This window comes from Aerococcus sanguinicola (assembly GCF_001543145.1).
Lineage (GTDB): Bacteria > Bacillota > Bacilli > Lactobacillales > Aerococcaceae > Aerococcus > Aerococcus sanguinicola.
The window spans coordinates 230686-288356 of sequence record NZ_CP014160.1 but is presented as its reverse complement, the minus strand read 5'-3'; the positions used below and the strand labels follow the sequence as shown (position 1 = coordinate 288356).

Sequence of the window (57671 nt, the reverse complement as noted above, 5' to 3'; positions counted from 1 at the left end):
TCTTCCAAGCCATTCGAATTGCAGTTAACGATGAACTCGGAGCTGTGGAAGATTCCTTGGAAGCGGCTTTAGACTTGCTCAAGGTCGGTGGCCGGATTTCCTGCATTAGCTTCCAATCCCTTGAGGACCGGATCGCTAAGCAGCTCTTCAAGGACGCCTCGACGGTCGACCAACCACCGGCCAATATTCCAATCCTCGCCCAGGATCTGGAAGAAGCCTCTTACCGCTTGGTCACCCGCAAACCAATCTATCCATCAAAAGAAGAACTGGCCCATAATCCACGGGCCCAAAGCGCTAAATTGCGTGTTATCGAAAGAATTAACGATTAATCACACTCGTGAAGGGAGAAAAAACATGGGACTCTTCGCACTACACCCAGAACAAGCCAGTCTTGCCTATGCCATGCCAGCTGAGAAGGCGGCCCCCTTGGAGGACCAGCCGTCTAGCCCCAAGAAAAGTCAGGTTCACCTGGTCCAAAAGCCAGCCCATAAAGTACACAGTCAGAAGCGTTTTCTGACGACGGCGGACTGGATCAAATTGATCAGCATGTTCATGGTGACCGCTGCCTGCCTGATCTTTCTCGTTGCCAGCAAGGCCCAGTACATGCAGGCCGACCAGGAACTCAAAGGCATCCAGGCTCAAATTTCGGATGTACAGAATAATAAGAATAATATCCAACAGAAGGTCAACGAACTCGGCAACTATGACCGGGTCATGGAGGTTGCTAAAGACCAAGGATTGACCATGGATGAAGACAATATAAGGAATGTGGAAGAATGAAAACAAGTCAAGAGCAAAGAAAAGAGCGGCGTCAATTCCTGCATTGGATGCTGATCGCTGTTGCCGTCCTCTTCGCTAGCTTGATCTTGAGATTTGCCTTTATTATGCTCGGTGGCCATGTCAATGGCGTAGACCTCGAGCAGAGCGCCCAAGCCATGTATCAACGAAGTAGTATCTTAACGGCTAAACGGGGGACCATCTATGATATCGGTGGCAACCCCCTAGCCCTGGATGCTACTTCTTATTCATTGTATGCCGTCTTGACCGAGGCTTGGCAGGACGCTGAACACGTTACCGCTGAAACGCGTGACCATACGGCTGAGGTCTTGAGCCAGCACTTGGATATGGATAAGGAAGAGATCCTGAAGATCCTCTCAACCAAGAATGTTAACCAGGTAGAATTCGGCAATGCCGGGTCAGACCTCTCCTATGCCCAAATGGACGCCATCCGCCAGGAAAAATTACCCGGCATTGAATTTAGAGAAACACCGAGCCGGTCCTATCCCAATGGGGTCTTTGCTTCCCATCTGGTCGGCTACGCCCAGTTCAAGCAGGCTGAGAATGCTATGGATGACCGCTTAGTCGGCCAGTTGGGTCTGGAGAAGAACAAGGACCAGGAACTCCAAGGCAAGAATGGCTATGTGAGCTTCAGCAAGGCCGAGCAAAATGACCAGGAAGAGGAGGCGGCAGATGACCAAATCGCCCCTGTGGATGGACAGAACCTCTACACGACCCTGGACTCTCGCTTGCAAACCTATTTAGAGACTCTGGTGACCCAGGTCAATGACACCTACAAGCCAGAGAACCTAACAGCCATGCTGGTGGACCCCAAGACCGGTAAGATCGCAGCGGCTACCCAGCGCCCTACCTTTAACCCGCAGACCCGGGAAGGGTTGGATACCATGTGGAAGAACCTGCTCGTTGAAGAATCTTTCGAGCCGGGCTCTACCATGAAGGTCCTGACCCTGGCAGCGGCCATTGAAGAAGGGGTCTTTGATCCCAATGCGACCTATATGTCAGGAGCTATCAGCGTGGATGGTGGCGTGATCCGCGACTACAACCATGTCGGCTGGGGTATGATCAGTCAGCTGGACGGGGTAGCCCGGTCCTCCAACGTGCTCTTTGTCCAATTAGTGGGCGATATGGGCTATGATGTTTGGAAGGAATACATGTACGAATTTGGCCTCATGCAAAAACCTAACTCCGTCTTCAAGGAAGAGGTGGCAGGGTCCATGTCCTATGACTATGAAATTGAAAAAGTCTCAACCGGTTTCGGTCAGGGCCTCCGTGTAACGCCTTGGCAGATGGTCCAGGCCTTCACTGCCATTGCTAATGGGGGCGAGATGATGCGCCTACAAATTATCGACCGAATGGAAAACAGCCAGGGCGACTTGCAAGTGGTCCAACCCGAGAAGATTGCCGCTCCAATCTCTAATGAAACGGCCCAAAAGACTCTCCAATACCTGCGCCGGGTGGTCGAAGATCCTCAGGGTACAGGACAAATGTATGCCGTGGAAGGCACTGAGATTGCGGCTAAGACGGGGACGGCTGAAATCTATGATACGGACAAGCAGGCCTATCTGAGTGGGGGCTTTAACTACCTCTATTCGGTAGTTGGTTTTGCCCCAGCTGATAATCCCCAATACATTCTCTACCTCACCATCAAAAAACCGAAGATGGCAGGGGATGGTAAGCAACCGGCAGTCATGCTAGCAGATATCTTTGTTCCCCTATTAACACGGGCCCTAGATTATGCTAAGCTAGCTGAGACAGGAGGCTATGACCAGGCTGAGATGATCGACGTGACCGGGAAGAATCCGGGCGCTGCCCAACAAGCATTAGAGCGCCACGGCTTCCTCAAGGTGGAAGTCCTGGGCACTGGCAAGCAGGTCATCGACCAGTCACCTAAGCCAGGGAGTAACTATTCTATGGCTAAGAAGGTCTATCTCTTGACTGATGAAGGGGTCCGCCTGCCAGACTTTAGCGGTCTGACACGCAACGAGAGCGAGGCACTAGCCAAGCTCCTCAATATCCCGGTGCGGATTGAGGGCGAAGGTCTCGTCGTCGGTCAGAGTGTGGACGTGAACACACCGATTGAATCAGTCGACCAAGTCCTCCTACAACTCCAACAACCTTAACTGAAAACAACGAAAGGGTTTCGATATGCTATTAAGTTTCATTTTCTGCTATGCCATCACCACGCTGGCCATGCCTTTCTTTATCAAGTACATGCACAAGAAACAGTTTGGACAAGCCATCCGTGAAGAAGGGCCGGCCTGGCACCAAGCCAAGAGTGGGACCCCAGCCATGGGGGGGCTGGTCTTTTTGGGGGCCAGTGTGCTCACTGTCTTGATGATGAGTATTGTCCAACAGCACTGGTCTAACAGTGCTTGGGCCCTTGTCATCGCCCTCCTTTTCTTTGGTGGAATTGGTTTCGCGGATGACTTTCTGAAGATTTTCAAGAAGCAAAATGAGGGCTTATCTTCCAAGCAGAAGTTTGTCCTCCAGCTCTTGGGTTCGGCACTGATGTTCTTTATCTTTGTCCTCTTTGGCTTGGAAGTTGAAATCCCTATCTTCAACATCGCCAGCCTGAGCCATCCCATCTTGATTTTCTTTTTCTTACTTTTTTGGATCACCGGCTTTTCCAATGCCTTTAACCTTACCGATGGGCTGGACGGCCTATCGTCAGGTTGTGGGATTATTTCTTTTGCTGCTTATTTGACCATGGCTCTCCAAGCCGGCGAGCAAGGCATTGCCCTCTTCTGTGTGACCATGATCGCCGCCTTGCTCGGTTTTATCCTCTTCAATGTGAAGCCAGCCAAGATCTTTATGGGGGATGTGGGCTCTTTGGCCTTGGGAGCGGTGCTCGCCGTTCTCTCTCTTTTGATTGGTAACCCGTGGACGCTGCTCTTTGCTGGGATTATTTATGTGGCAGAGACGGCCAGCGTGATCTTGCAGGTGGCTTCTTTCAAATTGACAGGCAAGCGGATCTTTAAGATGAGTCCTATCCACCACCACTTTGAGATGCTAGGTTGGTCCGAATGGAAGGTCGACCTAGTCTTCTGGGCTGTTCAAATTATCGGCGCACTGATCGCCATCGCTATCTTCTAGGAGGAAATTATGGAAGAAAGACTAGAAATTAATCGGGAATCGCTAAAAAATAAAAAAGTCCTAGTCCTAGGACTGGCCATGACAGGGATGAGTGTGGTTAGACACCTGACGGACCTGGGCGCCTTTGTCACTGTGAATGATATCAAGCCCTTAGAAGAAAATAAGGAAGCCCAGACCCTGATCGAAGAGAATGTCCGGGTCATTGCGGGCTCGCACCCGGTGGAATTGCTGGAGGAAGACTTTGCCTTTATGGTCAAAAATCCTGGCATTCCCTATAGTAATCCCATGGTCCAGGCCGCCCAAGCTAAAGGCCTGCCGGTCTACACGGATATTGAGTTGGTCGGCCAACTGACGTCAGCTGAAATCATTGGTATCACGGGGTCTAACGGCAAGACCACCACCGCTTCCTTGACCTTCCAAATCCTAGAAGCTGCAACGGACTTGCCGGGCAAGAACTACCTGGCAGGGAATATCGGTCTAGCGGCCCTGGATGTGGCCCTGGATGCCAAGGCGAGCGATCGCTTGGTGCTCGAGCTTTCCAGTTTCCAATTGATGGGGACCTGCAGCTTCAAGCCTAAGATTGCTGCTATTACCAATCTGTATCCGACGCATTTGGACTACCACGGCAGTATCGAAGGGTATCTGGAAGCCAAGTGGCAGATTACGGCCCAGCAGGAGGCATCCGATTACCTGATTTTGAACGCCGACCAGGAAGTGCTCTGGGACAAGCGGCATGAGACCCAAGCCCAAGTTATTCCCGTTTCACTAACGGGTCAGTCTCGGGAAGGAGCTTGGTACGATCGGGCTCACCAGCGCTTGATGTGGCGAGAAGAAGCCGTTGTCGAGCGGGACCAGGTCTTTATTCCTGGCGACCATAATGTCCAAAATGCCCTAGTAGCGATGGCCATTGCTAAATTATTAGGTGTTTCCAATACGGCCATTCAAGCCGCTTGCCAGAGCTTCCATGGGGTAGCCCACCGGATGCAATTTGTTTTGGACTACCAAGGTCGTCGCTTCTATAATGACTCCAAGGCAACTAATAACAATGCCGCGAAGACAGCTTTGCGCAGCTTCCAAGCCCCTATCGTTTGGGTTGCAGGAGGCCTCGACCGGGGTCTTGGCTTAGAGGACTTGAAGCCCGAACTCGGCCAGGTCAAGGCCATGGTCGTGATGGGGCAGACAGCTGACCGCTTTGCCAAGCTGGCTGAAGATATGGAAATCCCTTATGTCCATGCCAAGAATATCGAAGAAGCGACTGACTTAGCCTATGCCCAGAGCCAAGCCGGCGATGTGATCTTGCTCTCGCCAGCTTGTGCCTCTTGGGACCAGTACCTCAATTTCGAAATGCGGGGCGAGCGTTTTGTCCAAGCAGCCAAGCACTTAGCCCAAAGTAAAAAGGATCATTAACTAGGAAGGATGGAAAGCATGCGTGTTGTCTTATCGGGTGGCGGAACGGGAGGCCATATCTATCCTGCGCTCGCCTTACAGAAGAATATACTAGCCCATTACCCAGATGCCGAATTCCTCTATATCGGGACCGCCCAGGGAATGGAAGCCAAGATTGTGCCAGAACAGGGGATCCCCTTCAAGACAGTCCGGATCCAAGGCCTGAAACGGTCGCTGTCAATGGATAATCTGAAGACAGCTCTCTATATGCTCCAGAGTGTCTCAGCGGCCCGCAAGCTCTTAAAAGACTTCCAGCCCGATGTCGTGGTCGGCACAGGGGGCTATGTCTGCGCGCCTGTCCTCTACGCCGCTTCGCATTTGGGCCTGCCAACCGTGATTCATGAGCAGAACTCAGTAGCTGGGATTACCAATAAGTTTTTAAGTCGTTATGTGGATAAGATTGCAATTTGCTTCGACCGGGTCAAGGCGGATTTTAGCCGCTATGCTCATAAGATTGTCTACACCGGCAATCCCCGGGCCCAGGAAGTGGCTGCTATCTCTGACAAGGTTGATTTGACGGAATATGGGCTGGTCAACAATCGTCCGACGCTCCTGATCTTCGGGGGGAGCCGGGGCGCTCAGCGGATCAACGATGCAGTTATGGCCTCGCTGGAAGCTTTCACCAAGCGGCCCTACCAAGTCCTGATCGCCACGGGTGAGATCTATTATGATGATTATCAAAAAGAATTTGACCATTTGGACCAGCTGACCAATGTCAAGGTGGTTCCTTATATCAAGAACATGCCCCAACTCTTTAATACGGTGGACCTGGTTGTCTGCCGGTCAGGGGCAACGACCTTAACTGAACTAACGGCTCTGGGGACGCCGAGCCTGCTGATTCCAAGCCCTAATGTGACGGGCAACCACCAGCAGCGCAATGCTGAGTCCCTGGTCGACCACCGGGCAGCCAAGATGCTCTTAGAAGAGGACCTGAATAATGATCTCTTCCTGGAAATGATTGACGAATTGATGGCCGACGACATCCAGCGGGTACAGATGAGCCAACAAGCCCGACTCCTCGGAGTACCAGATGCAGCGGACCGTCTCCGCCGGGTCCTGGAGACAGCCATCGAAGAAAAATAAAGCCTAAAGGGGGAAAAGCATGGACTGGGAGAAAGAAAGACGACGTTATAAAAATAAAGCACACCCCTCAAGATCCCGGGTTAGTGGCCGGGAGGAAGGCCAGCCGTCGCCAGCTTCCTCGCACCAGTCGCAAGCAAGCTCTGCAGGCCAGCCGAAAAAGCAGGCCCGATCAGCCACCCAAAAGCCCCAAGCGCCAAAGCAACAGGGACGGCGGATTAAAGTTTGGCGGTCGGTCAAAGACCAATTCGGACGTCAGGACAAGGGCCAGGCCAAGCCTAAACCGCCTAAGCAAAAGAAAAAAGCCAAGGTACCGGCTAAGACACGCTGGGCCTATTATGGCTTCTTTATCTTTCTTCTCTTAGTCGCCAGCTACTTGGCCTCGCCCCTCAATCATGTGCGCAACATCCAAGTGCGGGGGACGCGGCAGATCAAGGAAGAAGACCTGGTCCGGGTATCCGGCCTCCATCCTTCCATGAGCCTAGGCCGGGTGGAATCCCTCCAAGAAAGCGCCATGCAGCGGATTAATGCTGCCTATCCCCAAGTTCAGAGCGTGAACATCCAATTGGACGACCAGCGCAATGTCTTGATCAATGTCCAAGAACACCGGGTAGTCGGTTACGTGAAGAAGAAGGACTTCTACTATCCGGTCTTAGAAAACCAGATGATCTTGGATAAGGCCCTGTCTGAACCCGACAAGCAATTGCCGGTCTTTGAAGGCTTCGATGACGGGCAGATCCTTAAACTCGCGGAGCAGCTAGGCAAACTGCCAGATCGTATCCTCCAGCAGATTGGATCGATCCACAATATCTCAACGGCTGATTACCCCAACCACCTCGCTCTAAAGATGCGGGACGGGAATATTGTTACGGGCTTTATGCTGAAATTTGTGGACTACCTCCAGTACTATGACCAAGTTCTGGAAATCTTGGACGGGCAAAAAGGACTCTTGGATATGGACCTGGGTATTTTCTTTACCGAATTGACACCAGCCAATAATCCATTTGCGAGTCCAGAAGAGAAGGAAGTCTATGAAGCTGCCCACCCATCGCCTGCCCAGGAGGACCGGCAAGAAATTGAAGTCAAGGCAGAGGGGGACCAAGCAGAGGCAAGTGCTGAAGCGGATCACTCATCCAGTGCTTCAAGCCAGAGTCAGGTCAGCACATCCGATTCATCTGGCACAGGCAGTGCAGCGAGCACGGCCAGCCAGGAGACTCCTGACCAGGCTCCGGCTAGCCAGGTCGCACCAGCTAGCCAAGCAAGTGGAGCTCAGGCCAGCAGCCAAGCTTCAAGCCAGGCCCAATAGAAGATCGGTTAGCTAATTCATTTGAAAGCGGAATTTTCCGCTTTTTTTATTTGCTCCTCTAATTTTTTATATTGAGGGTAAGTAAACAAAAAGTCTATATCAATTATTTTTGAACAACAGCGAAACGAATGCTGACCAGCACAATTTATTGGAAATCCTTTATTTTTAATTTCTTGACAAATCCTAGCTTTTCCTCTTGGGGCGCTTGCTTCTGATTGCTATAGGTATTTCTGTATGGTAAACTTGATTATAATCTGATATTTATAGCTTCTATGAAGAGGAAAGTGTGACAAAAGCTAACAGGCTTGGATCTTTGCAAGGGATGATAAGGAAATTTATTGTCGCTGAAGGCAAAGTGGAGATTGGCTTTTGGAGCAGGTCCTAGTCTCTTTATCAAGAGGAGAGCTCGGCACTTGCTAGCTTTCTTTTCTTTCATTGATTTAGGAAAAGTTTACTGCTTTTGCTACTTTATTTATGTTAAAATAGAAGCGATATAGACATATCTTGATTATTGATTAAAGAATTTGGAGGTTTCAATTACATGGTGCAACCAAAAGTTTATGCGAGTCTCGATATTGGAACCACTTCAGTAAAAGTTGTTGTTGCCGAATATGTGAACCAGCACCTGAATGTTATCGGTGTTGGGAGTGAACGTTCAGAAGGCTTGAGCCGGGGTGTGATTGTGGATATCGACAAAACGGTCGAAGCCATCAAGAGCGCTGTCCGTCAAGCTGAACGCAAGTCAAACTGTGAAATCAAAAACGTCATTGTTGGCGTACCATGTAATCAAGTGAACATAGAACCTTGTTATGGGATGATTGCAGTGGCAAATGAGAACCGTGAAATCACGGATAAAGATGTCAACAATGTCCTATCTGCAGCTAAAGTACGTGCAGTTCCACCAGAACGGGAGATCATTTCGGTGATCCCTGAAGAGTTCGTGGTTGATGGTTTTGATGGCATCCGCGACCCACGTGGAATGATTGGCGTTCGTTTAGAACTCTATGCGAGCATGATTACGGGGACCAAGACGATTATTCACAATATTCGCCGCTGTGTTGAGAATGCGGGCTTGAATATTGCCGACTTGGTCGTTCAGCCCCTAGCAACAGCAGCTGCAGCCTTATCTGAAGGGGAAAGAGATTTCGGAACGATTATTATCGATATGGGTGGTGGCCAAACGAGCGCCAGCGTTATCCATGACAAGCAATTAAAATTTGCCTACATCGACCAAGAGGGTGGGGAGTATATCACTAAGGATATCTCCACTGTCCTAAACACAACCACCGAGAATGCAGAGCAGATTAAGTTGGAATACGGCTATGCGGATTCCCGCCATACCAGCGAGAATGAATTTTTCCCGGTTGAAATTATCGGCAAAAAAGAACCCGCTAAGGTAGACGAACACTATCTTTCTGAAATTATCGAAGCTCGCGTGATGCAAATTTTGGAAACGATTAAACGTGCCTTAGACCAAGTCGAAGCCTTTGACCTACCTGGTGGCGTGGTTATCACGGGTGGGGCTGCTGCTCTGCCTGGCGTGATTGACCTGGCTTCAGAGTATTTTGGAACGGAAGTGCGTTTCTATATTCCTGAGCATGTAGGTTTGCGCAACCCGATGTTCGCGACGGCAGTTGGCCTGGTGGAATACGCATCGGGTCTCGAAGAAATTTACCATGTGGCCCAAGGTTATAACTTTGACAACCGGAGCCGGGACGCAGCTAAGCAAGAGGAAGAAAGCTATACCCGCCCTCAAGTCCGGGCTTACGAGCCGGAAGTCGACCATGAAGTTCAAGCAGAGAGCGTTCCTGAAGCGCCTTATGCTAGCTATGAAGAAGAGCTTCATGAAGAAGAAAGCAGGGGCACTCGCCAAGCAGCCGACCATGCGGCTAAAGAAGGCAATGAAGGCTTCGCTGATAAAGTGAAGAGCTTTTTTGAAGATATCTTTAACTAAGACGAGTAATGATTCAGGAGGATAAAAGATGGATTTAGAATTTGACAATTTACAAGATTTTGAACGCGGCGCTAACATCAAGGTCATTGGTGTTGGTGGCGGCGGTAATAACGCGGTTAACCGCATGATCCAAGAAAATGTACGTGGGGTAGAGTTCATTGTAGCGAATACCGATACCCAAGCCTTAGCGCACTCAAGCGCTGACGTGAAGATCCACCTCGGGCCTAAGATTGCCCGTGGACTCGGTGCTGGGGCCCAACCAGAAGTTGGCCGCAAAGCCGCTGAAGAGAGTGAAGACCAAATCCGTGAAGCTTTGCAAGGGGCAGACCTTATCTTTATCACAGCTGGTATGGGCGGTGGGACCGGTACGGGTGCCGCACCGATCGTCGCTCAAATCGCTAAAGAAGAATTAGGCGCTTTAACGGTAGGGGTTGTGACCCGTCCCTTCACCTTCGAAGGACCTAAGCGTGGCCGCTCAGCTGCGGAAGGGATTGCCAAGATGAAGGAACATGTCGATACCTTGGTTACAATCTCCAACAACCGCTTATTAGAAATCGTTGACAAGAAGACCCCAATGCGGGAAGCTTTCGGTGAAGCTGACAATGTTCTACGCCAAGGGGTTCAAGGGATTTCTGACCTGATTACCTCACCTGGCTATGTGAACTTGGACTTCGCGGACGTACGTACCGTGATGCAAGACCAAGGGACAGCCCTAATGGGGATTGGCGCTGGCCAAGGTGAAAACCGGACCTCTGACGCGACCAAGAAGGCTATTTCATCGCCATTACTTGAAGTATCTATCGATGGGGCAGAACAAATTCTTTTGAACATCGCTGGTGGCGAAGACCTGACCCTCTTCGAAGCTCAAGATGCTGCTGATATTGTTTCTGCTGCTTCTTCTTCAGAAGTGAACATCATCTTTGGTACGACAATCAATGAAGACCTGGATGATGAAGTCATTGTAACGGTCATTGCGACTGGGATTGACGAAGAGCGTCGCCATGAAGAAAAGAAAGCTAGCCGTCAAAGCTCTGCCTTCAAGACTGGTGCCCAAAGCGCAGCCAGCCGTGACTATGGCAATCGTCCTGAATACTTTGAGCAAAAACAAGCCCCAAGTCGTCCAGCCCGTCCAAGCCGTCAAGATAACTATGATGACTGGGAAGCGCCACGCGATAACCGTCGCCCAGCTGGAGATGACTACAACAACTACAATGCACCGAACGAAAGCTATGGTAATGAGCTAGGTGAAGATGAATTAGATACGCCACCATTCTTCAGAAAGCGTCGTCGGTAAGCATGACCTACCAAGATAATGTACAGGCCGTTCGCCAACGGATTCAAACTGTGCAGCAGGAATCAGCCTTGTCCTCTAAGGATGTCAGGCTGATTTGTGTTTCTAAGTACCATTCGGTGGAAGAGACCATGTCCCTCTACCAAGTGGGCCTGAGAGACTATGCTGAGAATTATGTGGATGGTCTTTTAGAGAAGAAGGCAGCTATGCCTGATGACTGTGTCTGGCACTTAATCGGCCCCTTGCAATCGCGTAAGGTCAAGGATGTTATTAATGAAGTGGACTACTTCCATGCTTTGGACCGGTTAAAGATTGCTAAAGAGATTCAAAAGCGGGCCGACCATGTCGTCAAGTGCTTCGTCCAGGTCAATGTGTCAGGGGAAGAAAGCAAGTCAGGGATTGCTCCAGAAGAATTAGAAGCTTTTATCGAGGGCCTGGCCAAGTTTGACAAAGTGGAAGTGGTCGGTTTAATGACCATGGCTCCCCATGATGCCAGCGATGAGGCCATCCATAGCTACTTTGGCCGCTTGCGTGAGTTGGGGCAAAGTGTCCAAGCTAAAGACCTCAGTTATGCTCCTTGCCAGGAACTGAGCATGGGAATGAGTTCGGACTATCCCTTGGCTGTTGCTGAAGGGGCGACCTTTGTTCGGATTGGCTCTGCCTTGTACCAAGAATAATGGGGGATTTATGGCATTTAAAGACTTTGTGCAATCGATTTTTATCAATGACGACCAAGAGGTGGAGGACTACGCCTTCGACGATGACCTAGCTGCTTCCCCAGAAGCAGCAGATGCCTTGGCTAGAGAAGATTTTGAAACGGAGGAGGATGTTCAGATGGCTGACCAAGCAAAGAAGACCAATCAAAAACTAATTCGCATGGATGGGGGCCGTCAAGCAAGTCAACAGACGATTCAAATCTTCCTGCCGAGAATTTTTGGCGAAGCGGAGCGCATCGGAGACCTTCTTCTAGAAGGCAAGGGTGTGATCTTGAACTTTGACCGGATGGATGATGCTGATGCTCGCCGCTTTATCGACTATATCGCGGGTGTGGTCTTTGCCATCCATGGTGACATGCAGCGGATTGGCCAGGATGTCTTCCTAGCTGTTCCGGCGACGATTGACATCCAAGGGGTCTACGAAGACCAAGTCGATCCGAGCCACTACCGCTACGAGTCCGACCGCCGCTATGACCCTTTCAAGGAGGAACAAGACATCCATGACTAATATCATTTGGTTACTACAAGAACTGATCCAGCTCTACAGCTTTGTCCTCATTATTTATGCCCTTCTCTCCTGGTTTCCCGGCGCAAGAGATAGCAAGTTAGGACAATTGATCAATAACCTGGCCGAGCCCTACATCTCCTTCTTTGATTCCTTCATTCCTTCACTCGGAGGAATTAGTTTCAATGTAGTCATTGGCCTGCTCGTGCTCCAATTAGCCCAACGCGGCCTGACAATCTTTTATTAAAAGGGCAAGGGTGTGAGACTTGGCGTTTAGACTCGGATGATTGGAGCAAGTCAGAATAAGAGCGAAGTATTCGCTCGTTTCTGACTTGTGAAATCACTCCGAGTCTGCCAAGTCGAACCCGACTACATAGGGTGTGAGCAAAGGCGTTCAGAAAGGGATGACTGGAGGCAAAGAGGATAAGAGCGGCTTTAGCCGATCGTTCCACTTTGCTGAAGTCACTCCCTTTCTGCCAAGTCGAACCCGACTAGATCAGGGTGTGAGGGATGGCGTTTAGCTTTCCTTCACTGGAGCAAGTCACCAGAGCAGTCTGAAAGACTGCGGCGGAGACTTGTGAAGTGACAGGAAAGCTGCCAGCCCGAACCCAACTATAGGGTGTAAGCAAGAGCATTTAGCTTTGGATGATTGGAGCAAGTCAGAATAAGAGCGAAGTATTCGCTCGTTTCTAGCTTGTGAAATCACTCCAAGACTGCCAAGTCGAACCTGACTAGATATGAGCAAAATAAGTAATTAAGGTGAGAATCAACAAGCTAGCAGAGACCTTGCTAGCTTGTTTTAATTATGGGGACCTTGTCCATCTTGCCTAGCAAGTTACCGCCAGTCGACCTGCTAATAGGTCCCTCGTTCGCGTCTTGCCGCAAACCTACTTGCTAATGGGGAAGTCGTTCGCAAGTTGTCGCCAAGCTACTTTCTAATGGCGGGCATGTTCGCAAGTTGGTAGGTACAAGGGACGCCCAGCAAGCCAATTGATAAGAGAACCAGCACAACTTCCTATAGTCTGCTGTTAACTTTATAAATCTTGCCTGCAATTTTCAGCGAATTCTTTCCACTTGGGTAAGTCTTAGTGTAGAATAAAGGAAAGAGTGTAGAAAGGAGGGCTCCGATTTGTCGGGAGACCTATTCCAACATTTTCCTGCAGAAGAAAAAAATTTCGTCGAACAAGTGCTAGACTGGCAAGGCCAGGTTCTTGACCAATACCGGCCTATTTTGTCCGACTTTCTCGATCCGAGAGAACAGGTGATTGCCCAAACAGTTCTGGGCCAGTCCCATTCAGACTATCGCTATGCCTTCTGGGGAGGCTATGACCAGGCCGAGCGCCAGCGTCTCTTGATCTATCCTCCTTATCTTGAAGCGGAAGAAGTGGACTATGACTTGGTCCTGGTTGAGATTTCCTATGCCAAGAAGTTTAACCAGCTGAGTCACCGCCAAGTTCTGGGCAGTTTGTTGGGACAGGGGCTGGAGCGCAAGGTCTTGGGAGATATCCTTAGCGATGGCGAGCGATGGCAATTCATTACCAGCCAAGAGCTCTTGCCTTTCTTCATCCAAGAAGTCGATCGGGTGGGCCGGGCCAAGGTGGCGCTCCAGCCCATCCCTTGGTCAGACCGCGTCCAGAGCCAGGAGAACTGGCAAGAGCGGCCTATTAGTGCGGCCTCCTTGCGCTTGGACCTGGTCCTGGCTGAAGCCCTTAACTTGTCTCGAACCAAGGCCAAGTCACTGGTCCAAGCTAAGGGCATTAAGCAGAACTGGCAGGTCCAAGACCGGGTAGACCGGGAAGTGGCTGTTGGCGATACTCTCAGTGTCCGCGGCTACGGCCGGCTCTATATTGACCAGATCCTCGGCCAGTCCAAGAAGGGCAAGGTCCGCTTGGCCATCCAGTATTTAGCGAATCAATGAAAAGAGGTTGATGATAGTGAATGCAAGTGATTTAAAGGATAAAACCTTCAAGAGTAAATTATCAGGCTATGACAAACAAGAGGTGGACAGCTTCCTGCAAGAAGTGAGACACGCCATGGATAATCTGGAAACCTTAAACCAGTACATGCAGCAAGAAATCTTCGAAAAAAATGCTGAATTGGATGAATTCCGGGGCAAGGAATCAGCCCTCAACCGGTCCATTGTGGTGGCCCAAGAAGCCGCAGATAAATTGCGGGAAGAAGCTCTCAACGAGGCTGAACTAATTGTTAGCCGGGCTGAAGAGTCGGCCAATGAGCTCTTGACCCAGGCAGCAGAACGAGCTGTGGCTGTCGATACCGAAACAACCTATCTCCAACAGCACGGCCAGGTGCTCAGGGGCCAGCTCTTAGGGCTCATCCACAATAGCCAACAGAGCTTAGAAGATGAGCGTTGGGATAAGATTTTCACCGCTCGCGAAGAAGCCCGGGGCGACTGCCCTAACCTTGAAGAATTGATCGCTGACTTGGATCTGCCTGTACGCAACGACAAGGCGGCAGAAATCTTCGACCTGGCCAATGCCCAAGTCGATGAAGCCAAGCAGAAGGAAGAATTCTTCAACAATGACCAAGTGGCTGTCATGCCTGATGAAGTCAAGGAGGTCCTCGAGCCCGAAGATGTTGAGCACCTCACCCAAGGCCAAGCCGCCCAAGAAGAAGCGCCAAGCCAGGAGGGAATAGGGGCAGCCCCTGAAGAAAAGCAAGCATTAGTCTTTAAGAATGCGGATGAGCCGGACGATTAAGAAGTCTGGGCTTGAAAAATGAGAAGAATTTTAGTATCATTAGCCATGTATATAAAACAGAACGGAACACGGTCTTAAGGGGCGCTTATCAGAGAATCTGCGGTAGCTGTGAAGCAGACTAAGCTAAACTTAAGATTATCATCCGAATGAGGCTCTGCTGAAATGAAGTAGGCGGAGACGTTAGCGGCGTTAACGCTTTAAGAGTTGCTTGCAACTAAATTTGGGTGGTACCACGATCGCTTCGTCCCTTGCGGATGGAGCTTTTTTTATGTACAGGATATGGATCAAAGAAAGCGGGGAAAAGCATGAAGATGAAAGAAACCCTTAATTTAGGGAAAACTAAGTTCCCAATGCGCGGGAACCTACCAGTTAAAGAAGTTGAACGACAAAAAGAATGGGAAGAACAAGATATCTATGGTAAGCGCCAAGCCTTAAACAAGGACAAGACACCCTTTGTCCTCCACGATGGCCCTCCCTATGCTAATGGGGCGATCCACATTGGCCACGCCATGAATAAGATTGCTAAGGATATTATTGTCCGGTCCAAGTCTATGTCAGGCTACCGGGCACCTTATGTACCAGGCTGGGATACCCACGGCCTGCCTATTGAACAAGCTGTCACCAATTCCGGTGTGGACCGCAAAGCCTTGTCAACCGCAGAATTCCGTAAAATCTGCGAAGACTATGCCTGGAAACAAATTGAAGGACAAAAGGAAGACTTCAAACGTTTAGGCGTTGCTGGAGAATGGGACAATCCTTATGTGACCTTGGATCCGAAATTTGAAGAAGAACAAATCCGTGTCTTCGGTAAGATGGCTGCCAAGGGCCTCATTTATAAGGGCAAGCGTCCAGTTTACTGGTCACCATCCAGTGAATCAACCCTAGCCGAAGCTGAAGTTGAATACCGGGATGTGGAATCTCCAAGTATCTACGTGGCCTTCAAGCTAAAGGATGGCCAGGGCAAGTTGCCAGAAGATAGCGAACTCGTGATCTGGACCACGACCCCTTGGACCTTACCAGCCAACCTCGGGATCTCCGTCCACCCTGACTTTATCTATTCGCTTGTTGAAGTGGATGGCCGTCATTTCGTGATTGCTAAGGAGCTCTTAGAAGACGTAGCGGAAACTTTAGGCTGGGAAGACTACCAAGAAATTGATGAAATTAAAGGCTCTGAAATGGACCGCATGGTGGCCCAGCATCCTTTCTATGACCGGGATTCCCTCGTTATGGTAGGGACCCACGTCACCGCAGATTCCGGTACTGGCCTGGTCCACACCGCTCCTGGCCACGGGGAAGACGACTTTTATATTGGCCAAGCTTACGGTTTAGACGCCCTATCGCCAATTGACGACCAAGGTTGCTATACTGACGAAGCTCCTGGCCTAGAAGGTGTCTTCTATGAAGATGGGAATGAAAAAGTCCTCGACAAGTTAAAAGAAGTTGGGGCCTTGCTCCATGTGTCTTACTTCACCCACAGCTACCCTCATGACTGGCGGACCAAGAAACCGGTCATCTACCGGGCAACCCCACAATGGTTCTGCTCCGTTGATAAGATCCGTGACCGTTCGCTTGAAGCCATTGAGAATGAAGTGGACTGGCTCCATCCTTCTGGTGAAAAACGCATCTACAATATGATCCGCGACCGGGGCGACTGGGTTATCTCCCGCCAACGGGTATGGGGTGTACCGCTCCCTATCTTCTATGCCGAAGATGGCCAAGAAATCATTAGCGAAGAAACCATTAACCATGTGGCAGAGCTTGTCGGTGAACACGGTTCTAATGTCTGGTTCGAATGGGAGGCTAAGGACTTACTTCCTGAAGGCTTCAGCCATCCTGGTTCACCCAATGGCCAATTTACCAAGGAAATGGACATCATGGATGTTTGGTTTGATTCTGGCTCAACCCACGCCGGCGTCTTAGGGACACGGGATAATTTAACCTTCCCAGCTGACCTCTATCTAGAAGGTTCTGACCAATACCGGGGCTGGTTTAACTCAAGTCTGTTAACCTCAGTTGCTGTTAACGACCAAGCACCTTACCGGGCCGTACTTTCCCAAGGTTTCGTTAATGATGGGGAAGGACGCAAGATGAGTAAGTCTTTAGGTAATACCGTGTCACCAAATGATGTCTGCAAGCAACGCGGAGCCGATATCCTGAGACTCTGGGTAACTTCTGCCGATACCTTATACGATGTGCGGATTTCTGACGATATCCTCGGCCAAGTGTCTGAAGCTTACCGCAAGATCCGCAACACGATCCGCTTCATGTTGGGTAACCTGACCGACTTCAAGCCAAGTGAAAATGCTGTCAGCTATGACAACTTAGACCCAATCGACCAATTCATGCTCAACAAGCTCAATGAACTGGTTAAAGAAGTAGAAGCTGCCTATGACCGCTATGACTTCATGACCGTCTACCAAGGCATCCTCAACTTCCTGACAACGGAAATGTCCAGCTTCTACCTGGATTATTCCAAGGATGTAACTTATATTGAATTAGCGGATAGCCCAGCCCGTCGGAAGATGCAGACCGTAATGTACCAAGTCGTTAGAGACCTGACCCTCTTGCTCACACCAGTTATCCCACATACGACTGAAGAAATCTGGCAATATCTGGATGAAGAAGAAGACTATGCCCAATTGGCTGAATTCCCTGAGCTAAAAGTCTACAGCAACAGCCAAGAATTATTGGACTTCTGGAATGCCTTCCTCGATTTCCGTGACGATGTCAACAAGAGCTTGGAAGAAGCTAGAAATGCCAAGTTAATCGGGAAGTCACTTGAAGCTGACCTGATTATCTATGCCGATGCGGATACCCAAAGCAAACTGGCCCAAGTTGGCGACCAACTCCGGACCTATTTGATTGTCTCACAAGTTGAAATCAAGCCGCTAGAAGAGAAGTCTGACCAAGCCCATGACTATGGCCACTATGCCTTGGAAGTGACCCAGGCAGACGGTGAAGTTTGCCAACGTTGCCGGGGCGTTTACCCAAGCGTGGGTCAAATCCCTGAAGCACCAACGCTTTGCCAACGCTGCTATGACATTGTCAGCGAACACTTCCCTCAAGCCTTAGTAGAAGAAGAGGAGTAAATTCATGTACCAAGGAATCGTGAAATCTTATTCAGCTGATAAGGGGTATGGTTTTATCGACCTCCCACAAAATCCCGAAGAAGATAGTCTTTTCTTCCATGCTTCTGCCCTCCAAGGTGCCTTTAGCCACCAACTCAAAGCAGGGCAAAAGCTCCGCTTTGAAATTGCGGAAGGAGAGCGTGGCCCACAGGCAGTGAACATTCATCTTGACCAATAATTGCTCGAAAATAAAACTGTGCGACCTAGAATTTAGGTTTCGCACAGTTTTTGTTTTTAATAAAGTCTGCTAGTGAGCATGCCTTGGGGTCTAGCAACTTGTGAACGAACCCTCCATTAGCAAGTAGGCTGGGGTCAACTAGCGAACAAGATCTCTATTAGCAAGTAGCTTGGCGACAAGATGCGAACGAGGTCTCTCTTAGCAAGTCTTGCTTGCTCTTATTCCGGCTTACTACAAGTATCCAAAGCTAAGGGGTCTTCCTCATACCCTAGTCGGGTTCAGGCTAGCAGAAATAGCTCCTCTTCACCAAAATCCGCCGAAGACTTGAAGTCTTCTCTGGCTTTTGGTTCCAGAGCTCTATTTCTCCCGCTAGCCTTCACACCCTGTCTAGTCGGGTTCGCAAAGGCAGAAAGGGAGTGACTTCAGCAAAGTGGAACGACCGGCTAAAGCCGCTCTTATCCTCTTTGCTTCCAGTCATCCCTTTCTGAACGCCTTTGCTCACACCCTTATAAAAAAGGCTGTATCCGGAGGGACACAGCCTGTGTTTTTCTTAGCTTATGCTACCGTTTTATGCGAAGCGGCGCATGAGCCAAGAAACTAAGATGACTAAGATAACGGCGCCAATGATGGATGGAATAATAGCAATTCCGCCCCAAACTGGGCCGAAGACGGGTAGGAGTTTACCGCCAATCCAGCTGCCGATGAGACCAGCAACGATGTTACCGATAATTCTAAATGGGATATCCTTGCCTGCAATCCATCCTGCGATTGCACCAACGATACCGCCCCAGATAAGTGTCCAAAGCATGTGATTCATCCCTTTCCTTCTTTAATATATAACAATTATAGTACATTCGTGTATTTGAGGCAATTCTTAGCCCCAGGTCCAGTGTCTAGGCCTGGCGACGGTCCATATCTTTGAGCAAGCTTTCTTTGAGTCGGTCTTCCATATTGAGGAGTCGGCCTTCTGCTTCTTGGCGCTTCTTCCGGCCTTCTTGTTGGATTTGGAAGGTCTCTTCAATGGTATGGACCAGGCTCTTTTGGACATGCTCGAGGGTTTCGATGTCGACGATGCCCCGCTCATTTTCCCGGCTGATCTCTAAGCTAGATTGTTCCAACATATCCGCATTCTGACGGAGGAGCTGGTTAGTTGTATCTGTAACTGCTTGTTGGGCCTTGAGGGCATCGCTCTGCCGCTGGAGGGAGAGTTGGATCGCCATCTGGTTCTTCCAGAGGGGGATGGCCGTGTGAACTGAGGACTGGATCTTTTCAGCCAGAGCCTGGTTGGTATTTTGGATCAGGCGGATCTGCGGTGCTTGCTGGATAGAGACTTGGCGGGTTAACTTGAGGTCGTAGATCCGCTTCTCGAGGCGGCTGGCGAATTGACGAAGGTCGGCGAGTTCTTGGGCGACCATTTGATTGTCTGCTGCCTGGGCTTCTTGAACTTTTTGAGGGATCAATTCTTCTTGGAGCTCTTGGTACTTGAGCTGGGCTGCCGCAATATAGATATTCAGCACCTTGAAGAATTCATAGTTTTCGTCATAGAGGCCATCCAGGTCTTGGTTGTCCTTGAGCAGTTGGGCCTGGTGGCGGTCTAATTGGTCAGCGATTTGGTCGACTTGGACGGCAACTTGTTGGAATTTGGCGTTGGCCTCATAGAGAGAGAGCTTGGACCGGTTGAAGAAACGTTTGATGGGATTCGTCTCTTTTTGTTGGAGCTTGTTCAACTCGCTCTCATTTAAGCGATCCATGAGCTGGCGCAGGCTGACCCCAATCTCTCCAGTATCCTTATTGCGCACCTGGTCGATCATGGCATGGGAGAATTGGTTGAGCTTGGACTGGGCCTTGCTGCCGTAAGCGGTCAGGCCGGACATATTCTTTTCGTCAATCATCTTGGCCATGGCCTGGGCTTGCTGTTTCTCCTTATCCGACAAGCGGTCGAAGAGACTTGTCTCCTGCTTTTGAGCTTGGGGCTGGAGCTCTCCTTCCTCCTGGTCAAGGGCAAAAGGCTGGGCTAATAGGTCATCGAAATCATTAGAAAAATTATTCTGAGTCATTAACAACACTCCTTCTAGATCGTGAGGGTAAGAAAGTCTTTGTAAGATGCTTGGATCTCCTTGCCTAAGCGGTCGAGTTCTTCGCGGCTGGCAGCCAGTTCACTAGCGTCTTCCCGAGCTGTGGTTAAGAGTTGGTAGTGGCGCAATTCCTTCTCTAAGCTAGGGAGGAGCTGGTAGCGAAAGTCCGCTGAATCAGCCAATAAGTGGGGCTCTTGCTGGATGGCATGGAAGTAGGCCTTGATCGCTTGGGCCTTGACTTGACCATGCGACTTCCTGCCTGTTTGGGCGAGAAGGGCTAGGATGCGTTCGATTTGCTCTAGGCTAGTTGCCATCTCCTGGCGAAAATACTGGATGTCTTGGTCGGACAGACCATGTTCCTTATAGTGCTGGTAGTTTTTCCGGGAGAGATGGGGGGCTGAATTTCGTTTTTCAAGATAGTAGCAGATGGCAAAGTTGACTAGCAGGATGGTCGCTAGGGTCGGCCAGAACTTTAAGTCTAGCCACCAGGCCGCTAGAATCAATAAAACATTGAAGGGACTGTAGAGGACCTGGTCCCAAGTTCGTTTACATATTTTCTTCATTAAACCGCCTTCTTTACTAATTTTAATGTTATTATAGCAAGGAATTCTTCCCAGCCCATCCGTCTTAGGGATGACTTTGCTTAGCTAGCAAAGGAGAGTGGATTTAGAAGAATATTTATAATTTTCCATGTATAATATAAAGTGATCATTTTGTGAAAGGATGGTAGGTCATGGAATTTGGTGAAAAAACTTTAAGCAGTGAAGTGATTTATGAGGGGAGTCTACTGACCCTAGAGAAGCAGACCGTGGAGATTTTCAATGGCGAAAAGGCTAATCGCGAAATCATCCATCATGCCCCAGCAGTTGGCATTATAGCCATCGATGAGGACCAGCGGCTGGTCTTGGTTAAGCAATTCCGTAAGGCTATTGAGCGGCCGATTCTTGAGATTCCAGCTGGTTTAGTTGATCCCGGGGAAGATTTCCTCGCCGCTGCCCAGCGTGAACTGGAAGAGGAGACCCAGCTTCAGGCCGAGGACTGGCAGACCCTGGATAAATTTTATGTTTCGCCCGGCTACTTGGATGAATACCTGCAGATCTACTCTTGTCGCGGCTTAGAAACAGTGAGCAATCCTAGACCCCAGGATGCGGATGAACATATCGAAGTCTTCCGTCTCAGCCTGAGTGAAGCCAAGCAAGCAGCCGCTAGCGGGGAAATCTGTGACATGAAGACCATCTATGCCATCCAATACTTAGAAAAGCAACTATTGAAGGAAGGAAACCATGGCTAAAGATCCTCTAATTACCCGACAGTCTTATCGTAAATACCAAAAGAAAAAAAGAGAAAAGGCCTTAGAAGAAGCCAAGCAGGAAGCCGGACAGGAGGCGAAGAAGTCTCGGCCGAAAGCAGCGGCTGCCAGCAAAAAGCCCAAGCAAAAAGCTCGTCCCGCTTCCCAAGCGAGCCAGCGCCCCCGGGCCAAGTCCAAGCCGGCTAAGTCTTCAGACCGGGGCAGGACCTGGCATTGGCGCCAGGGTCAGGAAGCCAAGCAGCTGGATGACCAGGCCGACCAAAAGCCTGAGCCAAGACCGATTGATGAATACCTCAACTGGGGAATTGGGCTCAGTCTCTTAGGAATTATCATTGTTACCTTGATTGCATTTTTTGTATAGGAGGATGAAAAGCTTGAAGATTGCCATTGTTGCAGCCTTGACCAAGGAAATTAGCTACTATTTAGATGAAATTACGGACCTCGAAGCTTCCCAGCAGGCAGGCGTTAAGATCTGGCGGGGCCATTACCAAGGCCACGAGCTTGCCATTGCCCAGTGTGGGATTGGCAAGGTCAATGCGGCCCTAGCGACAACTTTGCTGGCTATGGATGGGCCTGACCTGATTATTAATAATGGCTCGGCGGGGGCTGTCGCCAAGGAGCTCGCAGTGGGTGACCTGGTCCTTGCCCAGGAAGCAGCCTACCATGATGTTGACATGACCGCCTTTGACCAGGCTTATGGCCAGATTGAGGGCTTGCCTGCCCGTTTCCAAGCAGATTCCAATTACCTTTCACGTTTCGAACAATGCCTGGCTGACCAGGGGGAGACGGTCAACCGAGGTCTGGTCGTTTCAGGGGATAGCTTCGTAGCTAGCCCAGCCAAGGTGGAAGAGATTGCCCAGCATCTTCCAGGTGCCCTCTGTACCGAGATGGAAGGAGCGGCGATTGCCCATGTCGCCTATCAGTTCCAGGTTCCTTTCCTGATTGCCCGGGCCATGTCAGACACTGCCGAGCAGGATGCAGCCATTGACTTTGACCAATTTATTTCTGAAGTAGGCCCTAAGAGCGCCCGGTTGACCCTGGACTTTATTGGCCAATATTTGAAAGATTAAGCTTGACAAGCCGATTAAAGCTTGATAAGATAATTTTTGTGTAAAATAATGCAGCACAGTTGAAGCAAGCTCGTCAACAGTCCTCCCACATAGGTGAAGCAAGTATCCGCGGCTGCAATAGGAGAAAGCCAAGGAGCGGACTGCACGAATGCGATCAACTGAATGACTTATTTTACTCCAATAAATCAATTTATATGGAGGAATTCATCAATGTCACGTTATACAGGACCAACATGGAAAGTATCCCGTCGTTTAGGGATCTCATTATCAGGTACAGGTAAAGAATTAAGCCGTCGCCCTTACGCACCAGGTCAACACGGACCTAACCAACGCCGTAAGAGCCTTTCAGAATACGGTTTACAATTACAAGAAAAACAAAAATTACGTTACATCTATGGAATGACTGAAAAACAATTCCATAACTTGTTCGTAAAAGCTGGTAAAATTAAAGAAGGTAAGCTCGGGGTTAACTTCATGATCTTACTTGAACGTCGCTTAGACAACATGGTTTACCGCTTAGGTTTGGCTTCAACTCGTCGCCAAGCCCGTCAATTGGTTACCCACGGCCACATCTTAGTTGATGGCAAACGTGTGGACATTCCTTCTTACTTAGTGGATGTTGACCAAGTGATCGGCGTTCGTGAAAAATCTAAAGAAATCCAAGTTATCAAGGATTCTGTTGAAGGTTTATACGGCCACGTTCCATATGTATCATTCGATGAAGAAAAATTCGAAGGCTCATTAACTCGCTACCCAGAACGCGACGAAATGAACCCAGATATCGATGAATCACTCGTCGTTGAATACTACAACCAATTATCTTAATTTTAAGCTTAAATAATTTAAAGGAGCTAGCCTGGCTGGCTCCTTTTTTGTCGAAAAAAATAATTTCCAAAGAAAGAGTGTGACAAAAGTCGATTAGGCCTGAATCAGCTAACGCATACTATATCTGTAACTCGCTGCGCGTCGAACAGCTACAGCAACTGTCCACAAACTATGGGAAATCGTTGATAAACGATTGGACATAGTTCGTGAAGTGGATGTCAGGACTGACTTTTGGAACAGATTTTTGCCAAAAAGTTCGTTATTTAAAAAGAGGTCAAAGCTTTTGTCCCAGCCTCATGCTTAAGCAGACGCTTTGACAAAAGCTCAGAAAAGAAAGAAGGGCAGTCAAGGGCTTTTTATGGACTCTCCCTAGGCTAAAGGGCTTTTTTCTGCTATAATTTATGAGTATAAGAAAGTAAGACATGATAAAATATTAATGAATTGGAGGAGCGAATGTGGAGCTATTAATCGCATTGCTCGTCGTGATTCTGATTGTGCTCATCAGCTATGGTATACTGTATTATTTAAGTAAGAAGCAGACCAAGACCAATCAGGAACTGGATGAGCAGAAACAAGAGATCATGGCGATTCCGGTTGCTGACAAACTCTATACGATCAAAAACAAGAATGTAACAGGTAAAACCGGACGGGCGCTCGAGAACGAACAGGCCAATTGGCAAACCGTAACCCAGTACAAGTTACCCGAAATTGAAGCGGTTCTCGTCTCAGCCCAGGACGCTACAGATAAATTATTCTCAAAAATTAAAGCGCGGCAAATGTCGGACAAGGCGGAAGACCTACTCCAGGAAGCTCGGACGGAAGTCGAGGGGATTAACCAGCGATTGGAGAAGCTCTTGGACCAGGAGGACGCCAATGCGAGCTACCATGAAGAGCTCTATGACCGCTATGCTAAGATCCGCAAACAATTATTGGCCCATAGCTATGCTTACGGCCCTTCCCAGGAAACTTTAGAGAAGAACTTGTCCTATATTGAATTAGATTTCACCAAATACAATGAATTGATGAATGATGGGGATTTTATCGGGGCCCATGAAATCTTGGAACAGATCCAGCGGGATATTGAGTCTTTAGAGGGGATGATGGAAGAAATTCCTAGCCTCTTGACTCGGATCGATGAAGAATACCTGGCCCAGTATGAAGACTTGAACCAAGGCTATAAGGCCATGTTGGATGAAGACTACCGTTTCCCCATGGATGTGGATATTCCTGAAGAGATCAACCAAGTTGACAAGGTTATCAACAATGCTAAGGAAGCCATTGCCCGGGCTGACCTGGATGAAGCCCAAGCCATTATGGAGCGGGCGGAAGTACAGATTGACCGGACCTATGAACTGATGGAAGCGGAACTTCGAGCCAAGCAATACATTGGCGGCAACCAGGGGGCCATGCAACAAACCCTAAGTAAGGTTCACCAGTCCAACCGTTATGCCATCTTAGAGATCGACCGTGTGGCTCAGAATTACCAGCTATCGGGTAGTGAAATGTCCCAAATGCGTGACTACGCCGATCAGATTGACCGCCTCCAGGAAACCATCGATTATACCAACCAGCAGGAAGGCAACCATACCATTGCCTACAGCGATATGGAAACCCGCTACCGGGATAGTTATGAGACCCTAGCTGAAATTGAGAAAGGTCAGTCCAAGATTGTTTCGTCCTTGGCTGGTCTCAAGCAGCAGGAGCGGGAAGCCCGCGACCAGCTCTATCTCTACGAGCTCGACCTCCGCAATATCAAGCGCAAGGTTGGCCAGTACCACCTGCCTGGCCTAGATCCAAGTTATCTGGACCGTTTCTTTGCTTGTGAAGATACCTTGGATGCCATGCGGTCTAAGCTCAACCGGGTGAAACTAGATATGGAAGAAATCAACCGTTTGAGCCAAATTGCTTCTGAGGATATTGAATACTTGGATACGGAAATTGAGAAGACCCTCGACTATGTGCGCTTGACCGAGACGGCTATCCAATATGCCAACCGTTACCGAGCCAACCATCCTGAGATTAATGATGCGGTGGACTATTCCCACTACCTCTTCAATGAGCGCTACGATTATCAGGGAGCCTACCAGGCCATCGTGGATTGTGTAGCGAAATTCGATAGCCAAGCTCAGAGCGAAATCGAGAAAATTTACCGCGCAGACAAGGACAAATATAATTATTAGTATCGTCAAGTTCCCTCTCCCGATCGGCGAAATCTGGAGAGGGTTCACTGTTTTAAGAGAAAGGAAGCTAACTTTATGTCAAAAACCATCTATTTTGACAACAGTGCCACCACTAAGATTTTTAAAGAAGCAGCAGAGTCTATGCTTAAAACGATGGAGACTTACTATGCCAATCCTTCCAGCCTCCACGCCTTGGGTAACCAGGCCCACCGTCTCCTAGAGTCGGCCCGCAAGCAGGCTGCTGATATCTTAGGCTGTTCGCCAGAGGAAGTCTTTTTCACGGGATCGGGAACGGAGTCAGACAACTGGGCAGTTAAAGGAACAGCTCTGGAAAAAGCTGGAGCAGGCAAGCACCTGATCACCAGCCAGGTCGAACATCCCGCCATCATGAACACCATGCATGCCCTTGAAAAGCAAGGCTTTGAAGTGACCTACTTGCCTGTAGACAAGGAGGGCAAGGTCCATGCCGAAGACTTGAAGGCGGCCATCCGTCCTGATACGACCCTGGTCTCTGTGATGGCCATCAATAATGAAATTGGTAGCCAACAACCTATCGCGGAATTGGCTGAGGTCTTAGAAGACTATCCGAGCATCCATTTTCATGTGGATGGGGTTCAGAGTTTCATGAAGACCCCACGTCCCTTGATCCATCCCCGGGTGGATTTGATGAGTTTTTCAGCACATAAGTTCAATGGACCTAGGGGATGTGGTATCCTATATAAGAAGGCCAACCGGCAGATCCTGCCCCTCTTAGATGGCGGCGGCCAAGAGCACCTGCTCCGGAGTTCGACTGAGAACTTGCCCGCCATTGTGGCTACTGTTAAGGCTATGCGCTTGACCCAGGAAGGCGCTAATGAGGAAAGTAAGAGGCACCAAGCCTTTCAAGACCGGCTTCGTCAGTTCTTGGCGGAGGAGGGGGACCAGGTAACTGTCTTCAGTCCCCAGGATGGTGCGGCCCATATTCTCTGCTTCGCCCTCAAAGGCGTTCGTGGTGAAGTGATGGTCCACGCCTTAGAAGAAGAGGGCATTTATGTGTCAACGACTTCTGCCTGTGCCAGCCGGAAGAGCCAGCAAGGATCCTCAACCCTGGCCGCTATGCCGGTAGATCCTAGCCTAGCCCGGTGTGCCATTCGTTTGAGCTTCGGGCATGACAACCGCATGGAAGAAGTGGAAGACTTTATCGAAGTCTACCGCCGCTTACTCCACAAATTTGCTAAAATCCAATAGGAGGTCCTATGAAAAAAATTATTATGATCCGCTATGGGGAGTTGTCCATTAAGGGCAAGAATAAGCGCCGTTTTATTCGGATACTCTCGGATAATATTAAGCGCGCCCTCTATGACTATCCCCAAGTTAAAGTTAGCCAGCAACACGATTTTATGTTCCTACATCTTGAAGATGCCCCCCAAGACCTGGTTCTTGAGCGCCTACAGGATGTCTTCGGCATCCAGTCCTATAGTCCGGCTTTGACTATCGAACGCGACTTCGAGAAACTTAAAGAAGTGGCTGTTGAAGTGGTCGCTAAGGAGATGGCCAAGTCTGATATTAAGACCTTTAAGATTGCTACCTCGCGTTCGGACCATTCCTATCGTCTAGATACTAATGCCATCAACCGGGAATTAGGTGCCCATGTCGGCGCAGCCTATCCAGAGCTCAAGGTCCAGCTAAAGCAACCTGATCTGACCTTGCGGGTGAAGGTGCGCGAACAAGACTTCCTCTTATCGACGGATTGGCTGCCTGGACTGGGTGGCCTGCCCGTGGGTTCCAGCGCCAAGGCGACGCTCATGTTGTCGGGAGGTATCGATTCTCCGGTAGCTGGATACTTGGCCATGAAGCGGGGCATCCGGGTGACCGCCCTCCATTTTGCCTCACCACCTTACACCAGTCCCCAAGCCCTGGAAAAGGCGAAGAAATTAGCGGGCAAGCTTAGTCGTTTCTCGGCCTGGATTAACTTTTTAGAAGTGCCTTTTACCGAGATCCAGGAAGAAATCAAAGAAAAAATCCCTAAAGAATACCTGATGACCGTGACCCGGCGGATGATGTACCGGGTGGCAGACCGCTTGCGGGACCAGTATGACGGCTTGGCTATTGTGAACGGCGAATCGGTGGGGCAGGTAGCTTCTCAGACCCTGGAGAGCATGTATACCATCAATGCGGTTACCTCAACCCCAATCCTCCGTCCCCTGGTGACTATGGATAAGCTTGAGATTATCGATATCGCAGAAAAAATTGACACCTATGGCTTATCCATCCAGCCCTTCGAAGACTGCTGCACCGTCTTTGCACCGCCATCGCCTAAGACCAAGCCCCATTTGGACGAGGTGGAATACTTGGAAAAACGCTTAGCCATCGATGAGCTCGTCCAAGCAGCAGTCGACCAGACCAAGTTTGAGCGGATTGAATGGCAAGACCAAGTCGAAGAAGCTGAGCATATTGCAGATGAATTTGAAGATTTGTTGTAAAATAGAAGTAAGCTTTAGAGTGTGACAAAAGTCGGGAGCTCTAGACCACTGGAAGCCATGATGAAGAGCCTTGTTCAAGGATCACCATCATGGGTGAAGTGGATGCTAGAGCTGACTTTTGGAACAGATTTTATTAGAGTGTGACAAAAGTCGAAATAAAAAAGACTGGGGGATTCCCAGTCTTTGCTGACTTGCTCCAGTGAAGGAAAGCTAAGCGCTAGCCTTCACATCCTGTAGTCGGGTTCGACTTGGCAGGCTTGGAGTGTTTTCACAAGTCAGAAACGAGCGAATGCTTCGCTCTTATTCTGACTTGCTCCAATCATCCAAGCCTGAACGCCAAGTCTCACACCCTTGCTAGTCGGGTTCGAGGATGCAGAAAGGGCTCCTCTTCACAAAGATCCTTCGAAGACTTGCAGTCTTCTCTGGATCTTTGCTCCAGAGGGCCCTTTCTCCCGCATCCTCTCGCACCCTTTAGTCGGGTTCGGTCTGGCAGCTTTCCTGTCACTTCACAAGTCTCCGACGCAGTCTTGCAGACTGCTCTGGTGACTTGCTCCAGTGAAGGAAAGCTAATCGCCAGCCCTCACACCCTTTTAGTCGGGTTCGAGGATGCAGAAAGGGCTCCTCTTCGCAAAAGTCCGTCGAAGGCTTTCAGCCTTCTCAGGCCTTTTACTCCAGAGTTCCCTTTCTCCCGCATCCTCTCACACCCTTGTTTTACCCGGCGTAATAGCCGTAGAGGGCCATGGCGGTGGCGAAGACGACGGAGCCGATGATGGCGATGAGGCCGATCCAGATTAAGATTTGGCCACGACGTTTTTTCTTCTTTTTGTTATCGTACATTTTAGATTTTGGCATGTGCTGTGGCATAAGAAACCTCGCTTTCTCTTGTAAGCTGTACGCTTTTTATTATAGCATAGGGATATATGAATTGCTTAAGGAATATTTTTTCACAAAAACTAAATATTATGGAGATGGAGTGTGAATGAGATGAGTGAAGAAGCAACACGTGTATTAATTATTGAAGATGAAAAGAATTTAGCCCGTTTCATTGAATTGGAGCTGAAGTACGAGGGCTATGAAGTGGAAACTTGCTACAATGGCCGGACGGGACTCAAGGCCGCTCTTGAAGAAGACTGGGATATTATCCTGCTCGACCTCATGCTCCCAGAAATTAATGGGGTGGAAGTCTGCCGCCGCCTGCGCCATGAGAAGACGACACCAGTGATTATGATGACTGCCCGCGATTCTATTATTGACCGGGTGTCTGGCCTGGACCAAGGTGCCGATGACTATATTGTTAAACCTTTTGCGATTGAAGAACTCCTGGCACGGATGCGGGCCTTGCTTCGTCGCATTAATATTGCAGAGAGTGAATTCCAAGTGAAACAAACCAAGCTGACCTTTAAGGATATCACGGTCGAAAAAGAAAATCGGATTGTTCACCGAGGGGATGATATCATCGACTTGACCAAGCGGGAATACGAGCTCTTAGTCACCTTGATGGAGAACGTTAATGTGGTTCTTTCTCGCCAGGAATTACTCAATAAGGTCTGGAATTATGACACTGAGATTGAAACCAATGTCGTGGATGTTTATATCCGTTACTTGCGCAATAAGATTGACCGCAAAGACCAACCTTCCTATATTCAAACGGTGCGCGGAACAGGCTATGTGATGAGGACTGAACAATGAAATTAGATAATCAACCTGATAACCAAGAGAAGAAAAAGCGGATTTCACTTTTTTGGAAATGGGGGCTTTGCCTATCAGGGATTATCTGGCTCATTGCCATGCTGGTACCAATAGCGATTGTGATCTTGAGTCCGGGAGAATTAGTGGTCTCGCTCACTTTTATCGCTTTCTTCCTCCTCTTTGCTTCAGGGGTGGCAGGTTTCTTAACGGCGTCTTGGATGCTCCAGCCTATCCGCGATATTAAATTCACCCTGGACCGGATCTCCTTTAAGAGCATTGCCGATACCCGGGTGATCATCCGCGATAGCCAGGATGAGCTGACGGATATTTCCCTGGGGATTAACCAGCTCTTAGACCGGATGACCCATTATATCGACCAGCAGGTGCATTTTGTTGAGGATGCTTCTCACGAATTGCGGACCCCGGTGGCGATTGTCCAGGGACACTTGAAGATGCTCAACCGCTGGGGCAAGGATGATCCCGAAGTTTTACAGGAATCCATCCAATCAGCTCTGAGTGAGATTGAGCGCATGCGGGTTTTGGTCCAAGAGATGCTCGACCTGTCGCGGGCTGGCCAAGTGGAGATCCACTACCAAGATGAGGCGGTTGATGCCGGTATGGTGGTGGAAGAGTCTTATGAGAACTTCAAGATGCTCCACCCTGACTTCACCTTCATCTTGAATAATGAGCTCTCTAAGCCTTATTATGTGGCGATTAACCGCCACCATTTAGAGCAGTGCCTCATTATCTTATTGGACAACGCCGTCAAGTATTCCACCGATACTCCCTTGATTCATATTACGGTATCTACGGATGTGATCCGCTATGTGGAAATTGCCATCCAGGATTTTGGCGAAGGGCTTTCTCAGGAAGACCAGGATAAGATTTTTAACCGTTTCTACCGGGTGGACAAGGCTCGGTCTAGGGAAAGAGGTGGCAATGGTCTCGGCCTTCCCATTGCCCGTCAGCTGATCGAGGGTTACAAGGGTCAGCTCTTCGTGGAATCTTCCTTGAATAGTGGTTCGGTCTTCCACATCCGCCTGCCCTTAGCTGAGGAAGTTGATGACAAGGTCCGGTCAGTGGAAGCGGACTCAGATACAGATTAAAAAAATGCCTTAAAGCAGGACAGAGTGTGCTGCTTTAAGGCATTTAATTTTGTTTTTGTGATAGCTGAGCATCCGTTCTGTTTTTGAATTTGGTCATTAAGCTACAGATGTTCAAGAACTGCTAGCGTCTATTGACGCTTTTGCTTGCCGGCATTCCGACCTTTTTTCGGACCCTTGTCAATTTGACGAGGGGCGTCGTCTTTGACGCTTTGGGTGACGTCTTTGGCTTGTGTGCTTGGACTCGATTTCACTTTAACCGGATTCTTCTTCATCTCTTCTTCAATGCGGGCTGTGATGCGTGGCCGGTAGATGAGATTGGTGTAGAGCGATTGGAGAACACCCCAGAGCGCTGATACAATGAAGTAGAGGGTCAGACCAGCAGGTGCACTGAAGACGATAAAGCCCATCATAATTGGCATCATAAACATCGACATCTTCATTTGAGCCCGTTGTTCTTCTGGGATCCCTTGAAGAGAAACCCAAGATTGCAGGGCATAGAGGGCAATTGTAATGATGGCGAAGAGTAGGCTTGGTTCGCCTAAAGGAATGCCAAAGAAGGTGTAAGCCTTGATGTCAGGGCTTGTTCGGATCGCCGCATAGAGGCCAGAGAAGATCGGTAATTGAATGAGGAGAGGCAGGCAGCCTTTCATCCCGCCTAGCATGGAGATGTTATTTTCTTTAAGAAATTCTTGCTGCTCCATAGCGAGGCGCATCCGCTCTTCGTCAGAGCTGGCATTCTTTTGCCGCTCTTGCATTTCTTTCATATAGGGTTGGAATTCTTTCATCCGGACCGAATGTTCCATAGTGGAGTTCAACTGGCGCATGGTGAGCGGTAGAAGAACCAGGCGTACCAGGATGGTCATGGTAATGATGGCTAGACCATAATTTCCATTAAAGATCTCAGCAAACCAGTTGAGTAAACGGTTGATCGGCATGGCGAACCAACGGAAGCCAAAGCCGTCCGGATTATTCGGGTTGGCACAGCCAGCTAGTAATAGGGTACTAGTCAGCGTCAGGGCAAGCAGTTTGGTCCGCTTGCCTGTCAATGATTTAAACAATATGTCACGTCCTTTAATCTTTGATAAAACTTACCCTATTATTCTATCGAAACTAGCTTATGATTTCAATAAAGCGTTTCAAAAGAATCTTTAAAGTCTAAGTCTTCCTCGGCTAGCAGGTCGACCTGGTCAATCCGCGCATAGGGATTGGCTTCTTCAAGGGCTTGGAGAAAATCCTTTCGGGTCTGGGCATCTGCTTGGAGGACCAGGCTGACACTGCCATCTGCCTCGTTCTTAACCGAGCCCCCTAAGTGCCACTGGCGGGCGAGTTGACTGCAGTGAAAACGGAAGCCGACCCCTTGGACCCGGCCTATGATACGAAGTTTACTGGTTAACATCTTGCAACCTCCTTTCCTTAATCATAGCATGCTTTGCGGGGCTGGGGGAATAGCTGGTAAAGAAATCTAACTTGTGGGAAAATTATTCCTAGCCCATAAGCTGCGTAAAAGCTGAAAATTGTATATAATATAGAGTGTATAATCGTCGAATCGATTAGTCGAGAAAGGATGTTGTCGGAAGTCAATGGCAAAAAGAAGAAGGAAAAAAACAAAAAAACGTACATTTAAAAATGAAGCGATTGCCCTTGGCGTGCTTGTGGTGACTTTATTTGGCATTTTCCGCTTAGGCTTTGTCGGCCGGCTCATTGCCCAGCTTATGCGCTTATTAGTGGGCGAGCTTTACTTGCCGGTCTTTGTTGGCCTGGCCTTAGCCATGGTCTGGCTGATTTTAACAGGTCAGGGCCCTAACTTGCGCAACCGCCTGTCCCAAGCCTGTCTCTGGCTCTTGCCTCTGCTGGCACTGATCTTACATTCTTGGTATTTTTCAGCCTTTGCGGATCAGGGCCAGTCTCTGATTAATGTGACCTGGTCTTTAGCGACGGAAGCCCTCCGCCAGGGTAGCTTCAGCCAGAGTTTGGGCGGGGGAATGCTTGGGGCCTTGCTTTACACGGTCTCTTATTTTACTCTGGGCCAAGTGGGGACCTATGTCCTGATCTTTATCGCCATCCTGGTCCTGCTCTGCTTTGTCATGAATATCTCCTGGCAGGAATTCTTGGAAGGCATCCAGATGCTCTGGACGGTCTTTTCAGACTGGTTCTCCAATTTCCTGGCAGACAGTAAGGAGAGCCTGCAGAAACAGTCAGAGAAGCGCCAGGCCAAGGCCAAGCAAAAAGCCAAGCAGCCGGAAGCTAAAGAAAAGAAGAACCGCATCCGGCCTAAAAAAGAAAGGACTGACCAAGAGGCCCAGCCTGCGCCAAGAGAGCCGGTAGAAATCGTCGGCCTATCCTCTTCCCAGTCTTCAGGAGGGAGCCGGGCTAAGTCGAGTCCGAGTCAACAAGAGGCTCCTGCTCAAGCTGCCGCGCCTGCCCAAAATATTCCCTTGAAATTTGAATACGATGAGGAAGAAGAGGAGGACCATGAAGACCTGGCCGACATGAAAATGGAAGCCGAGGAAGAGAATCCTAATTATCGCCTGCCTCAGCCTGATCTCTTGAATGATCGGGAAGAGACGGACCAGTCCGGCGAATACAGTGTGATCCAACACAATATTGAGAAGTTAGAGGAGACCTTCGAGAGCTTTAATGTCGATGCCAAGGTGGTCAAGGCTAACCTGGGACCAGCTGTGACCAAGTTTGAAATCCAGCCAGCTATCGGGACCAAGGTCAGCAAGATCACCAATCTTGCGGATGACATTGCCCTGGCTTTGGCGGCCAAGGATATCCGAATTGAAGCGCCTATTCCTGGCAAATCGGCCATTGGGATTGAGGTCCCTAACCAACAAGTCAGTCTAGTTGCCTTGCGTGATAGCTTGGAGAATGCTCCCAAGTCGCCCAAACTCTTGGAAGTTCCCTTGGGGCGGAGTATTGCGGGCTCCATCCAGATGGCTGACCTGGCCAAGATGCCCCACTTGCTGGTGGCAGGGTCTACGGGGTCAGGTAAATCGGTTTGTATTAACGGGATTATTATCTCTATCTTGATGAAGGCCAAACCTCATGAAGTGAAGTTAATGATGATCGATCCTAAGAAGGTGGAATTGAATGTTTACAATGGCATTCCCCATCTTTTAACCCCTGTTGTGACCAACCCTCGTAAGGCTGCCCAAGCCCTGAATAAGATTGTGGCAGAAATGGAAAGGCGCTATGAACTCTTTGCCGAAACAGGGGCCCGGAATATGAAGGGCTACAACCAACATATCCGTGAAAAGAATCGGGAAGAGGGGACGGACGATCCCTGCCTGCCTTATATAGTTGTCATCGTCGATGAATTGGCTGACCTGATGATGGTTGCCTCTAAGGAAGTGGAAGCCGCCATCATCCGTCTGGCTCAGATGGCCCGGGCAGCTGGTATCCATATGATTCTAGCCACCCAGAGACCTTCCGTTGACGTCATTACAGGGATCATCAAGGCCAATGTGCCTTCTCGGATCGCCTTTGCGGTCTCCAGTGGGACAGATTCGCGGACTATTATCGACCAGAATGGGGCCGAGAAGTTGCTAGGTCGCGGCGACATGCTCTTCATGCCGATGGGCGAGGGCAAGCCGATCCGTGTCCAAGGGGCCTTCATTGATGATGATGAAGTGGAACGCGTCGTTGACTTTGTGAAGTCCCAGCAAGAAGCAAATTATGTAGAAGCGATGATGCCCAGCGAAGCCAGTGAAGAGAATCCAGCTGATGAACTCGATGAGATCTGGCCTGACGCCATGGAATTTGTCAAGGGTCGGGATACCGTATCCACGTCTATGATGCAGCGCCGTTTCCGCATCGGCTACAACCGGGCCGCCCGCATCATTGATGATATGGAACAGCGGGGGATCATCGGACCGGCTAATGGGTCTAAGCCACGGGTTGTCAACATTTCCGATAACAGCGATGAGCCTTCACAAGCAAATTAAAGGAGAATTGAGAGATGAATTTACCTAATAAATTAACGATATTTCGGATTTTACTGATTCCCGTCTTCCTGCTCTTAGTGGAATTACCCTTGGATTGGGGGACCTGGCATGTCTTAGGCAGTGCGATCGACCCTCATTTGTTTTTAGCAGCCTTGGTTTTTATCTTTGCTAGCTTTACTGATTGGTTGGACGGCTATATTGCCCGCCGCGACCACTTAGTCACTAATTTCGGTAAGTTTGCGGACCCCATCGCTGATAAAATGCTCGTCGCGACGGCCTTGATTGAATTGGTGACTCTGGGTAAGGCCCCAGGTTGGGTGGTCAGCCTGATCCTCATGCGAGAACTAGCTGTTTCAGGCTTGCGTTTAATCCTAGTCCAAGAAGGGGAGGTCATGGCAGCTAAATTTATCGGCAAGGTTAAGACGATGACGCAAATGTTCGCTGTCATCTTCCTTTTGGTTGATGATGCGCCCTTTGCCTTCCTACCCTTCTCAATCGGTCAGGTCTTGCTCTACCTCGCCCTCTTCTTCACCCTCTATTCAGGCTTTGACTATTTCATTAAGAACAAAAAAGTATTTAGTGATGGCCTCTAAGGGCTCAGCATAGAAAAAAGAAAAGTGATTAGGTCAAGCTCCTAGTCACTTTTTTATCAGGCAAGGACTTTTGGTCCAAGCTTTTTTAAAAAATTTGTTAGAATAAAAGTGAATTTTGGAAAAAATGGTCTATATATGAATAAGGAGGAAAGAAATGAAAGCTGAAATTATTGCGATTGGGACGGAAATTCTCATGGGGCAAATCTTGAACACTAATGCCCAATTTTTGGCCCAACAACTGACAGAACTGGGGGTGGGGCACTATATCCAAACGGCTATCGGCGACAATCCCGACCGCCTGGCAGCGGTCACCAAGCAGGCAGAAGAACGATCTGATATAATTATTTATTCAGGCGGCATCGGGCCCACCCGAGATGACCTGACCAAGCAGGCCCTGTCTGCCTATCTCGATGAGCCCTTGGTCTATGATGAGGAGAATTTAGACCGGGTCCGCCAAGACTTTAGCCGGCGTCAAGCGACCATGTCGGACTTGAACCAAGGCATGTCCCTCTATTTTAGCCGGGGGAAAAGTCTCAGAAATCCTGTGGGGCAGGCGGTGGGCACGGCCCTGGTCAAGGATGGCCGACTCTATATAGTCCTACCTGGCTTCCCTAAGGAGATGCGGGCCATGTTCCTTGAAGAGGGCAAGGCCTTGATCCAAGACTTCATAGCTGGAGAGAGCCGGCAGGTGCTGACTTCGCGCTACTTGAATTATTATGGACTGGGGGAGTCCCAGCTAGCCGAAAGCTTAGATGACCTGATTCAAAGCCAGGAAAATCCCACCATCGGAACTTATTCTAAGAATAATGTTCTGACCCTGCGCTTGACGGCTAGTGGCTCGGATGAAGGGACGACCCAGGGCCTCTTAGATACCCTCGAAGAAACAATTAACGACCGCGTTGGGGCTTACTATTATGGCCAAGGTCTGGACTATATGCCCAGCCAGGCCCTGGTCCAGACCCTCAAGACCAAGCAAAAAACAGTCTCTCTTGCTGAAAGTTTAACGGGTGGGATGGCGGCAGCTGCTATTGTTGACTGCCCAGGCGCTTCAGAAATTTTTGAAGGGGGCGTCGTGACTTATAGCCTCCAAGCCAAGCGCGATGTCCTAGGCGTCTCTACTGAAACATTGGACCAAGAAGGCATGGTAAGCCAGGCTTGCGCCAAGGAAATGGCAGAGCGATGCCGCCAGCTCTTTCAGACGGACTATGCCCTGAGCTTTACGGGGGTTGCTGGCCCCGACCAGATGGAAGGCCAGGATGTCGGAACGGTCTTTATTGGCATAGCCGGGCCCGACGACTGCCAAGTCCACCGCCTGCACTTATCAGGCCAGCGTGAGAACATCCGCCGGTCAGCAGTCCATGCCGCTTGCCTGGCCCTTATCCAAAAATTAAATTAGAACAACTGTTCGCTTTTTGCTTGCTATTTAAGCAGAAGCCCGCTACAATATAGCTAGAGTAAATGTACGACAAGGAGGAAGTACTGTGAGTAAATCCAACAACGATTCCAACCGTCAAAAAGCCCTTGACGAAGCCCTCAAAAAAATTGAAAGAAATTTTGGTAAGGGCGCCATTATGAAGTTAGGTGACACGGCCGACCAAAGAATATCAACGGTACCGTCTGGATCACTGACTCTCGATATCGCCTTAGGGGTTGGCGGTTATCCTCGGGGCCGGATTGTTGAAGTCTACGGTCCAGAATCTTCAGGTAAAACAACGGTGGCCCTTCATGCGGTCGCTGAAGTCCAAAAGCGGGGCGGCATTGCAGCCTTTATCGATGCGGAGAATGCCCTAGACCCTGAATATGCCAAGCACTTAGGGGTCAATATTGATGAATTGCTCCTGTCCCAGCCTGATACGGGTGAGCAAGGCTTAGAAATTGCCGATGCCTTGATTTCATCAGGGGCCATCGATATTGTAGTCGTTGACTCCGTCGCTGCCCTAGTGCCCCGGGCTGAAATTGAAGGGGAGATGGGGGATGCCCACGTGGGGTTGCAAGCCCGACTCATGTCGCAAGCCCTCCGTAAACTATCCGGGACTATTAACAAGACGAAGACCATTGCTATCTTTATCAACCAGATCCGTGAAAAGGTGGGCGTGATGTTCGGAAACCCTGAAACGACACCAGGTGGTCGGGCTCTGAAGTTCTATTCTACCGTCCGTTTAGAAGTTCGCCGCGGTGAACAATTGAAGGCGGCTGGAGAAGTAATCGGTAACCGGACCAAGATTAAGGTCGTTAAGAATAAGGTTGCCCCACCTTTCCGCGTGGCAGAGGTTGATATCATGTATGGCCAAGGGATTTCCCAAGCTGGCGAATTGGTTGACCTAGCCGCTGACTTGGATATTATCCAAAAATCAGGCTCTTGGTATTCCTATGGGGATGACCGGATCGGCCAAGGTCGCGAAAATGCCAAGAACTTCTTGAAGGAAAATCCTGATATCTTCCAAGCGGTGGACCAACAAGTCCGTGCCCACTATGGCTTTGGTGGTGAAGCCGCTGAGTCTGATTCAGAAGAAGAAGCTACTGGGCAAGCTGCTTTAGACGTGGACGATAAGGAAGACGACAAGGAATAAGGCCTGAGCTTAGGACTTGTTAGTCCTTTAAGCAGAAAATAATTATCGGCACTGCAAAGATTAAGCTTAGTCGCCAATAAACGATGTAACTTACAAAGAGACTGGGAGTTTTCCTGGTCTTTTTTGTGTTTAGTCATTGGTCTAAATGGTGGGCCCTTTAAAGAACAATTGACAGATTAGAAACAAAAATATACAATATATAATAGGTGTAAAAGTTTTTACACTGAGTAAAAATATTTAAAGTATTTAAGACTACAATTAAATAGAAACGGAGGTGAACTATGCAGTTTACAGGAATAGCCTTCGTTATCGTTGCTTTAATTGTTGGCCTTTTAGTCGGGAACTATGTTGGGGACAAGCGTCGCCAGGAACGGATGGAAGCCGAACTCGCTGAAGCTGAACGTTCAGCCCAGGATATTATCAACCGTGCCGAGCGTGATGCCAAATCCCAATATAAAGAAATGATTGTTGAAGCGAAGGAAGAAGCCCAAACTTATCGAACCGAAGCTGAGAAAGATTTAAAAGCTGATCGTGATGAACTTAAACAACGTGAAAATCGTTTGAACCAGCGGGAGGAAAGCATCACCCGCCGCGAAAACACGCTAGATAATAAAGAAGATCAGCTCAACTCCAAAGAACAATCCTTGCGTGACCGCATGACCAATCTTGAAGAAAAAGAAGCTCATGCGGACCAATTGATCCAAAAACGTGAAGAAGAAGTTCAAAGAGTATCAGGTTTAAGCCAAGAAGATGCGAAAAACTTGATTTTATCTGAAACAGAACGTGAATTGAGTAATGAAGTTGCGATTAAAATTCGTGATGCTGAACAAGAAGTTCGTGAAAAAGCTGATAAAATCGCTAAATCGATTATCCTTCAAGCCATTGAAACGAGTGGGGCGGACACTGTATCTGAAAGTTCAGTGACAGTTGTCCACTTACCTAATGACGATATGAAGGGCCGGATTATCGGTAAAGAAGGGCGGAACATTAAGACGCTAGAATCCTTAACGGGGATTGACTTAATTGTCGATGATACCCCTGAAGCTGTCGTCTTGAGTGGTTTCGACCCTGTGCGCCGAGAAATTGCTAAGATCGCGCTCGATGCCTTGATCGCGGATGGCCGGATCCACCCGGCCCGGATTGAGGAAGCGGTGGAAAAAGCCCGCAAAGAAATGGATACCCGTATCCGTACCATTGGGGAGGATACTGTCTTCGACCTCGGCATCCATGATATGCATCCGGACTTGATTAAGCTAGTGGGACGCTTGAATTATCGGACCAGTTATGGCCAAAGTGTCCTGGGCCACAGTATCGAAGTGGCTAAATTAGCGGGCACCCTGGCTGGTGAGCTGGGCTTGGATGAAGCCTGCGCCAAACGTGCTGGTCTCTTACATGATATCGGCAAGGCCGTGGACCATGAAATTGAAGGGACCCACGTTGAGATTGGGGTCGAACTGGCCCAGCGCTACCATGAAAATGACCTCGTGATCAATGCGATTGCAAGTCACCATGGGGATGTAGAAGCCATTTCACCAATTTCAGTGCTTGTCGCTGTTGCCGATGCGCTATCTGCTGCACGTCCAGGTGCCCGGTCAGAATCGCTTGAAAATTATATCCAACGCCTACGCAGCTTGGAAGACATTGCCAACCGTGCCGATGGTGTCAGCAAGTCCTATGCGATTCAAGCGGGACGTGAGATCCGCGTCATGGTCCAACCTGACCAGGTAGATGACCTCGAAGCAGTGAAACTCTCGCATGACTTAGCCAAGCAAATCGAAAAAGAACTTGACTATCCAGGTCAAATTAAAGTAACGGTAATCCGTGAAAAACGTGCTGTCGACTATGCACGTTAAGTCGTATTACCCCTATAATTTGCAGCAAAAAGAGCTTGGGATTTCCAAGCTCTTTTTCTTGTCCTCACTTGCTCCAGAGGTCCACTTCTACCCGCGCTCCCTCTCACCCTGTGTAGTCGGGTTCTACTTGGCAGACTCGGAGTGATTTCACAAGTCAGAAACGAGCGAATGCTTCGCTCTTATTCTGACTTGCTCCAATCATCCGAGTCTAACCGCCAAGTCTCTCACCCTTTAGCCTTCAGCTTCTTCCATTTCGGCGGCGAGGTTGTCGTAGTCGATGTCGTTTTCCATGAATTCGGCATAGTCTGTTGCAAAGTGTTGCTCCAAGCTGTCGATGGTTTGGATTTGGACCTTGGCATCGGTGACGATGTAGTCCAGAATGTGGCCGCCAAACTTGCGGTCATCGCTGATGAAATGGCAGTGGAAGCCGCCCTTGGCTACGCCATCGTAGAGGTGGGGCGTATAGATGCCGACTGCCGTCCCCATGATATCGTATTGTTCGAATTCAGGTTGGACCCGGGTGGCTTCAACTAAGCGCGGATAGGGCTTTTCTTGCTTTGGCACCGCCCGGGTATGGACATAGTCGAAGTGGCCATCAATTCGAATCACCGAGAAGACGTTCTTGCTCTGGACCATCTGTCCAATCTCAGATCGCATTTTTTTCAGGGTTGTGGGCCGTTTAATCTCTTCAAAGCGGTCTGGCTCGAAGAAGGTGACGGCAGCATAGGGGCTGGTCAATTCAGGCTCGACCTCTACAACCTGGCCGGAAGCTCGGATTTGGTAAGCTTGGCCGTCGACCATGATAAACTCCCCGTCGAAGGCGTGGAAGGTGCCGAGGCCGGTATCGCCATGGTCAAGGAGTTCACCGAAACGGATACTGCCATCAAAGAACCCCGCCATCAAATCGCCTAAGCTTTGGTGTTGAAATAATTTAGACATATAGGCTCCTTTCATTAAATGGGACGAAAGCCAGAGAAAACTAGTTTTTTGTAGCCTAAGAAGCGAAAGAGACCAATCTCCCAGTCGCCCCGGTCAGAGAGACGGACAGACCGGTGCAGGAAGATCGTCACCGGTCCAGCTTGGAAGCTCTGATAGTTCTCTGGATGGGCGGGCTGTCCGCGCTTGACCTCAGGCTCAAAATTACTGGCTTCACAGCAAGAATTGAATAAAGACTGGGGGTATTCCACCCGTAAATCATGGATCCCCTCAGCTTCTAAATAGGATAGAGCTGCCTTGGAAATCATCGCATCCTCCTTTTATTATCCTTAGTTATTTAAGCCTATTTTAGCACAAGGAAGGAAGCCAGAGCAAAAAATGAAAGACCCTAAAGTTTAGCGCTAGGGTCCGATAAAACGTGTATACTCCTTAAGAAGTTAGCACTTAAAATTGAAAATCAATCGCTTGGGTTTGAATCATGGGGTCCATGGCATTTTCGTCCATGGTCATAGCAGTAGTCATTTCCAGAGAGAAGCCGGAAAATTCTTCAGTCGGGACGCCAACCAGCATGACTTGGTCAGAAGCTTTAGCTTTAGGGGCTAATTCAGTCGTTTGATTGAGGAGAACATGGTCATCGATTTGTTCACCATTATCTAAGATGACCCGATCAAAATGGGGACCGATAATTTCTTGGTCTGATAGATTTTCTATAGAATAGACAATTTGTAAGAAGTAACCATCTTTTGGATTGCCCCCAACCATGTCCCAAACAGGGTCTGCCTCGCCTTTATCAGACTGAAAAAGTTTGACGTTATGGATGGTCGCTTTTAATTCAGGAGCAATGTCTAGCGTTTTTTCGGGTTGAGCTATTTTCTTGAGTTCGAGACTGCCGAATTCTGGATCATTTGATTTTTGCCCGACTTTTGTAAGTTCTTCAGGCTTACTTTCTTTACTCTCTTCCTGCAGTTCAACCTTCCCAGCAGGGGCTTCCTTAACCTGATCACCGCAAGCACTTAACGTAGCAGCAGCTAGCGCTAGTAACAATAATTTCTTCATTCCTTTTCCTCCTCGTAAAATATAAATATTTTTATTCACAATACCAGGTGGAAATAAAATGTCAAGAAATTTAGCGATGCCTGCCTAAGTACTTTGCTTTTTTGATTATATGGTATAATAAAAGTGCAAAATGATTAAGTTCTTAGTTGTGCTTGAAATATAGAGGAGCAATGATTAAAATGCCTCATCGTCTACTACATTTCTTATTTGTACTCTTTATGGTTTTGGTATGGTCTGCATGGTTCTATTTCTGCAAACATCTAACCTTAAGAGGCTTTTGGTCAGTCTTCTTTAAGCCAAGAGATAGCGATGATGATCAAGATGATTAGTTGCTTTTGTTTCCTTTAGATAGAATAATCAAATGAGATGGATGAACAGAAAACAAGCAGCCTGGCAAATTGACCTGCCAGGCTGCTTGTTTTTTTATGGATGCTATACATTAGCTAATTTAGCTCGTTAACGGTCCAAAAAGTTATAGAAATTCGAGTAAAAACTAGCATTTATTAGACTTTACTAGCCTTTAGTAAGTGCGATAAAGACCGACAAATCAACATTAGTACTTACTAGCTCTCACTAGAATTCACAAAAAGGAGAGGAAGGAGTGTTTTGCTTATATGACAGTTGGGCATAGCGATGTGACCCCTAAAATTTTCAATTATGTGAGTGTCACAAATGAAGGGCAGAGATATTATTTCACCATTATCGCTGATAAGTATTGTGAAATTAGCTCTCGTCTAGAAAAATGTCCAGTAGCTGGTACCTTGTGTCTGTCAGGTTTCAGATTAGATGAGGGAGAGGTACATATGCCTTACTATCCAAGATTAAGGGTTTTAATGAAGTAGAAGAGAGCTAGACAACTTGAACTATTGGATTAGTAAGTATAACAAGAATACCTTAAATTCTAATGAATATTTGTACCGTACAATCAGCGGTAAAATAAAAAATCTCGCTTCAGTGCCAGGGGTTGAATCAGAACTAGAAACAGAGCTTACAGCAAATACGCACGGTATGCATGTATCATGCACGGGATAAAGTGGCGCCTAAGACGAATGAAAAACTGATAGATACAAAAGTGATGAAGGATGGGTAATGGAAAAATATTTCCAATCGTCACATCTACATCACTAAATAATTCTAAAGGGCTAGCCATCACGGTTAGCCTTTTTAATATGCCAGCTTGAACAAGTGGCCAGGGATTCAGAGGGGATCAAACTAGGGAGGGGTTACCCTCATCACGGCTAGAGGGGCTTATATAGCGATATTAGGCGATTGAGTAGCTAGCAAGGTATTTAGTCATTGGTACTATTGAAACTTATGTAGCTGAGTAACTAATAGCGTTTTGAGCGATAAAATGGATTCTAGGGCTGATGTATCTTAATTGTCTAAGTAAATAACTAAATCAATTGACATACGTATAAATAACACGTATAATAATAAGTGTAAGGAGGTTAGACATGTCTAAAACAAAACCTTACAGAAAAGTCGTTAAAGTGATGAAAAAAGCGGGTTGGCAACTTGACCATACAACAGGTTCTCATGAAATCTATGTTAAAGATGGCAAAACGTGCCCCGTGAAATGCACTAAGAAGGACATTCCTTCTGGCACTTTAACGAGTATTGAACGGATTACAGGGCTGAAGTTTTAGCCCTGAGTCCTTCTATAGAGGAGGCCCACCATGAAAAAAGTCATTTACCCTTGTATCATCACAGAAGAAGATAATGTTTATTATGCTGAATTCCCTGATTTTGAAGCTTGTTTTACTGATGGGGAAAGCTTTGAAGAGGCGGTTATTAATGCGAAGGATGTATTAGAAGGAACATTAACCGTCTATGCTAAAAAAGGAATCGATTTCCCAGAGGCAAATATGGATATTGTTGCCGAAAAAGGAAGAATCGTTTTTGTGGATGTGTGGCTAGCCCCAATCCTAGACCGTGCCAGCAATCAAGCCGTTAAGAAGACATTGACTATTCCTAAATGGTTGAATGATAGTGCTGAAGCCCAATCAGTGAACTTTTCTAGTGTCCTACAAACAGCCCTAAAAGAAGAATTAGGAATCCATTAATCAAATAACGCTTATACGAACGGAGCCAGCTAACTAGAGTTGGCTCTTTTGTTATAAACTTACTCTTGACTACTCCGAAAATACTCCGCTTAGACAATACAATAAAAGCGGCGGAATCGGCACCCTTAAAAAGCTGAATCGGACAAAATGGACGCCATAAAAAGAAAAAATAGACTTTTCGGCCCCCTAAAAAAGGGGAGAACTACATGTTACTAGCAAGGATTAAGAACCTCATAAAACCTCAATGTTATTTTAAAAATGATGGAAAAAGGTGGATAGGGAGAACCTGACAAAACCTGACATGTTTTCTAGATGCTTGAGTGATGCCATCAACATGTTAAAACTTGTTATGATGAATCAAAAGGAATACAAAAAAAGCACCTAACTTAATAGGCGCTGACTAACTAATTTAGCGGTGGGGGTAGACCCATATTTATTTTTAGCTTAAAACCCTCCTGTAATCCCTCCAGTAGAGACTGGAGGGATACCGTTTTTAAGGGTTCATGAGTTTTTTAAGAATGCTATTATATCAATGTTTTAGGGACTTTTTGAAGGTGCCTAAAACAGCTTAAAGGAGACGAAGGGATTCGAACCCTCGTGCCGGTAGTCACCGACAAGTTGATTTCGAGTCAACCGCGTTATGACCTCTTCGCTACGTCTCCATAGAATAAGTACAAGAATTATCTTAACGCTAATCGGCTAAAAATTCAAGTGGGAAATCGGCATGCGCCAGGAAAATCAGGCAGCGTCCAGAAAATCTTCCTCGCCTGCCTAGGCGGTCTCTAGAGATTTGTGTTAAAATGGGGAGATGAATCGTTTGGCCAAGCTCATTCTCGCTTGGAAGGCCTAGGATAGATAAAGATACAAGCAAAGGAGTGCATGATGGTTCAAAAGACTAAGAAAACCCCAATGATGGAACAGTATGAGGCCATGAAGGCTAAGTATCCAGATGCTTTTCTCTTTTTTAGGTTGGGGGACTTTTATGAATTATTTAATGATGATGCCTTGAAAGCGGCCCAGTTGTTAGAGATTACCTTGACGAGTCGCAATAAGAATGCGGAGAACCCCATTCCTATGTGTGGGGTGCCTTATCATGCGGCGGGGGACTATATTCGCCAGCTGATTCGTTTAGGCTATAAGGTGGCCATTGCTGAGCAGATGGAAGACCCTAAGCAAGCGAAGGGGATGGTGCGCCGGGAAGTGATCCGCTTGATTACGCCGGGAACCTACCTGGAAGAGGGCAGCCAGCAGCGCAATAATTATATTTGTTCCTTGCTTCAGAGCAAGTCAGGCTATGCCTTAGCCCACAGTGACCTAGGGACTGGGGAGTTGCAGGTGACCCAGCTGACGAGTTTGGAATCTCTCTTAACGGAGTTTGCCCAACTTCAGCCGAGTGAGTTGGTGGTAGAAACAGAGCCTGATGAAGACTTCTTAGACAAGCTCAAGCGCCTAGCAGACTTTACGCTCTCGGTTTATAGTCCGGACCCAGCGGCAATTGAAGACCAGGACCAGCTCTTGACGGCAATTGAAGGGGCAGATGAGCGGGCAGCTTTGACCCTGCTTTTGGCCTATGTCCAAGCCACTCAGTTCCAGATGGTGGACCACTGGCAGGAGGCCGAACACTATGAAGTGGACCACTACCTACATTTGGACCACTATGCCAAGCGGAACCTGGAACTCACAGAATCGATCCGGACCCGCCAACAGGCTAATAGTCTCTTGGCCTTTCTTAATCAGACCCGAACTGCAATGGGCAGCCGGCTCTTGCGTCAGTGGCTTGACCGTCCCTTGATTATCGCGGCTGATATTGAACGCCGGCAGAATTGTGTGGCTGATCTCATGGACCAATACTTCGTCCGCTTAGAGATCCAGGAGCAATTGAAAGGGGTCTATGACTTGGAACGCCTGGTGGCTAAGATTTCCATGGGCAGTGTCAATGCCCGGGAACTCCTCCAACTCAAGCAGTCCCTAGCCAAGGTGCCAGCCATTGTCCATAATCTCCAGCTCTTACTGGCTGAAGATGAAGACCGGCAGGCCCACTGGCAAGGTGTTTTAGAGAGTTTAACGGCCTTGCCGGAAGTGGTGGACCTGATTGACCGAGCCATTGATCCGGATGCCAATGTGCAGATTACGGAAGGCGACATCATCCGTGATGGCTTCAACGACCAACTCGACCACTACCGCGATGCCATGCGCCACGGTAAGGCTTGGATTGCCAAGCTCCAGGCAGATGAACGCGAGCGGACAGGGATCAAGTCGCTCAAGGTGGGCTACAATAAGGTTTTTGGTTACTATATTGAGGTCACCAAGGCTAACCTCCACCTTCTCGATGACTTGGAGGAGAATAACTATGAGCGCAAGCAAACCTTAGCCAATGCCGAACGCTATATTACCCCTGAGCTTAAAGAAATGGAAAGGACCCTCTTAGAAGCGGAGGATAAGTCCATTGACTTGGAATACCAACTTTTTATCCAAGTCAGAGACCAGGTCAAGGCCTATAAGCAGGACTTGCAGGCCCTAGCCAAGTCAGTGGCTAGCCTGGACGTCTTGCAGAGCTTTGCCCAGATCAGTGAAGACTATCAATTTGTCCGCCCTGAAATTTCTCTGGACGACCGGAATTTAGAGATTATTGACAGCCGCCACCCGGTCGTGGAAGCGGTGATCGGCAAGGACCAATTTGTCCCCAATTCCATCGAAATGGACGACAAAACCAATGTCTTACTGATTACAGGGCCCAATATGTCCGGGAAGTCAACCTACATGCGCCAGTTAGCTCTGATTGTGATTATGGCACAGATGGGCTGTGATGTTCCCGCCAAATCGGCTAAGATGCCGATCTTTGACCAGATCTTTACCCGGATTGGGGCAGCTGATGACCTGATTTCAGGCCAGTCGACCTTTATGGTGGAGATGTTGGAAGCCAACCAGGCCATCCAATATGCGACCGACCGCAGCCTCTTGCTCTTTGATGAGATTGGCCGGGGGACCTCGACTTATGATGGGATTGCTTTGGCCCAGGCCATCTTAGAATACCTCCACGACCATTTAGAGGCCAAGCTGCTCTTCTCCACCCACTACCATGAACTGACCAGCTTGGAGGACTCTTTGCCTGGACTCCGCAATATCCACGTGGGGGCTAGCGAGAAGGATGGGGAACTGGTCTTCCTCCACAAGATTTTCCCTGGCCCTGCTGACCGCAGCTATGGGATCCATGTGGCTAAGCTGGCGGGCATGCCAAAAAGTCTCCTAGCCAATGCCGACCGGATCTTGAAAGACCTCCAAGCGAGTCATGGGGAGGACCAAGGGGAACAATTGAGTCTCTTTAGTGTGGCAGAGACCAGTCCCCGAGCTGAAGACCCGACAGCGACCTGGGTCATGGACCAATTGGACCAGGTGGATTTAAACGACACCACTCCTATGCAGGCCTTTGAGCTCTTGCGCAAGCTAGTCGCTAAAGTGGAAGGAGGGGATTAACCATGGCGATCCAACTCTTACCCAGCCAGGTAGCGGACCAGAATGCGGCGGGCGAGGTGGTGGAACGGCCCGCTTCCGTTGTGAAAGAATTGCTGGAAAATGCCATTGATGGCCAGGCCCAGGTGATTGAAATTCGAGTGGAAGAGAGGGGACTCCGCAGCATTCAAGTGATTGACGATGGTATCGGCATCGCGTCTGACGAGGTGGCGTTAGCTTTTAAGCGCCATGCCACTTCTAAGATCCACCAGAGTCAGGACTTGTTCCGGATTCATTCGCTCGGCTTTCGTGGGGAGGCCCTGCCGAGTATTGCTTCAGTTTCTGAAATGACCTTGGAGACTTCAGACGGCCAGACGGGGACCTGGATCTACTTGCAGGCCGGTGAGCTGGTGGACCGGCGCGACAGCCATCTCCGCCAGGGGACCTCAGTTCTAGTGGAGAATCTGTTCTACAATACGCCAGCGCGCTTGAAGTATATCAAGAGCCTGCCAACCGAGCTCTCCCATATTTCCAATATTATTAACCGCCAGGCACTGGGACATCCCCAAATTCGTTTTCGCTATTTTAATGAGGACAAGCTGGTCTTTGAGAGTAATGGCAAGGGCCGGCTCCAGGAAGTTTTGGCGGCTGTTTATGGCTTTAAGCAGGCCCGGGAGATGTACCCGATCGAAGCCGAGAGTTTGGACTTCAAGTTGACAGGCTATGTGTCCCCACCGACCTTGACGCGGGCCAGCAAGAACTACATCTCTCTCTACCTGAATGGCCGCTATATTCGCAATTATAAGTTAAGCCAAGCGGTCATTGATGGTTACCGGGAGAAGTTAATGATTGGCCGCTATCCGATTGCTGTCCTCCATATCGAGGCCGATCCCCAGCTCTTGGATGTCAATGTCCACCCCACTAAGATGGAGGTGCGAATCTCTAAGGAAGATGTCCTCTATGATCTGATCAAAGAGAGCCTGGACCATATCTTTCAACCCCTCCAGCGGATTCCTGAGGCCAACCAACCCCTCCAGTATACCGAAGAAGCCAAAGCAGAGCCCTTCCGCCTAGAAGAAAGCTATGAGCAGGGCCAACTGCCCTTGTCCAGTTCTCGCTCTCAAGTGCCATCAAGGCGACCCAGCCAGCTAAGTGAGCTGGTTTCCTCAACAAATAGCTCTTGGGAAGAAGCGGAAAGGCCAAGTGAAAATGCTAGTCTTGATTCAGAAGATAGTCCAAGTCAGGCTCAGCCGGCTTCTTCAGAGACGATCCAGCCTTCAATCGAGGAGCGCCAGCACAAGCACAGTGAAAAAGAAGTCTGGCGGGATGTGGACCGGATTACGTCCATCGATGCCAAGCAGGTCGACCAGTCCCCGTCTTTTCCTGATCTAGATTATATCGGTCAATTGCACGGGACCTATCTCTTAGCCTCAGATGATACAGGCATGTATCTCCTGGACCAGCATGCCATGCAGGAGCGGATTAAGTATGAATACTACCGGGACCATATCGGAACTTACGGGACCGCTATGCAGGAATTGCTGATCCCTGAACTTTTTGAATTCACCCAGGATGAAATGCTTGAGATCCAGCCCCTCCTGCCCAAATTAAAGGAGATGCAGCTTGACTTTGAACTCTTTGGCAGCCAAACCCTGCAATTATCTGCCCATCCCACTTGGATTCGCTCTGACCAGGTCCATGAGACGGTAGAGGAATTAATCCAACTGGCCCTGACCGATAAATCAGCCAGTGTGAGCAAGTTCCGCCAGGCGACAGCCATCATGATGAGTTGCAAGCTCTCGATTAAGGCCAACCACTACTTGTCTGATGACCAAGCCAAGCAACTGATTGCTGACCTGAGCCAGTGCCAGAATCCTTTTAACTGTGCCCATGGTCGACCAGTTCTGATCCACTATTCGACTTATGAAATTGAGCGTTTGTTTAAACGGATCCAGGATAGCCATTAGTCCCGGGCACAAATGTTCGCATTTGGCAAGCTTTATGTTAGAATGAAAGTGACAAAACCTTAAAGGAGTGACTGAAATGGACCAAGCCAATAAAGAAGCACGTTTGAAAGAATTAGATGATATCCAATACCGGGTGACCCAAGAAAGTGGGACTGAAGCACCTTTTTCAGGGAAGTATGATGACCACTATGAAAAGGGCATCTATGTGGATATTGTCGATGGGAGCCCGCTCTTTGCCTCAACGACTAAATTTAATGCGGGGTGTGGTTGGCCTTCCTTCTCTAAGCCGCTCTTTGACGACCAAATTAAGGAAAATACCGACACCAGCCACGGCATGGTGCGAACCGAAGTGCGGAGCCAAGCCGCAGATTCTCACCTCGGCCATGTCTTTAATGATGGGCCTAAAGACCAAGGCGGTTTGCGCTACTGCATCAATTCCGCAGCCTTAGACTTCATCCCTTACGAAGAAATGGATGAAAAAGGTTACGGCGACTATAAGAAATTTGTAGAATAGGAGCATTCCGTCATGTATGCTTATTTTAAAGGAAAGATAACCAGCATCTTACCGAATGCGATTATCATTGAAGTGAATGGGATTGGTTACCAAGTGATTATGGCCAATCCCTATCGCTTTTCTAGCCAGGTGGGGCAGGAAGCAAGAATCTGGCTCTACCAAGCAGTCAGCCAAGATAGTATCCGCCTCTATGGTTTTAGCGATGAAGCAGAGAAGGACTTATTCCTGCATCTGATCTCGGTCTCAGGGATCGGGCCAAGGAGTGCCTTGTCCATCCTCAGCTTGGGTGACCATGAAGGCTTGATCCGGGCCATTGACCAGGCAGATAGTCAATTCTTGACCAAGTTTCCTGGGGTCGGCAAGAAGACGGCCCAGCAGATTATCCTCGACTTGCAAGGGAAACTGACAAGTGATGTTGAAGGTAAAACGCCTGCCCAAGCCGCTTCGACGAGTCCAGCCCATCCCATTGCCCAAGAACTGGAGGAGGCCCTGGACAGTTTGGGCTATTCCCAGCGCGATATCCAGCGTGTGCTCAAGCAGATGGACTTTGACCAAGTGGCGACCACTTCGGACGCTATCCGCCAAGCCCTGCGCTTGATGACGGCCCGCTAGTTATTTAGGACAAGGAATTGTGAAAGGAGGCCTGCAGTGGCAGAACGTATACTAGATGAGAATAATCAAGGCCTAGCGGAGGAGAAGTTTGAAGGTTCGCTCCGTCCTCAGTATTTAAGGGAGTATATCGGCCAGTCCGCCCTTAAAAAGGAGCTAGCGGTCTATATCCAAGCTTGCCAGGCCAGAGATGAATCCTTAGACCATGTCCTCCTCTATGGCCCACCTGGCTTGGGGAAGACGACCCTGGCCTATGTCTTAGCTAATGAACTCGGGGTAGGGGTCCACACGACCAGCGGCCCAGCGATTGAGAAGACAGGAGACTTACTCGTCTTACTCAATGAGATGGCGCCGGGGGATATTCTCTTTATTGATGAGATCCACCGCTTGCCCCGGGTGGTGGAAGAGATGCTCTATTCGGCGATGGAAGACTTCCGCGTGGATATTATTGTGGGTCAGGATACCGAAGCCCACGCTATCCAGTTTGACCTGCCCCCCTTCACCTTACTGGGGGCCACCACACGGGCAGGGGCCTTATCAGCGCCTCTGCGCGATCGTTTCGGTATCGTTAAGCAGCTGCGCTACTACAGTCCTGACGAGCTCAATGCCATTGTTCAGCGGACTAGCCAGGTGCTCAATAGTCCCATCGATGACCAGGCCAGTTATGAAATTGCCTTGCGGTCGCGCGGGACGCCGCGGATTGCCAACCGTTTGTTGAAGCGGGTCCGGGACTTCGCTCAGGTCTTCAATGAGGACCAACGCATTGACCTGGCTATTACCCAGAAGGCCTTGGACATTTTGGAAGTGGATGCCAAGGGACTAGACGCTGTTGACCGGAAGATCTTGGAAACCATGATTTTTTACTACCAAGGCGGCCCGGTCGGCTTGTCGACAATTGCTGCTAATATTGCCGAAGACCCCCTCACCATCGAAGATATGTATGAACCCTACCTGATCCAAAATGGCTTTCTCCAACGGACGCCTCGGGGACGGATCGTCACCTCCCTAGCCTATAGCCATTTAGGGATCGACCCAGAAGAAAGCAAGTGAAAAAGGAAGCGAATGGAATGACATTAAAAACATCAGACTATGACTATGACCTACCCGAAGAACTGATTGCCCAGACCCCAACCAAGGACCGGTTAAACTGCCGGCTTTTGACCCTCGATGCCCAGACTGGCCACTATGCAGACCATATGTTTGCTGACTTGCTCGATATCTTGGAAGCTGGAGATGTGCTCGTCCTCAATGACACCCGGGTCCTCCCTGCCCGGCTTTTGGGCACCAAGGAAGAAACCGGTGGCCATGCCGAGCTTTTATTGCTAAATAACTTGGAAGGGGACCGCTGGGAAGTTCTCGCTAAACCAGCCCGCCGCCTGAAGACAGGGACTATTATCCAATTTGGAGACGGCCAGTTAAGAGCTAAGGTGGTGAAGGAATTAGACCACGGGGGACGAGAAATTGAATTTCTTTATGAGGGCATTTTTATGGAAGTTCTCGAAGCCCTGGGAGAGATGCCCCTGCCTCCATATATCAAAGAGCACTTGGATGACCCGGACCGTTATCAGACGGTCTACGCCAAGGAGAATGGATCAGCAGCGGCACCAACAGCCGGTCTGCATTTTACCGAGGACTTCCTAGACCAGGTCCAAGCCAAGGGCGTTGACCTGGCCTATCTGACCCTCCATGTGGGCTTAGGTACCTTCCGTCCTGTGAGCGCCGATGATTTAACTGACCATGAGATGCATTCGGAATTCTACCGTTTGGACGAAGAGAATGCCCAAAAGATCAAGACTGCTAAAGCAGCGGGCAAGCGGGTTGTTGCAGTTGGCACTACCTGTATCCGTACCCTGGAGACCATCGCGCAAAAATTTGATGGCCAGCTCCAAGCAGACTCAGGTTGGACTTCTATCTTTATTTACCCAGGCTTTGACTTCAAAGTGGTTGACGCCATTATTACCAACTTCCACCTGCCCAAGTCGACCTTAGTGATGTTAGTTAGTGCCTTCGCCGGCCGCCAGCATGTCCTGGCTGCCTATAAGCACGCAGTGGAAGCCTCTTACCGCTTCTTTAGCTTCGGGGACGCTATGTATATCCAAGGACCCCAATACCGTGAAGACGATTAACTTGTGACCATACGGGGAAAGGAGAGAGCTTATGTTTGCCCCCTTGCATGTCAATAGTGCCTATACCTTACTCAAGAGTCCCATGTCCCTCGCTGATTATGTGGCTTTTGGCAAAAAATTGGGCTACCAGGCGCTGGGCTTGGCCGATGTCAATGTCCTGTACGGCGCCTGTGAATTCTACGACCTCTGCCAGGAAGCGGGGATTAAGGCCCTGATTGGTCTATCCCTCCAGCTCCCTTCTGAACTTATGGGTCAGGACTTTGAAGAATATGTGGTTTATGCGCGCAACCAGGCAGGCTACCAGGTCCTCATGCGCTTGTCTACACTGGTTAAAACCGGGCGTTACGCAGAAGCCTTGGATCGTTTAAAAAAGGAGAATGATAATCTCCTGGTAGTCCTGTCTGCCGTTTATGGCCCTCATATGGCACGGATTAAAGAGAATCAAGACGCTGAAGCTCTGGCCTGGTGCCAGGGCTTTAAAGCGCATTTTAAGGCAGGTAATCTCTATATTGGGCTGAGTGCCCAGGCCTTTGACCGCTACCACTTGGATAGCATTAAAGCGCTGAGCCAGAAGACCGGCTTAGACCTCCTTGCCTTGCCTTATGTTGCCTACTTAGAGACGGAGGACGTTTTCTACAAGCAAGTCCTAGCAGCTATTGACCAGAACCGGCCCCTAGAAGATATTGAAGCTAGCCGGGAGGGGCGGGGCCCTCACTTTCTAAGGTCGCCGGCAGATTGGCGGGCTGAATACGCTGAAATCGGATTAGCGGAGGCGGTGGACCGTCTGTCTGACTTAGTCGCTGATCTGAATGTCGAGATGGTCTACCACAAGGAACTCCTGCCGCGCTTTCCCCTAGCTGAGGGGGAGGATGCCCAGTCCTACTTGGCCCAGCAAGCAGCCCAGGGTTTGGCCGAGCGCGTGGGCGACCAGGCAAATTTTAAAGCTTACCAGGAGCGTTTGACCTACGAACTTCAAGTGATTCATCGGATGGGTTTTGATGATTATTTCTTGATTGTGTGGGATATTATGCGCTATGCCCGGGCCTCTAAGATTACTGTAGGGCCTGGTCGGGGGTCAGCAGCAGGCTCCTTGGTCGCCTATGCCCTCTTCATTACCCATGTCGATCCCATTGAAAATGACCTACTCTTTGAGCGCTTCCTCAATCCCGAGCGCCACAGCATGCCCGATATCGACTTGGACTTTCCCGACAACCGCCGTCAGGATGTCCTCCACTATGTCTATGAAAAATACGGGGCCGACCATGTGGCCCAGATTGCTACCTTCGGAACTTTTGCTGCGCGCAAGGCCCTGCGCGATGTGGGCTCAGCCCTAGGTAAGAGTCAAGCCGAAATTAGTAGCTGGGCCAATCAAATTAAAGGTCAGGTCAGCTTACGCCAGGCCTACCAAGCTTCCAAAGACTTCCAGCGCCTGCTAGAGGAAACGGAAGATGGCAAGCTCTGGCTCCAAGCGGCGCTGAAATTAGAAGGCTTGCCCCGCCATGTCTCGACGCACGCGGCAGGAGTCCTGATTAGCGACCGGCCCCTGGTGGCGGATATTCCCCTCCAGCAGAACGCCAACAATGAAATCTTACTCTCTCAATTCACCATGGGCGAAGTCGAGCGGATTGGGCTCTTGAAGATTGACTTCTTGGGCCTTATCAACTTGAGCATCCTCCACGATGTCAAAGAAGCTGCTGAGAAGTTAGGCTATAAAGACTTAGACCAAAAATTGGCCCAAAAGGATGATCCGGCGGTCTACCAGCTCTTCCAGCGGGCTGAGACCCTGGGCGTCTTCCAATTTGAATCGGACGGTATCCGCAATGTCCTGCGCCAAGTGAGTCCCGAATCAATGGAAGACCTGGCAGCCGTCAATGCCCTCTTCCGGCCGGGACCAATGAAGCAGATCAACCACTTTGCCCGACGCAAGCACGGTCAGGAAGCTATCTCTTATCCCCATGAGGACCTTGCCCCGATCTTGGAAGCAACATACGGGGTCATGGTCTACCAAGAACAAGTCATGCAGGTGGCCCAAAAGATTGCTGGCTTTAGCCTCGGTCAGGCCGATATCCTGCGCCGGGCCATGGGCAAGAAGCAGCAGGAAGTCTTAGATGGCCTCCATGACCAATTCATCGCGGGAGCTATCGACCAGGGCTATGAGGCAGGCTTGGCCGAAGAAGTCTACCACTATATCGATGCCTTCGCCAATTATGGCTTCAACCGGTCCCATGCCTTTGCCTATTCTTACTTGGCTTATGACTTGGCCTGGTTCAAGGTCCATTGCCCGGCTGCCTTTTATTACGGTAACCTTCGCCACACCAGCATCCATGACGTCAAGGGTAAGCAGCTCTTAACGGAGGCCCGGTCAGCCGGCATTGAAATTGACCTACCCAGTGTCAACCGGTCCTTCATGCCCTTGGACCTGGTCGACCAGTCGACCCTCCGCCTGGGTCTATCCAATATCAAGACCCTGAGCCGGCCGGTGAGCCGGAGCATTATTTCAGAGCGCCAGTACGGAGGTGCCTATAAGGATCTTATGGATTTTGTCAGTCGCTTGGACCAAGCAGCTGCCCGGGAAAAGGTGCTGACCGCTCTAGCCTTATCCGGCGCCCTGGATGACTTTAACTATAACCGCCGGACCCTGGTGGAAGATGCCCTGCCTAAGTTGCTGGACCACCGCAAACTGTTTGGCCAGCAGAGCCAACAGAGCCAGCTAGACCTGGGCATGGCCAATGACTACCAGTCTCTCTTTGCTCCGGTCATTGAAGAATGCGAAGAGTACAAAGATTCCGAACTGATCCAGCAAGAGATAGACTACCTGGGCCTCTGCCTGAGTGTCGATCCCTATGCAGCCTGGAAGGACTTCTACCAGACAGGCCAGCTCCAGGCCATTAGCGATCTCAAACCAGGCCAGGGAGTTCAGGTTATCGGTGAAGTCATCCATGTCAAACGGATCCAAACGAAGAAGGGGCAACCCATGGCCTTCCTGGAAGTCCAAGATGCCACGGGGACGGTTAACTTAACTGCCTTTCCCCAGACCTATATCCGCTATGCCGCCTTCTTGCGGGACAAGCAGAAACTGGCCGTGCGCGGTAAGACTGAAGAGCGGCGCGACCAACTCCAAATCCTAGTCGATCAAGTTTATCCCCTGGACCAGGCCTACTACCAGCAGCTCAAAGACCAAGCCATTAAGCAGGGGCGGGCGGGCGCCTTCCATATCGAAGTCGCCAACCAAGCAGCCGCTTCCCAGAAGAAGGCAGACCTGCTTGCCCTTGTCCAAGACCAACCTGGCATCACGCCCCTCCACTTTATCTTCAAGGAGGAGGGCAGCCAGCATTGGTTGGGCTCACAATTTGCACTCGCTCATACGCCCCAGGTCCTCCAAGCCCTTAAGGATATTTATGGGGCAAAACATGTCATTCTCAGCTAACAAGTTCGTGAAAAAATTACAAATAGGGCGACATTTTTTAGAAAAAATGTTAAGATAAAACTGTATGAATTAATTTTTTGAAACGAGGTGTCCAAGTGGTTAAACGTATTGGCGTTTTAACAAGTGGTGGTGACGCACCAGGGATGAATGCCGCGATTCGTGCTGTCGTTAGAAAAGCTATCTATGACGGTAACGAGGTTTATGGTATCCGCTATGGCTTTCGTGGACTAGCAGAGGGCGATATCTATCAAATGGGTATTGATGATGTCGGCAACTTGCTGTCGCGCGGGGGAACCATGCTGTACACGGCACGCTATCCTGAATTTGCTGAGAAGGAAGGACAGGAGAAGGCCATTGCGCAATTAAAGAAATTTAAGATTGATTCTTTAATTGTCATCGGTGGGGACGGTTCCTTCATGGGAGCCAAGGCCCTGAGTGAGCACGGTTTTCCAACGGTTGGTATTCCTGGGACGATTGATAATGATATTGCAGGGACTGATTTTACCATTGGTTTCGATACAGCCTGCAATACCGTCATCGAGGCAGTCGATAAGATTCGGGATACGGCCACCAGTCATGAGCGGACCTTCATTATTGAAGTGATGGGACGTAACGCTGGGGATATTGCCCTCTGGACCGGCATTTCATCCGGGGCTGAGAAGGTGATTATTCCTGAAATTGGCTTTGATATGGACCAGATTGTGGAAGATATCAAGGCAGGCCGTGAGCGGGGTAAGAAGCATATCATTATTATCCTCGCTGAAGGCGTCATGTCTGCCAATAAATTCATGGATAAGCTCTCGACTTACGGGAACTTCCACAGCCGGGCAACAGTTCTCGGTCACATGCAAAGAGGGGGCGCCCCTTCCGCACGCGACCGTGTCCTTGCAACTATGTTTGGCTTCAGGGCAGTAGAGCTCTTGAACCAAGGCCACTCAGGTATCTGCTTGGGTATCCGTGGCAATGATATTGTCTATGGCGATATTTCGGAAGTCTTGAACCGAGAAACCCACACCCCATTGATGGAATTGTATGAAATTAATGGTGACATTTCCTACTAAGTCGCTTATAATGTCTATTCGTTCAAAGGATTAAAGCAAAAAAAGGAGAACAAAAATGCAAAAGAACACTAAAATTGTTTGTACTATTGGCCCAGCTTCTGAGTCAGTTGAAACCCTAGTTCAATTAATGGAAGCGGGCATGAACGTCGCTCGTTTGAACTTCTCACACGGCTCTCATGAAGAACATGAAGCCCGGATTAAGAACATCCGTGAAGCTGCCAAACAAAGCGGCAAGCGGGTTGCCCTCTTATTGGACACCAAGGGGCCTGAAATCCGTACCCACAATATGGTTAACCATGAACCTGTTTTACTTGAAAAAGGTACGACCGTTTCAATCTTCTCAGAAGAAGTTGAAGGGGATGCGACTAAATTCTCGATCACTTACCCACAATTGATTGATGACGTTCACGTTGGTTCACATATCTTAGTCGACGACGGTCTGGTTGACTTACTGGTTACTGACATTAACAAAGCCAATGGCGAAATTGTTACCGTTGTTGAAAACAGCGGGATCATCAAGGACAAGAAGGGTGTCAACGTACCAGGCGTTTCTATCAACCTACCAGGGATT

50 protein-coding genes and 1 tRNA gene (2 of these 51 only partly in view) are annotated in these 57671 nt (G+C 49.1%); 41 read left to right on the top strand and 10 right to left on the bottom strand.

The genetic code is table 11. The annotated features are described in order from the left end of the window. From rsmH to AWM72_RS01395, 16 genes are all read left to right on the top strand, one after another. A protein-coding gene (gene rsmH / locus AWM72_RS01470; protein WP_067972085.1) for a 16S rRNA (cytosine(1402)-N(4))-methyltransferase RsmH crosses the window boundary here: on the top strand, positions 1-329 show its 3' portion. It extends 628 nt beyond the left edge of the window; 329 of the gene's 957 nt are visible here — the last part of the coding sequence; its start codon lies beyond the left edge, outside the window; it ends in the stop codon at positions 327-329. 25 nt (positions 330-354) lie between these two features. Continuing rightward, positions 355-780: a cell division protein FtsL gene (ftsL, locus tag AWM72_RS01465; protein ID WP_067972082.1), complete on the top strand. Its 426-nt coding sequence runs from the start codon at positions 355-357 to the stop codon at positions 778-780. Continuing rightward, positions 777-2918 carry a penicillin-binding protein gene (locus AWM72_RS01460; RefSeq protein ID WP_067972080.1) on the top strand — a complete coding sequence of 714 codons (2142 nt, stop codon included), beginning with the start codon at positions 777-779 and terminating at the stop codon, positions 2916-2918. Before ftsL ends, AWM72_RS01460 begins: the two co-directional genes overlap by 4 nt. A gap of 25 nt (positions 2919-2943) precedes the next feature. Continuing rightward, positions 2944-3891 carry a phospho-N-acetylmuramoyl-pentapeptide-transferase gene (mraY, locus tag AWM72_RS01455; RefSeq protein ID WP_067972077.1) on the top strand — a complete coding sequence of 316 codons (948 nt, stop codon included), beginning with the start codon at positions 2944-2946 and terminating at the stop codon, positions 3889-3891. 9 nt (positions 3892-3900) lie between these two features. Then, complete coding sequence (gene murD / locus AWM72_RS01450; protein WP_067972075.1) at positions 3901-5298, top strand: UDP-N-acetylmuramoyl-L-alanine--D-glutamate ligase; 1398 nt, start codon at positions 3901-3903, stop codon at positions 5296-5298. A gap of 18 nt (positions 5299-5316) precedes the next feature. Then, positions 5317-6420 carry an undecaprenyldiphospho-muramoylpentapeptide beta-N-acetylglucosaminyltransferase gene (gene murG, locus AWM72_RS01445; RefSeq protein ID WP_067972071.1) on the top strand — a complete coding sequence of 368 codons (1104 nt, stop codon included), beginning with the start codon at positions 5317-5319 and terminating at the stop codon, positions 6418-6420. A gap of 19 nt (positions 6421-6439) precedes the next feature. After that, the gene (locus AWM72_RS01440) at positions 6440-7723 is read left to right on the top strand and encodes a cell division protein FtsQ/DivIB (protein ID WP_067972068.1); all 1284 of its coding nucleotides are present in this window, start codon (positions 6440-6442) and stop codon (positions 7721-7723) included. 541 nt (positions 7724-8264) lie between these two features. Next, positions 8265-9677: a cell division protein FtsA gene (gene ftsA / locus AWM72_RS01435; protein ID WP_067972065.1), complete on the top strand. Its 1413-nt coding sequence runs from the start codon at positions 8265-8267 to the stop codon at positions 9675-9677. A 28-nt stretch (positions 9678-9705) separates the two neighbouring features. Further along, on the top strand, positions 9706-10971 hold the full coding sequence (gene ftsZ / locus AWM72_RS01430) for a cell division protein FtsZ (protein WP_067972064.1): 1266 nt from the start codon (positions 9706-9708) through the stop codon (positions 10969-10971). 2 nt (positions 10972-10973) lie between these two features. After that, positions 10974-11645: a YggS family pyridoxal phosphate-dependent enzyme gene (locus tag AWM72_RS01425; protein ID WP_067972061.1), complete on the top strand. Its 672-nt coding sequence runs from the start codon at positions 10974-10976 to the stop codon at positions 11643-11645. Between the two features lie 10 nt (positions 11646-11655). After that, positions 11656-12192 carry a cell division protein SepF gene (locus tag AWM72_RS01420; protein WP_067972058.1) on the top strand — a complete coding sequence of 179 codons (537 nt, stop codon included), beginning with the start codon at positions 11656-11658 and terminating at the stop codon, positions 12190-12192. Next, a complete protein-coding gene (locus tag AWM72_RS01415; protein WP_083272319.1) occupies positions 12185-12436 on the top strand; it encodes a YggT family protein in 252 nt (83 codons plus the stop codon). The genes AWM72_RS01420 and AWM72_RS01415 overlap by 8 nt, the downstream gene beginning before the upstream one ends. Before the next feature lie 882 nt (positions 12437-13318). Continuing rightward, positions 13319-14107, top strand: coding sequence for a YlmH family RNA-binding protein (locus AWM72_RS01410; RefSeq protein ID WP_067972052.1), 789 nt, complete (start codon positions 13319-13321; stop codon positions 14105-14107). 16 nt (positions 14108-14123) lie between these two features. Beyond that, positions 14124-14906 (top strand): DivIVA domain-containing protein, encoded by a 783-nt coding sequence (locus tag AWM72_RS01405; RefSeq protein WP_067972050.1) that lies wholly within the window; start codon positions 14124-14126, stop codon positions 14904-14906. 305 nt (positions 14907-15211) lie between these two features. Continuing rightward, positions 15212-17995, top strand: a complete 2784-nt coding sequence (gene ileS, locus AWM72_RS01400) for an isoleucine--tRNA ligase (RefSeq protein WP_067972047.1) — start codon at positions 15212-15214, stop codon at positions 17993-17995. Positions 17996-17999: 4 nt separating this feature from the next. Next, a complete protein-coding gene (locus tag AWM72_RS01395) occupies positions 18000-18212 on the top strand; it encodes a cold-shock protein (RefSeq protein ID WP_067972044.1) in 213 nt (70 codons plus the stop codon). Between the two features lie 568 nt (positions 18213-18780). Here AWM72_RS01395 and AWM72_RS01390 read toward each other — a convergent pair. The 3 genes from AWM72_RS01390 to AWM72_RS01380 all read right to left on the bottom strand — a co-directional run bounded on the left by AWM72_RS01390 (position 18781) and on the right by AWM72_RS01380 (position 20850). After that, entirely contained in the window at positions 18781-19029 is a 249-nt protein-coding gene (locus AWM72_RS01390) for a GlsB/YeaQ/YmgE family stress response membrane protein (RefSeq protein WP_067972042.1), read from the bottom strand. 76 nt (positions 19030-19105) lie between these two features. Next, positions 19106-20269 (bottom strand): toxic anion resistance protein, encoded by a 1164-nt coding sequence (locus tag AWM72_RS01385; RefSeq protein WP_067972038.1) that lies wholly within the window; start codon positions 20267-20269, stop codon positions 19106-19108. A 14-nt stretch (positions 20270-20283) separates the two neighbouring features. Beyond that, complete coding sequence (locus AWM72_RS01380) at positions 20284-20850, bottom strand: 5-bromo-4-chloroindolyl phosphate hydrolysis family protein (protein ID WP_067972036.1); 567 nt, start codon at positions 20848-20850, stop codon at positions 20284-20286. Positions 20851-21020: 170 nt separating this feature from the next. Between AWM72_RS01380 and AWM72_RS01375 the strand changes: the two genes are divergently transcribed. From AWM72_RS01375 to thiI, 7 genes are all read left to right on the top strand, one after another. After that, positions 21021-21578, top strand: a complete 558-nt coding sequence (locus AWM72_RS01375) for an NUDIX hydrolase (RefSeq protein ID WP_067972033.1) — start codon at positions 21021-21023, stop codon at positions 21576-21578. Next, the gene (locus AWM72_RS01370) at positions 21571-21957 is read left to right on the top strand and encodes a hypothetical protein (RefSeq protein WP_067972029.1); all 387 of its coding nucleotides are present in this window, start codon (positions 21571-21573) and stop codon (positions 21955-21957) included. The genes AWM72_RS01375 and AWM72_RS01370 overlap by 8 nt, the downstream gene beginning before the upstream one ends. A gap of 13 nt (positions 21958-21970) precedes the next feature. Beyond that, positions 21971-22666 (top strand): 5'-methylthioadenosine/adenosylhomocysteine nucleosidase, encoded by a 696-nt coding sequence (locus AWM72_RS01365; RefSeq protein WP_070485735.1) that lies wholly within the window; start codon positions 21971-21973, stop codon positions 22664-22666. A 210-nt stretch (positions 22667-22876) separates the two neighbouring features. Beyond that, a complete protein-coding gene (gene rpsD / locus AWM72_RS01360) occupies positions 22877-23491 on the top strand; it encodes a 30S ribosomal protein S4 (RefSeq protein WP_067972024.1) in 615 nt (204 codons plus the stop codon). A gap of 455 nt (positions 23492-23946) precedes the next feature. Next, positions 23947-25671: a septation ring formation regulator EzrA gene (locus AWM72_RS01355; RefSeq protein WP_067972020.1), complete on the top strand. Its 1725-nt coding sequence runs from the start codon at positions 23947-23949 to the stop codon at positions 25669-25671. Between the two features lie 75 nt (positions 25672-25746). Further along, positions 25747-26898, top strand: coding sequence for a cysteine desulfurase family protein (locus AWM72_RS01350; RefSeq protein WP_067972017.1), 1152 nt, complete (start codon positions 25747-25749; stop codon positions 26896-26898). Between the two features lie 8 nt (positions 26899-26906). Continuing rightward, entirely contained in the window at positions 26907-28133 is a 1227-nt protein-coding gene (thiI, locus tag AWM72_RS01345) for a tRNA uracil 4-sulfurtransferase ThiI (RefSeq protein WP_067972014.1), read from the top strand. Between the two features lie 711 nt (positions 28134-28844). Here thiI and AWM72_RS09265 read toward each other — a convergent pair. Then, a complete protein-coding gene (locus tag AWM72_RS09265; protein ID WP_101603758.1) occupies positions 28845-28997 on the bottom strand; it encodes a MerR family transcriptional regulator in 153 nt (50 codons plus the stop codon). Between the two features lie 120 nt (positions 28998-29117). On the opposite strand from AWM72_RS09265, the gene AWM72_RS01340 reads away from it, so the two are divergent. Both AWM72_RS01340 and AWM72_RS01335 read left to right on the top strand, forming a co-directional pair. Beyond that, on the top strand, positions 29118-29822 hold the full coding sequence (locus AWM72_RS01340) for a response regulator transcription factor (RefSeq protein ID WP_067972011.1): 705 nt from the start codon (positions 29118-29120) through the stop codon (positions 29820-29822). Next, positions 29819-30928, top strand: coding sequence for a sensor histidine kinase (locus AWM72_RS01335; protein ID WP_067972007.1), 1110 nt, complete (start codon positions 29819-29821; stop codon positions 30926-30928). Before AWM72_RS01340 ends, AWM72_RS01335 begins: the two co-directional genes overlap by 4 nt. A 128-nt stretch (positions 30929-31056) precedes the next feature. Here AWM72_RS01335 and yidC read toward each other — a convergent pair whose 3' ends face one another. Both yidC and AWM72_RS01325 read right to left on the bottom strand, forming a co-directional pair. Further along, a complete protein-coding gene (gene yidC / locus AWM72_RS01330; RefSeq protein WP_067972005.1) occupies positions 31057-31986 on the bottom strand; it encodes a membrane protein insertase YidC in 930 nt (309 codons plus the stop codon). 65 nt (positions 31987-32051) lie between these two features. Further along, positions 32052-32324 carry an acylphosphatase gene (locus tag AWM72_RS01325; RefSeq protein ID WP_067972003.1) on the bottom strand — a complete coding sequence of 91 codons (273 nt, stop codon included), beginning with the start codon at positions 32322-32324 and terminating at the stop codon, positions 32052-32054. 184 nt (positions 32325-32508) lie between these two features. On the opposite strand from AWM72_RS01325, the gene AWM72_RS01320 reads away from it, so the two are divergent. The 5 genes from AWM72_RS01320 (at position 32509) to rny (ending at position 39891) form a co-directional block, all read left to right on the top strand. Continuing rightward, complete coding sequence (locus AWM72_RS01320) at positions 32509-34875, top strand: DNA translocase FtsK (protein ID WP_067972000.1); 2367 nt, start codon at positions 32509-32511, stop codon at positions 34873-34875. Between the two features lie 14 nt (positions 34876-34889). Next, positions 34890-35468, top strand: a complete 579-nt coding sequence (gene pgsA / locus AWM72_RS01315) for a CDP-diacylglycerol--glycerol-3-phosphate 3-phosphatidyltransferase (RefSeq protein ID WP_067971997.1) — start codon at positions 34890-34892, stop codon at positions 35466-35468. Between the two features lie 154 nt (positions 35469-35622). Further along, the gene (locus AWM72_RS01310) at positions 35623-36864 is read left to right on the top strand and encodes a competence/damage-inducible protein A (protein ID WP_067971992.1); all 1242 of its coding nucleotides are present in this window, start codon (positions 35623-35625) and stop codon (positions 36862-36864) included. 85 nt (positions 36865-36949) lie between these two features. After that, on the top strand, positions 36950-38038 hold the full coding sequence (recA, locus tag AWM72_RS01305) for a recombinase RecA (protein ID WP_067971990.1): 1089 nt from the start codon (positions 36950-36952) through the stop codon (positions 38036-38038). 281 nt (positions 38039-38319) lie between these two features. Then, positions 38320-39891, top strand: a complete 1572-nt coding sequence (gene rny / locus AWM72_RS01300) for a ribonuclease Y (RefSeq protein WP_067971987.1) — start codon at positions 38320-38322, stop codon at positions 39889-39891. Between the two features lie 231 nt (positions 39892-40122). On the opposite strand, the gene budA is transcribed toward rny, so the two are convergent. The 3 genes from budA to AWM72_RS01285 form a co-directional block, all read right to left on the bottom strand. Further along, positions 40123-40830, bottom strand: a complete 708-nt coding sequence (gene budA / locus AWM72_RS01295) for an acetolactate decarboxylase (RefSeq protein WP_067971983.1) — start codon at positions 40828-40830, stop codon at positions 40123-40125. A gap of 14 nt (positions 40831-40844) precedes the next feature. Then, a complete protein-coding gene (locus AWM72_RS01290; RefSeq protein ID WP_067971980.1) occupies positions 40845-41135 on the bottom strand; it encodes a hypothetical protein in 291 nt (96 codons plus the stop codon). A 136-nt stretch (positions 41136-41271) separates the two neighbouring features. After that, positions 41272-41883, bottom strand: a complete 612-nt coding sequence (locus tag AWM72_RS01285) for a hypothetical protein (protein ID WP_067971976.1) — start codon at positions 41881-41883, stop codon at positions 41272-41274. A gap of 1454 nt (positions 41884-43337) precedes the next feature. Here AWM72_RS01285 and AWM72_RS01280 point away from each other — a divergent pair. Then, complete coding sequence (locus tag AWM72_RS01280) at positions 43338-43529, top strand: type II toxin-antitoxin system HicA family toxin (RefSeq protein WP_067971975.1); 192 nt, start codon at positions 43338-43340, stop codon at positions 43527-43529. Between the two features lie 30 nt (positions 43530-43559). After that, on the top strand, positions 43560-43946 hold the full coding sequence (locus AWM72_RS01275; protein WP_067971970.1) for a type II toxin-antitoxin system HicB family antitoxin: 387 nt from the start codon (positions 43560-43562) through the stop codon (positions 43944-43946). A gap of 572 nt (positions 43947-44518) precedes the next feature. Here AWM72_RS01275 and AWM72_RS01270 read toward each other — a convergent pair. Beyond that, positions 44519-44608: transfer RNA gene (locus tag AWM72_RS01270), tRNA-Ser, on the bottom strand. A 220-nt stretch (positions 44609-44828) separates the two neighbouring features. Between AWM72_RS01270 and mutS the strand changes: the two genes are divergently transcribed. The 9 genes from mutS to pyk all read left to right on the top strand — a co-directional run. Beyond that, positions 44829-47420, top strand: a complete 2592-nt coding sequence (mutS, locus tag AWM72_RS01265; RefSeq protein WP_067971966.1) for a DNA mismatch repair protein MutS — start codon at positions 44829-44831, stop codon at positions 47418-47420. Between the two features lie 2 nt (positions 47421-47422). Continuing rightward, the gene (gene mutL, locus AWM72_RS01260) at positions 47423-49363 is read left to right on the top strand and encodes a DNA mismatch repair endonuclease MutL (RefSeq protein ID WP_067971962.1); all 1941 of its coding nucleotides are present in this window, start codon (positions 47423-47425) and stop codon (positions 49361-49363) included. A gap of 76 nt (positions 49364-49439) precedes the next feature. Further along, entirely contained in the window at positions 49440-49877 is a 438-nt protein-coding gene (gene msrB, locus AWM72_RS01255; RefSeq protein ID WP_067971960.1) for a peptide-methionine (R)-S-oxide reductase MsrB, read from the top strand. A 12-nt stretch (positions 49878-49889) separates the two neighbouring features. Beyond that, the gene (gene ruvA / locus AWM72_RS01250) at positions 49890-50489 is read left to right on the top strand and encodes a Holliday junction branch migration protein RuvA (RefSeq protein ID WP_067971958.1); all 600 of its coding nucleotides are present in this window, start codon (positions 49890-49892) and stop codon (positions 50487-50489) included. A gap of 36 nt (positions 50490-50525) precedes the next feature. Beyond that, complete coding sequence (gene ruvB / locus AWM72_RS01245; protein WP_067971954.1) at positions 50526-51536, top strand: Holliday junction branch migration DNA helicase RuvB; 1011 nt, start codon at positions 50526-50528, stop codon at positions 51534-51536. 17 nt (positions 51537-51553) lie between these two features. Further along, complete coding sequence (gene queA / locus AWM72_RS01240) at positions 51554-52612, top strand: tRNA preQ1(34) S-adenosylmethionine ribosyltransferase-isomerase QueA (RefSeq protein ID WP_067976497.1); 1059 nt, start codon at positions 51554-51556, stop codon at positions 52610-52612. A gap of 31 nt (positions 52613-52643) precedes the next feature. Then, positions 52644-56039 carry a DNA polymerase III subunit alpha gene (locus tag AWM72_RS01235; protein ID WP_067971951.1) on the top strand — a complete coding sequence of 1132 codons (3396 nt, stop codon included), beginning with the start codon at positions 52644-52646 and terminating at the stop codon, positions 56037-56039. 143 nt (positions 56040-56182) lie between these two features. Next, positions 56183-57100: a 6-phosphofructokinase gene (gene pfkA, locus AWM72_RS01230; RefSeq protein ID WP_067976491.1), complete on the top strand. Its 918-nt coding sequence runs from the start codon at positions 56183-56185 to the stop codon at positions 57098-57100. Positions 57101-57155: 55 nt separating this feature from the next. Then, a protein-coding gene (pyk, locus tag AWM72_RS01225; protein ID WP_067971948.1) for a pyruvate kinase crosses the window boundary here: on the top strand, positions 57156-57671 show its 5' end (the start). Its footprint extends 1260 nt past the window's final position; 516 of the gene's 1776 nt are visible here — the first part of the coding sequence; the start codon lies at positions 57156-57158; its stop codon lies off the right edge, out of view.

What these genes read in the sequence shown, in the direction of transcription:
- ftsL (WP_067972082.1), top strand. Translation starts at nt 355, where the DNA reads ATGGGACTCTTCGCACTACACCCAGAACAAGCCAGTCTTGCCTATGCC.
- AWM72_RS01460 (WP_067972080.1), top strand. Translation starts at nt 777, where the DNA reads ATGAAAACAAGTCAAGAGCAAAGAAAAGAGCGGCGTCAATTCCTGCAT.
- mraY (WP_067972077.1), top strand. Translation starts at nt 2,944, where the DNA reads ATGCTATTAAGTTTCATTTTCTGCTATGCCATCACCACGCTGGCCATG.
- murD (WP_067972075.1), top strand. Translation starts at nt 3,901, where the DNA reads ATGGAAGAAAGACTAGAAATTAATCGGGAATCGCTAAAAAATAAAAAA.
- murG (WP_067972071.1), top strand. Translation starts at nt 5,317, where the DNA reads ATGCGTGTTGTCTTATCGGGTGGCGGAACGGGAGGCCATATCTATCCT.
- AWM72_RS01440 (WP_067972068.1), top strand. Translation starts at nt 6,440, where the DNA reads ATGGACTGGGAGAAAGAAAGACGACGTTATAAAAATAAAGCACACCCC.
- ftsA (WP_067972065.1), top strand. Translation starts at nt 8,265, where the DNA reads ATGGTGCAACCAAAAGTTTATGCGAGTCTCGATATTGGAACCACTTCA.
- ftsZ (WP_067972064.1), top strand. Translation starts at nt 9,706, where the DNA reads ATGGATTTAGAATTTGACAATTTACAAGATTTTGAACGCGGCGCTAAC.
- AWM72_RS01425 (WP_067972061.1), top strand. Translation starts at nt 10,974, where the DNA reads ATGACCTACCAAGATAATGTACAGGCCGTTCGCCAACGGATTCAAACT.
- AWM72_RS01420 (WP_067972058.1), top strand. Translation starts at nt 11,656, where the DNA reads ATGGCATTTAAAGACTTTGTGCAATCGATTTTTATCAATGACGACCAA.
- AWM72_RS01415 (WP_083272319.1), top strand. Translation starts at nt 12,185, where the DNA reads ATGACTAATATCATTTGGTTACTACAAGAACTGATCCAGCTCTACAGC.
- ileS (WP_067972047.1), top strand. Translation starts at nt 15,212, where the DNA reads ATGAAGATGAAAGAAACCCTTAATTTAGGGAAAACTAAGTTCCCAATG.
- AWM72_RS01395 (WP_067972044.1), top strand. Translation starts at nt 18,000, where the DNA reads ATGTACCAAGGAATCGTGAAATCTTATTCAGCTGATAAGGGGTATGGT.
- AWM72_RS01390 (WP_067972042.1), bottom strand. Translation starts at nt 19,029, where the DNA reads ATGAATCACATGCTTTGGACACTTATCTGGGGCGGTATCGTTGGTGCA.
- AWM72_RS01385 (WP_067972038.1), bottom strand. Translation starts at nt 20,269, where the DNA reads ATGACTCAGAATAATTTTTCTAATGATTTCGATGACCTATTAGCCCAG.
- AWM72_RS01380 (WP_067972036.1), bottom strand. Translation starts at nt 20,850, where the DNA reads ATGAAGAAAATATGTAAACGAACTTGGGACCAGGTCCTCTACAGTCCC.
- AWM72_RS01375 (WP_067972033.1), top strand. Translation starts at nt 21,021, where the DNA reads ATGGAATTTGGTGAAAAAACTTTAAGCAGTGAAGTGATTTATGAGGGG.
- AWM72_RS01370 (WP_067972029.1), top strand. Translation starts at nt 21,571, where the DNA reads ATGGCTAAAGATCCTCTAATTACCCGACAGTCTTATCGTAAATACCAA.
- rpsD (WP_067972024.1), top strand. Translation starts at nt 22,877, where the DNA reads ATGTCACGTTATACAGGACCAACATGGAAAGTATCCCGTCGTTTAGGG.
- AWM72_RS01350 (WP_067972017.1), top strand. Translation starts at nt 25,747, where the DNA reads ATGTCAAAAACCATCTATTTTGACAACAGTGCCACCACTAAGATTTTT.
- thiI (WP_067972014.1), top strand. Translation starts at nt 26,907, where the DNA reads ATGAAAAAAATTATTATGATCCGCTATGGGGAGTTGTCCATTAAGGGC.
- AWM72_RS09265 (WP_101603758.1), bottom strand. Translation starts at nt 28,997, where the DNA reads ATGCCACAGCACATGCCAAAATCTAAAATGTACGATAACAAAAAGAAG.
- AWM72_RS01340 (WP_067972011.1), top strand. Translation starts at nt 29,118, where the DNA reads ATGAGTGAAGAAGCAACACGTGTATTAATTATTGAAGATGAAAAGAAT.
- AWM72_RS01335 (WP_067972007.1), top strand. Translation starts at nt 29,819, where the DNA reads ATGAAATTAGATAATCAACCTGATAACCAAGAGAAGAAAAAGCGGATT.
- AWM72_RS01325 (WP_067972003.1), bottom strand. Translation starts at nt 32,324, where the DNA reads ATGTTAACCAGTAAACTTCGTATCATAGGCCGGGTCCAAGGGGTCGGC.
- AWM72_RS01320 (WP_067972000.1), top strand. Translation starts at nt 32,509, where the DNA reads ATGGCAAAAAGAAGAAGGAAAAAAACAAAAAAACGTACATTTAAAAAT.
- pgsA (WP_067971997.1), top strand. Translation starts at nt 34,890, where the DNA reads ATGAATTTACCTAATAAATTAACGATATTTCGGATTTTACTGATTCCC.
- AWM72_RS01310 (WP_067971992.1), top strand. Translation starts at nt 35,623, where the DNA reads ATGAAAGCTGAAATTATTGCGATTGGGACGGAAATTCTCATGGGGCAA.
- rny (WP_067971987.1), top strand. Translation starts at nt 38,320, where the DNA reads ATGCAGTTTACAGGAATAGCCTTCGTTATCGTTGCTTTAATTGTTGGC.
- budA (WP_067971983.1), bottom strand. Translation starts at nt 40,830, where the DNA reads ATGTCTAAATTATTTCAACACCAAAGCTTAGGCGATTTGATGGCGGGG.
- AWM72_RS01290 (WP_067971980.1), bottom strand. Translation starts at nt 41,135, where the DNA reads ATGATTTCCAAGGCAGCTCTATCCTATTTAGAAGCTGAGGGGATCCAT.
- AWM72_RS01285 (WP_067971976.1), bottom strand. Translation starts at nt 41,883, where the DNA reads ATGAAGAAATTATTGTTACTAGCGCTAGCTGCTGCTACGTTAAGTGCT.
- AWM72_RS01280 (WP_067971975.1), top strand. Translation starts at nt 43,338, where the DNA reads ATGTCTAAAACAAAACCTTACAGAAAAGTCGTTAAAGTGATGAAAAAA.
- AWM72_RS01275 (WP_067971970.1), top strand. Translation starts at nt 43,560, where the DNA reads ATGAAAAAAGTCATTTACCCTTGTATCATCACAGAAGAAGATAATGTT.
- mutS (WP_067971966.1), top strand. Translation starts at nt 44,829, where the DNA reads ATGGTTCAAAAGACTAAGAAAACCCCAATGATGGAACAGTATGAGGCC.
- mutL (WP_067971962.1), top strand. Translation starts at nt 47,423, where the DNA reads ATGGCGATCCAACTCTTACCCAGCCAGGTAGCGGACCAGAATGCGGCG.
- msrB (WP_067971960.1), top strand. Translation starts at nt 49,440, where the DNA reads ATGGACCAAGCCAATAAAGAAGCACGTTTGAAAGAATTAGATGATATC.
- ruvA (WP_067971958.1), top strand. Translation starts at nt 49,890, where the DNA reads ATGTATGCTTATTTTAAAGGAAAGATAACCAGCATCTTACCGAATGCG.
- queA (WP_067976497.1), top strand. Translation starts at nt 51,554, where the DNA reads ATGACATTAAAAACATCAGACTATGACTATGACCTACCCGAAGAACTG.
- AWM72_RS01235 (WP_067971951.1), top strand. Translation starts at nt 52,644, where the DNA reads ATGTTTGCCCCCTTGCATGTCAATAGTGCCTATACCTTACTCAAGAGT.
- pfkA (WP_067976491.1), top strand. Translation starts at nt 56,183, where the DNA reads ATGAATGCCGCGATTCGTGCTGTCGTTAGAAAAGCTATCTATGACGGT.